The sequence below is a fragment of the Bacillus sp. FSL K6-3312 genome, assembly GCF_038007485.1.
Classification (GTDB): domain Bacteria; phylum Bacillota; class Bacilli; order Bacillales; family Bacillaceae; genus Bacillus; species Bacillus pumilus.
This window is the reverse complement of sequence record NZ_JBBOXI010000001.1, coordinates 2703159-2758342: the sequence shown is the minus strand read 5'-3', so window position 1 is coordinate 2758342 and position 55184 is coordinate 2703159. Positions and strand designations below refer to the sequence as shown.

The window sequence follows — 55184 nt, the reverse complement described above, 5'->3', positions numbered from 1 at the left end:
GTAAAAGCTACTGACTCAACATTTTCACAAGAAACTGCAGAAGGTGTTGTTCTTGCTGACTTTTGGGCACCATGGTGCGGACCTTGTAAAATGATTGCTCCAGTTCTTGAAGAACTTGATCAAGAAATGGGCGATAAAATGAAAATTGTAAAAGTTGATGTAGACGATAACCAAGAAACTGCTGGTAAATACGGCGTGATGAGTATTCCAACACTTCTTGTTTTAAAAGACGGTGAAGTCGTAGAAACGTCTGTTGGTTTCAAACCAAAAGAAGCACTTGCTGAGCTTGTTAACAAACATCTATAAACCTGTCTATGCCCTAGCGGCATACTCACTGAAGCGGTTCTCGTAAAGACGAGAGCCGCTTTTCTTTCAACATGGTATAAAACAAATGTTCGTGATACACTAGAAGGAGTGAAAGAGGAAAACAAGGACGGATGAAAATATGAACAAAATGATCAAAGAAAAGCTATCGGTCTTGCCAGATCAACCAGGCTGCTATTTAATGAAAGATCGACAAAATACAGTCATTTATGTGGGGAAGGCAAAGGTCTTAAAAAATAGAGTACGCTCTTATTTCACTGGATCTCATGATGCCAAAACGCAGCGGCTTGTCAGTGAAATTGAGGACTTTGAATACATTGTCACCTCTTCTAATATCGAGGCACTCATTTTAGAGCTAAATTTAATCAAAAAATACGACCCAAAATACAATGTCATGCTCAAGGATGACAAAACGTATCCTTTTATTAAAATTACGAATGAACGGCATCCTAAGCTGATCGTCACCCGTCATGTGAAAAAGGACAAAGGGAAATATTTCGGACCATACCCGAACGTACAGGCAGCACGTGAAACGAAAAAGCTGCTCGACCGTTTATATCCTCTCAGAAAATGTGCCACCCTCCCTGATCGCGTCTGTTTATATTATCATCTTGGACAATGTCTCGCGCCATGTGTGTATGACATTTCTGAAGAAACGAATAAGCAGCTCGTGGACGAAATCATAAGGTTTCTAAACGGAGGACATCAGCAAATCAAAAAAGAACTCACCGAAAAAATGCAGGAAGCCGCCGAACAATTAGAGTTTGAACGGGCAAAAGAACTGAGAGACCAAATCGCTTACATTGACTCTACGATGGAAAAGCAGAAAATGACGATGAGCGATTTATCAGATCGAGATGTTTTTGCATATGCCTATGACAAGGGCTGGATGTGTGTCCAGGTCTTCTTCATCAGGCAAGGGAAATTGATTGAACGTGATGTCAGCCTGTTTCCTATGTATCAAGACCCTGAGGAAGAGTTTCTCACGTTTATGGGACAATTTTATGCAAAGAACAACCACTTTCTGCCGAAGGAAATTTTGGTGCCAGATAGCGTAGATCAAGAGATGATTGAACAACTGCTTGAGACGAACGTTCATCAGCCGAAAAAAGGAAAGAAAAAGGATTTGCTTTTACTTGCCCATCAAAATGCCAAAATTGCCTTAAAAGAAAAATTTTCGCTCATTGAGCGTGATGAAGAGCGGTCCATTGGTGCGGTGAAGCAGCTTGGAGATGCGCTAAATATTTATATGCCTTACCGGATTGAGGCATTTGATAACTCGAATATTCAAGGTGCAGACCCGGTTTCTGCCATGGTTGTCTTTCAGGATGGGAAGCCGTATAAAAAGGAATACCGAAAATACAAAATTAAAACCGTCACAGGTCCAGATGATTATGCATCGATGCGTGAAGTCATTAGAAGGCGATATACCCGCGTGTTAAAGGATGAGCTCCCGCTACCAGATTTGATTTTAATTGACGGAGGAAAGGGACAGATCAATGCAGCGATAGATGTGCTTGAAAATGAATTGAATCTGTCTGTCCCAGTAGCAGGTCTAGTCAAAGATGAAAAGCACCGGACGTCGAATCTGATGATGGGCGATACACTGGAAATTGTTGCACTAGAGCGGAATAGCCAGGCCTTCTATTTATTGCAGCGTATTCAAGATGAAGTGCACCGGTTCGCGATTAGCTTTCACCGGCAGCTGCGCGGAAAAAATGCATTTCAATCTATTTTAGACGATGTGCCAGGTATCGGAGAAAAGCGTAAAAAACAACTTCTTAAACATTTTGGCTCTGTGAAAAAGATGAAAGAAGCCTCTATCCAAGACTTTCAGGAGGCTGGCATCCCGAAACAAACGGCCGAGCTTTTAATGGAAGCGTTAAAAAAATAGATTGTACTTTTTCCAAAAGTCTGTTAAGATTGTGACTAAATTTAATAAATGAACGTGTTGTTTGTTGAAGATAGAGGTGCGAACTTCAAGAGTAAGCCTTCAGAGATCGATGGGGTCTAGGAAGAGGGCTGAAAGGGGAGCGTCGCCGAAGTGAATAAAATCCACTCATTTTATTCGCTGGCTGTACATTGAAGAAATGTAGGGCTGTCAAGAATTTATTTCTTGGAGGGCTATCTCATTGTTTGCATCGTTTGATGATGATTATAAAGCAATGGGAGATCTGTTCTCTCATTGCTTTTTTTATTTGCAGTGAGCAGGCAGTCTCCAAAGCCGCTTCTTGCCTCTTCTCTCACACGTGATCTTTTGAAAAAGGGTGGTAGACATGGGACTAATTGTACAAAAATTTGGCGGAACGTCTGTTGGATCGACAGAAAAAATTCGCAATGCTGCAGAAAGGGTCATCGCTGAACGCGAGGCCGGACATGATGTGGTTGTGGTTGTGTCGGCAATGGGTAAATCAACGGATGTTCTAGTAGACCTAGCGGAAGAACTCACAGATCATCCGAGCAAAAGAGAAATGGATATGCTGCTTGCAACTGGAGAGCAAGTGACCATTTCCTTATTAACGATGGCGCTGCAAGCAAAAGGCTATGATGCCATTTCCTTTACAGGCTGGCAGGCTGGTATGAAAACAGAGCAAGTACATGGTAACGCAAGAATCGTCGATATTGATGAATCAAGAATAAAAGAGGAATTAAGTGCTGGGAAAGTGGTTGTTGTGGCAGGCTTCCAAGGAATTGCAGATAATATGCATATCACAACACTTGGACGTGGTGGATCAGATACTACAGCTGTGGCACTTGCTGCTGCACTAAAAGCGGATAAATGTGATATTTACACAGATGTATCAGGTGTGTTTACGACAGATCCGCGTTATGTACCGGCCGCGCGGAAACTTGCAGGTATTTCATACGATGAGATGCTCGAACTGGCTAATTTAGGAGCTGGCGTCTTGCATCCAAGAGCTGTCGAATTTGCGAAAAATTATCAAGTCCCACTAGAAGTCCGTTCTAGTATTGAAAATGAATCGGGTACGTTAATTGAGGAGGAATCATCCATGGAACAAAATTTAGTCGTCAGAGGCATTGCATTTGAGGATCAGATTACACGCGTGACGGTGTGCGGTCTTTCAAGCGGTCTCACCACATTGTCGACCATCTTTACGACACTTGCGAAGCAAAATATCAATGTCGATATCATCATTCAGTCCGTCACAAGCACCAATCAGACGTCGATCTCTTTCTCTGTGAAAACGGATGATTTGTCTAAAACAGTTGAAGTGTTAGAAGAATATAAAGGAGCACTTGGCTACGAACAGATCGAGACAGAAAGCAAATTAGCCAAAGTATCCATCGTTGGATCTGGTATGGTCTCAAATCCAGGTGTAGCCGCTGAAATGTTCGCTGTGTTAGCGGAAAAAGATATACAAGTGAAAATGGTCAGTACGTCTGAAATCAAAGTCTCAACAGTGGTTGGCCGGGACGATATGGTCAAAGCAGTTGAAGCACTGCATGATGCGTTTGATTTATCAAAGGTAGCTGCGCATTCTTAAAGAGGCAGGGAGGTGTATCTCATGAAAGAGTGCACCTCTTTTTTATATTCGAAACCGCCGCATACAAGAAAGGAAAACGTGCGTAAACCCATTCACTAAGTATGCTATGATAGAAGAAGACAAACAAAAAAAGGCGTGACCTGAAGTCCGCGCCTTTCATAAAGAGTGTTAGCTAGGGTCTCTTAAATCCCATTTAACGGTTAAAATGACTTTATCAGCACGCTTTTTCACTTGTTCATAAGATTCAGCCACGTGCTCGTTGAGAAGCTGGATTTGTTCAGCAATAAAACCTGCTTCCATCTGAAAGCATGGCTCCTTTTGATAGGTGAGTCGATTTGATACAAGTGGACCTTCGAGCTCAAACTCAATTTCCTGTTTTTTCGAATGGACCATCGTGAGAGTTCCCCATCCGGCATCATGGAAAAATTCGGGGATTTTCTCCCATGACTCTTGAGGAAATTTACGAGCAAGCAGCTTACCCGCAAAATACATCATAGATGAATGATCCTGACCAAGAATATCAGGCAGCAGAACTTCGCGTATCAGCTCGTAGGCAAATCCATTGACTTCAATTTCTTTTAGCTGTTCTAAGTTAGATTCGAATTTATTCATTGTACGGCTCCCCTCTTTCAACAATTTATTATAGCTTATGTGAGCATATGATGACAGAGTTTTCCCTGAAGTCTAAGAAATTCTTATTGTAGTAAAACGAATTTTGATTTAAAACTTTTAAATTTCGGAAAATTTTAATTTATGTACGCGGTTTCTTGACGCTTTTTTGACATAGGAGTAAAATGAAATTGTCAATAAATTTGAATAAAGTGCTTACAATTGAAAGAAGCGGGGGTAAGACAATTTTCAGCAATTGCACTTTTTACTAGGGGGTAAAGTAATGTCGGGGAACAAAGAATTTTTTTATCGGAGATTGCATTCTTTGCTTGGCGTCATTCCGGTCGGTCTATTTTTAATTCAGCATTTAGTGGTGAACCACTTTGCGACGAGTGGACCAGAGGCGTTTAACAAAGCTGCACACTTTATGGAACAGCTTCCATTCAGATATGCACTTGAGCTGTTCGTGATTTTCTTACCACTGATCTATCATGCTGTTTATGGGGTGTACATAGCCTTTACGGCACAAAATAACACGTCTCGCTTCAGTTACTTAAGAAACTGGTTGTTCAGACTGCAAAGGGTTTCAGGTATCATCACATTGATTTTTGTCACTTGGCATGTATGGGAAACGCGAATTCAAGCGCAGCTTGGAGCTGAAGTGAACTATGACATGATGGCGAATATTTTAAGCTCTCCATTTATGCTAGGCTTCTATATTGTCGGCGTTTTATCTACTATTTTCCACTTTGCTAATGGCTTGTGGTCATTTGCTGTCAGCTGGGGAATTACTGTTTCACCACGCTCACAAAGAATCTCCACATATGTGACATTAGGTATATTTATAGCGCTTTCATATGTAGGGCTAAGAGCAATTTTCGCTTTTGTTTAAGAGGAAATAGATTAGTAGAAGAGGGAGAGGGGCTACAATGAGTAATTCTAGCATCATCGTTGTCGGAGGCGGCTTAGCTGGTCTTATGGCAACTATTAAAGCAGCAGAAGCGGGAACAGCTGTTAAACTATTTTCAATCGTACCTGTAAAACGTTCGCATTCTGTATGTGCACAGGGCGGAATCAACGGAGCGGTGAATACAAAGGGTGAAGGGGATTCACCTTATGAACATTTTGATGACACGGTGTATGGCGGAGACTTCTTAGCCAACCAGCCGCCAGTAAAGGCAATGTGTGAAGCAGCGCCGTCCATTATCCACTTACTTGATCGGATGGGTGTTATGTTTAACAGAACACCAGAGGGATTACTGGACTTCCGCCGTTTCGGGGGAACACAGCACCACCGTACAGCATTTGCTGGAGCTACAACAGGTCAGCAGCTATTATATGCACTTGATGAGCAGGTTCGCCGCTATGAAGTAGCAGGACTTGTCACGAAATATGAAGGTTGGGAATTCCTTGGCGCTGTGTTAGATGACGAGGAAGTATGCCGAGGCATTGTCGCGCAGAACTTAACAACAATGGAAATTGAATCCTTCCGTTCAGATGCAGTGATCATGGCAACAGGCGGTCCTGGAATCGTGTTCGGAAAATCAACAAACTCCATGATTAACACTGGCTCTGCTGCATCTATCGTCTATCAGCAAGGGGCTCATTATGCAAATGGAGAATTCATTCAAATTCATCCAACAGCGATCCCTGGAGATGACAAGCTTCGTCTCATGAGTGAATCGGCTCGTGGTGAAGGTGGACGTGTTTGGACATATAAAGACGGGAAGCCTTGGTACTTCCTTGAAGAGAAATACCCGGCATACGGAAACCTTGTACCGCGTGATATCGCAACGCGTGAGATCTTTGACGTATGTGTCGAGCAAAAGCTTGGCATCAACGGAGAGAACATGGTATATCTCGATCTTTCTCATAAAGATCCAAAAGAACTTGATATTAAACTAGGCGGCATCATTGAAATCTATGAAAAATTCATGGGTGATGACCCGCGTAAGCTTCCAATGAAAATTTTCCCTGCTGTTCATTACTCAATGGGCGGATTATGGGTTGATTATGATCAAATGACGAATATCAAAGGCCTATTTGCTGCCGGTGAATGTGATTACTCTATGCACGGCGGAAACAGACTTGGTGCAAACTCACTGCTTTCAGCCATTTACGGCGGAATGGTCGCTGGACCAAATGCTGTGAAGTACATTAGCGGCCTTGAAAAGTCTGCGGAAGATCTATCTTCTGCAACATTTGACAGCGCTGTGAAGAAAGAGCAGGAGAAATGGGACAACATCCTCGGCATGGATGGAACAGAAAATGCGTACGTGCTTCATAAAGAGCTTGGAGAATGGATGACGGATAACGTCACAGTTGTTCGTTACAATGACAAACTCTTAAAAACAGATCAGAAGATCGAAGAACTAATGGAGCGCTACAAGCAGATCAACATCAATGATACAGCTTCATGGAGCAACCAAGGCGCTGCCTTCACACGTCAGCTTGACAACATGCTTCAGCTGGCAAGAGTCATTACGATCGGGGCTTACAACCGAAATGAAAGCCGAGGCGCACACTACAAACCGGACTTCCCAGAGAGAAACGATGAAGAGTTCCTAAAAACAACGATGGCTACGTTCAAAGGAAAAAATCAAAAGCCTGCATTCCACTATGAGGACGTCGATGTATCGTTAATTGCACCTCGTAAACGAGATTACTCGAAGAAAAAGGTGGAGAAATAAGATGAGTGAAAAAAACACGATTCAATTCATAATCACACGTCAAGATACAGCAGATGGAAAGCCTTATGATGAAGAATTCGAAATCCCTTACCGCCCAAACATGAACGTCATTTCCGCACTCATGGAAATTAGACGGAACCCGGTCAATAAACAAGGGAAAAAAACAACGGCGATCAACTGGGATATGAACTGTCTTGAAGAGGTGTGCGGAGCTTGTTCTATGGTCATTAATGGAAAACCGCGCCAATCATGTACAGCCTTGATTGACAAGTTAGATCAGCCGATTCGTCTTCAGCCGATGAAGACATTCCCGGTTGTGAGAGATTTGCAGGTTGATAGAAGCCGGATGTTCAATTCCTTGAAAAAGGTGAAGGCATGGGTACCGATTGATGGTACGTATGATCTTGGTCCTGGACCAAGAATGCCTGAGAAAAAACGTCAATGGGCATACGAGCTTTCTAAATGTATGACATGTGGTGTCTGCCTTGAAGCTTGTCCAAACGTGAATGATAAGTCTTCCTTTATGGGACCTGCGCCGCTTTCGCAAGTTCGTCTATTTAACGCACATCCGACAGGTGCGATGAATAAGTCTGACCGTCTAGAAGAAATTATGGGGGACGGTGGTCTTGCGAACTGCGGGAACTCCCAAAACTGTGTGCAGTCTTGTCCGAAAGGAATCCCGCTGACAACGTCAATTGCTGCACTTAACCGAGATACAACTTTACAAGCATTCCGTAACTTCTTCGGAAGCGATCACGCAGAATAACATTACATTCAGTCCTCTTTGCCAATCATGATGAGTGTTTAAGAGAGGCTGGATGCAACATATAAACAAACGCCTCTTCCAATACGGGAGAGGCATTTTGTTTCCAAATAAGGAGATGGTCAAGTGAGATTGCCGTCATATATTGAAGAACCGTTTGAAGAGTGGAGGGCATCCTTTCGATTTTATGTCGAAACGACCGTTCGTTTTTCAGAAACGGATATGTTTGGCCATATGAACAATGTTACCCCTTTTGTGTATTTTGAAGAGGCGCGCATTGCCTTTTTTCAAAAAACAGGAATTGTTGATAAACGGATGAAACGTGTGAGAGAAACCATGACAGTCGTCGCTAACCTGCAATGTGATTACATCAAGCAGGTAGAGATTGGAGAGAGGCTTCGTGTGTATGTCAAGCCGGAAAAGGTAGGCTCAAGCTCACTCATTCTTCATTATTTAGGAGAAAATGAGCAGCAGGAACCATGCTTTACAGGCTCAGTCACCATGGTGCAAATTAGTAAAGACACAGGCACATCAGTCCCATTTACTGAAAAAGAAAAAGAGACATTTCAGGCGCAGCGAAATGAGTAGCATGCTGGCTCATCAACGTGTACGCTTCATTTTGTTATAATAAAAGCATCATATCAAGAAGAAACAAGAGGAGAACATATGAAGATTTTTCAATATGACACCATTGATAGTACAAATAATGAAGCAAAAAGGCTTATGCAGCAAGGAGAAAAGCCTTCATTTGCTGTCTATGCACGCCAGCAGACAGCAGGAAGAGGCAGACTCGGCAGGCCGTGGGAAACAACTTTAGGGAATGTGGCGGTAACCATGACAGTCTTACCGCCAGAAGAACTCTCCACCCAGTCAACGATCGCCCCGCTGACAGCACTAGCAATCTATGATGTGCTGAAACCACTCATAAGAGCGAACGATCAACTGGCGATCAAATGGCCGAATGATATCCTCATTAATGAAGCAAAGGTATCCGGCACATTAATTGAAGCAGACCGCAGCGCCATTTATATCGGTGTTGGCATCAATGTAGAGACGAAGCCGGAGCATGTCCCGTACAAAACCATTTGCTTATTAGAGCTGACAGAGGTGAAAGCCGATCAGCTAGTGAAAGACCTGGCAGCGGCTTTTAAAAAATACCATACACGCTGGCAGAATGAAGGGTTTGAAGCACTCACTGCCCTCTATAATAAACGGTTATATCGTCTCAACAAGCCGCTTCGCATTTCGTTAGATCGTGAAAAACAAACATGGGAAGAAGGCATTTGCTGCGGCGTTAACCGCTTTGGGCATCTTCAGCTAAAAGATGATAAAGGACAGATCAAAGCTCATTCTGCCGGAGATATTGATGCCCCGCTTCAACATTAAAAAAAGCAGACGATGTTCTCGTCTGCTCAGCGTGTAGACAAACCCTCGCATTCGTTGTCAGGTCTGCGCGCTGGTGCTCGCGAATGTTCAATTCGCTCCGCAAAAGTAGCTGCCCTTCCTAGACTTCAAAGGTTTTCTATCACGCTGAAAAGAAGACAAAGTGCTAAAATAAAAATCATTTTAGCACTTTGTCAACAATCTAAGCAGACGATGTTCTCGTCTGCTTTAGGCTTCTCTTTTAATATGAGGCTGCACAATATAATCTTGTTTCGTAAAGACAACCCCGTCTAGTATTTCTCTTGCGGTTCGAATGACTTTGACTCTGTTTTGAGACACGTCAATGTCCGTTTGCATTATCCCAGCAGGATGCCCAATTCGAAGCGTATCATGTTGTCCATCATAAAGCTGTGCAGGAAGCGTATGTTCCATAAAACAGCTGGCTGACACGCAGACAGAGCCGGTAATGGCAAGCGCTTGGTGTGGTCTTTGCATCGATAGCATGCGTACGACGATATCCATATCGGCTGCTCGTCTCATCACTCCGTTTGTATCCACATAATCAGCAGGCTCGCTAATGATCGCAAGCTTCGGAACAGCTGGTGACTGTAATGTCGCCATGTCTTTTGGTGCAAAGTGACACATTTCAGCAGCGATGGAACGAATCTCTTCTAAATCATCCAGTAATTCGTCTGTAAACTCTTCAGGCAATTCAGTTCCTTTTAAATGAAGATCCTTCGCTCGGACAAAGGCAATGGGATTTGCGATGTCAACGATCGAGATCGGAATCTCTCCGAATTTTGTCTGAATCGTATCCATGCGGTTCCCTGTCGGAAAGGTTTTACCTGTCACAGCGCCTTCAGGATTTTCAAAAGATAAATAAATGGGAGAACCTGTCCCTTTTACTCCTGGAATTTCTGCCTGTCCCTCAAATTTTACTTCTCCATTTTCGACTTCGACCTCTGCTGTAATGACTTTATTTGTGTTGGTATTGAGGATACGTACAGTCGTAATGGGCTCAACCGCTTGAACAAGTCCTTTAATGATGGCGTAAGGTCCAACCGCTGATGAGATATTCCCGCAGTTCCCTTTAAAGTCGACATATCTCTCATTGATGCTGACTTGTGCAAACGTATAGTTCACATCCACATCTGGACGTGTGGCTTTATCGATAATGGCCACTTTGCTTGTTAAAGAATTACCGCCGCCGATTCCATCGACCTGCAAACGGTCAGGGCTGCCCATAATGTCTAGTAGAAATGCCTCGAGCTCATCGTGTTCAAATGGTGCATTGTTTGCTTGAATGAATACCCCTTTACTTGTACCGCCTCGCATGATTGTGATTGGAACTTTTCTCATTACTCTCACCCTCAATTTTTTAATGAACTGTTTATCTAATCAAAATGGTAAAGTATAATAAGAAATAAGTTAAATACATTATTTTAAGATGAATCAATAAAATTTTTTTATAACTAGTGAAAAAGGAGGGCACACAATGGATGAGAAAGACTGGCGGTTTTTAAAGGTGCTCTATGAAGAAAAGAACATCACAAAAGCGGCAGAAAAATTATTTGTCTCTCAGCCTGCCTTAAGCTATCGGTTGAAGCAGCTTGAAGAAGAGTTCGATATGAAGCTTTTCTTCAAAAGAAAACGAGGGATTGAATTTACGTCAGAAGGCGAGTACTTGGCTGCATACGCAAATGACATGCTCAAACAGCTTCAGCAAACGAAAGATGGCATGCTGAATATGCAAAAAAAGGTCAAAGGGACAATCCGGTTAGGGGTCTCAAGTAACTTTGCTCAGTATAAGCTCCCAGAAATTTTAAGAGAATTTTCTAAGCAGTATCCACATGTTCAATTCATGGTGAATACAGGCTGGAGCACAAAAGTCATGGATTTATTAGGCACATCAAGTGTCCATTTAGGGATTTTAAGAGGGGATTACGACTGGAATGGAGAGCGGTTTTTGCTCGATAAAGAGCGGCTTTGTATCATTTCAAAATCAGAAATCCAGCTGAAAGACCTCCCAAATCTGCCGCTCATTGACTATCATACAGATAGTTCATTAAAACGATTGATTAACAGATGGTGGCAGGAAACGTTCACCATGCCTCCACTTGTGACGATGGAGACAGACCGCCAGGATACATCAAAAGAGATGGTCAAGCATGGTTTAGGCTATGCCATTGTCCCAGAAATTTGCCTCAGACCAAGTGATGAGCTATTTGTAAAAGGTCTTTCGTATAAAGATGGACAGCCTGTTTTAAGAGATACATGGCTTATGTACCAGCCAGACTCCCTTCATTTATCTGTTGTGAAAGCATTCATTGAGTTTTTAAGAAGTCAGCAAGGCTGATTATAAAAGAAATTTATAGAATATACGAAAAAATCAATATTTTCATTATGAAAAAAGCTATTATATCCTTGAAATAGAAAGCGCTAACATATAGATCGCAAGTGCAAGGGGGCGCTTGCAGATCATGTAAAGAAGAGGATGGAGGGATATAAAGTGCTAGCTATTTTAGGGATCTTGATGGTCTTGACATTTACATTTCTTATTATGACGAAACGTATGCATCCGGTGGTGGCTCTAACCGTTGTACCTATCATATTTGCATTGATCGGTGGCTTTAACAAAGGATTAGGGGACATGATGCTTGATGGACTGAAAACTGTTGCACCATCAGCTGCTTTATTGTTATTTGCCATTTTATTCTTTGGTGTCATGCTGGATGCTGGATTATTTGATCCTCTGATTAAACTCATTTTACGTATTGTAAAAGGTGATCCTGTCAAAATTGCTTTTGGGGTAGCGATTTTGTCTATGCTTGTTGCTTTAGATGGTGATGGAACAACAACGTATATGATCACCGTATCAGCAATGCTACCACTTTTCTTAAGAATTGGGATGAACCCATTAATTTTAGGAACGATTTCATTATTGTCTTTAGGAATTATGAGCGGAATGACGCCTTGGGGCGGTCCGGCTACCCGTGCCATCGCGGCGCTTGGATTAGATGCTGGTGAATTTTTTATTCCATTAATTCCAACAATGGTTGGAGGCGGTCTTTTTATTCTTTTTACTGCGTATGTGCTTGGAAAAAAAGAGCGGAAACGAATTGGGGTTGCAGAGATTCAGTACAAAGAAGAGGCCTCGATCTCCCCTGAATTGGCAGCGTCAATAGAAGATGGAGTAGAAGATATGAAAAGACCCAACCTCATTTGGGTGAACTTCTTCTTGACGATTGCGGTGATGGCGACACTTGTTTTAGATATCGTACCGATTCCAGTTCTCTTCTTAATTGGATTTGTCATCGCTCTCATGATCAACTATCCAAAGGTTGAAGATCAGCGCGAGAGAATTTTGTCGCATGCAGGAAATGCCTTAACGGTCATTACCCTTGTGTTTGCAGCAGGGATTTTCACAGGCATTTTTTCGGGGACAAAAATGGTGGAGTCCATTGCTCATTTGGTCATTTACATGATTCCGGATTCCTACAGCTCATTTTTTCCGCTGATTGTTGCTTTGACGAGTATGCCATTTACATTTGTTCTTTCAAATGATGCTTATTATTTCGGGGTGCTGCCCATTCTGGCTGAGGCCGGTGCAGCATACGGAATTGATCCGGTGGAGATTGCACGTGCCTCTATTATCGGACAGCCTGTTCACTTGCTGAGCCCTCTTGTGGCTTCAACGCTGCTTCTTGTCAGTATGCTGAACAAAGATATTGGTGATTTGCAAAAATATGCACTGCTGTGGACTGTGTTAACTGCCCTTTTTACAACGCTTATTGCTTTGTTAACTGGAGCCATTTCTATCTTTTAAATATGTGTATGAAAAGGACGATGTCTCAGGTAGGAGACTCGTCCTTTTTTGTGCGGATAAAAGCGCACAAAATGGACGCTCATATGCGGGATTTCTTGATTTTAACGTCACCTACCTCGAGCAACCGGCATATGATATCTCGACTATACAGAATCCCATTCTATAGAGACTAGAGCTCTCACCTTAGCAAGGAGGGTTACAATACTTGAAGGAGAAAGAGTTTCAATCCAAGCCGCTATTAACCAAAAGAGAAAGAGAAGTATTCGAATTGCTCGTCCAAGATAAAACAACAAAAGAAATTGCAAGCGAGCTTTTTATTAGCGAAAAGACTGTTCGAAATCATATTTCGAATGATAAGCATACCTTTTGCAAACAGAAACAACATTTAACAAAATAGCTTCAAAAGTCATGTGTAAACCTGAACCACAAATGGATTATAATACAATTATTGTAGTAACAATTCTTGTTAAAAATTCATACTTATTCGACAATTTATGACAGCTTTTTCGACTTTAGTGTGCTAAATTGACTTTGAAAGGTGATCATATGAGTGTAATTGCAAAAAAAGAAATAGGGGAAATTCTCAAAGACAGTTTAATTTCATCTGAAACGACTCAATTAGATATCGCAAAAAAAATCGGCATTACTAAGGGCTATATGAGCAAATTTTTATCAGGAAAAGAGATAGCTTTCTGGATGGTGATAGAGGCTGTTAAGTGCATACTTCCAGAAAAAGAAAAAGTGTTGATGGGAGATTACTGCAAAAGCGGCATTGATAAAAAGTATTTGTTTTGTGCTTTAGAGTATTGTTATACACAAAAAATGTTTGATGTTATGAGATACTTGATTGTAGAATATTCAGCGGTTGCACCTGAACCTTGCTCACTTTACAAATGGATTCTAAATCATAGAGGAAATTTTGACATGCAACACATCAGTAAGTTAAGTAATAATAATCTCAAATCTATAGAGGCAAAAACATTATTATTAATCCTTGAAACTTACGGTTATTATAATTTAGGCAAATACGATATGGCCCACTTTTATATTAGCAAAGCAGGATCATACATTACCAAAATTAAAGATCCATTTCTCAGGAAAAGTTTTAGCGCAAGAATAGATGAGGTATTAGCAAATGTTTATTTGAAGCAAGAAAACAATGTTGAGTTTGCAAGACTCGCAGCTAAATCACTTCTTGAGAATAAAGTGAGTGAAAGCCATGAAATAACCGCTAACCATCTGTTGGCACTCTCATATTTCTTAACATCTTATGAAAAATCAATTTCGTATTACAATATATTTTTAAATCTCATGGAGAAGCATCCTGAAAGAGTAGATGAGATTATTCAAAATAAAGAGGAAATTGCAATTCTACAGTATTACTGGAAAGCTAGTATAGATTCAAGATATAACGTTTCTGATTTCACCAGAAAATTAAAGAAACACAGTATATTATCTGATTATTATAGTGATGAGCGTCTTAAGCCATATGCGTACTTATTCGATGGAATTAAAGAAGTTAGAGCAGATAAAATTCTTTTATCACTTCACTATTTCTCAGAAAAACGTGAGTATTTCAGAGCTAACATTCCTAAATTAGAGTTGCAAAAATTGGAACTAGACTATAAACTCTAATAGTCAGGAGGTGAAAGCATGAAAAAATTAACTAAAGTGCTGATTTTAGCCAGCGTAATTCTGTTTGTATCAGGGTATCAAACCACTGTGTCAGCAAAAGAAACGGTTTATCAAACTAAAGATGTAAAAGTAGGCATGTAAAAAAGACGCTACCAGAAATGGTAACGTCTTTCGTGTTTTAAAGGGAAGTTTCCTGTTTTGTGAAAATTAAAAAACAGGAAACTCTTTTCAAAATTTCTCATTTGAATAAAATAAAAAAAGAACAAATGTTCTGAGGGGGAAATGAATTGGCTATTAATTATGAAGAAGTAATGGAAATTCTAGGAGAAACAAAAAAAGAAGATCAAAATCAATCCTCTTCTGTCGAATCACTTTCTATAAGAAACTTAGCCTTGGATGCCCTATAGTTTTTTAATGCATCCAGCATAAAATTACGTTCATCGTCTGTAATTTGATTCCCATCAGCGTCTATTATATTCGCATTCTTTATGTTATCAAGTGTTAGTTCTTTCGCAAAAACCACTTTTTCGGCTTCCTTACCCATTTTTTCAATATCTTTTGGATCACTCACAAAATACGTGGGATCAACATTAAAGAAATCTGCAAGTTTAGTCAGTGCTTCCAAAGAAGGGCTTTTAATTTTACCAGATTCAAGTTTTGATAAGTAACCATTGCTTAAACCAACTTCTTGAGCGAGCTTCCTTATAGAAAGCTTAGGTCTATGCTCATCTCTTAGCCTTTTTAAGTTTATTCCGATTAGTTCTTTTTTATCCATAGAATAAGATCACCTCAATTTACGCCGCTGGTTATTAATACTTTTGTTAATTATAACACGTTTAAGTTTCCTACAAGAAACATTTATGAAATTTATGGTTGCACAAAAAGATAAGAGATGATATATTTTATTTGTGCTTCCTATAGGAAGCGTTCGAAGGAGGTGGAAATGATGAATCAAGTTAATTCCGCATTTGCCGAAAAAATAAAACGCTTAAGATCTGAAAGAAACGAAACTCAACGACAATTCGGCTTGGTTACAGGTTTTTCGAGCTCTTATATATGTAAATTAGAAAAAGGGAAAGTTAACCCATCACGCTCATCATTGGTCCAATTTTGCGAAAAATTAAATTTGCCACCGGCATATTTTTTTTAAACAATATGCTTCCTATAGTAACCATAAGTTATTGGGCAGTCCTACTGTCCACATTGCATATTATGTTTCGAGGTGATCTTTATGGCTAAGAAAAAGAAAAAGAGAAAAAGCAATCTGTTCCTCGGAGAAGTTTTCTTTGGAACAGAAGACAGAGAAAAACTTTTTACTGAGGCTGTGGCGCCTTATTACACACCAGTAAAAAAAGAGAAGAACAAAAAAAATAAAGAGGCTTGAAACTTTTGTTTCACCTTTTTTTAGAGGACAAGCTTTAATAAGAAAAACTATTCATGAAAAACATTAGGGGGCTTTTAAAGATGGGGGAAGTCAAATGGGTGAAACTAAGCACCCAGATGTTCGATGATGAAAAAATCAAACTCATTGAACAAATGCCTGAATCTGACACTCTGTTGATTATATGGGTTAAGTTACTTGCTCAAGCAGGAAAAACTAACGCATCTGGTTTTATTTATCTAAGCGAAAACGTGCCTTACACAGACGAAATGCTAGCGCATATCTTTGGAAGACCATTAGGAATTGTTCGTATGGCTTTAGACACATTCAGGAAATTCGGCATGATAGAAATTAATGAACAGAATTATATCAGTATATGTAACTGGGAGAAGCATCAGAATTTAGATGCTCTCGAAAAGATCAGGGAGCAGAACCGATTGAGAAAGCAAAAGCAACGCAAAAAACAGAGGCTTCCACAACCAGAAAATGACACGTCACGTGACGTCACGATCAACGTCACACCAAGTCACGCAACAGATATAGATAAAGAATTAGATAAAGATAAAGAATTAAAAGATATATTGTCGGGCAACCCGACTGTTAATCCTGAAACTCAAGAATCTGAAATTCCATTTAAGCTGATTGTGGACCTGTTGAACAAAGTAACAGGTAAGTCATTCAGACATACATCTACTGCTACTCAAAGATTAATTAAAGCACGCTGGAATGACGGATTCAGATTTGAAGACTTCAAAACTGTAATCCTGACAAAAACTAATCAATGGCTTAAAGACGACAAAATGAATAAATATCTGCAGCCAACGACGTTATTCGGGACAAAGTTTGAAGGATATCTGAATGAAGGTGCGGGGGTGATAAAACGTGCAGAAGCAAGAGCAAAAGAAGCAACGCCGTATGACAACCTTTTCTAGTGTAGGTGCTCAATTATCACATCTTGCACCGCAGCTGATTGGTGAAAGGCAATGTCCTAACTGTAATGAAATGGTGCCTATCTATTTGCAAAGAGACAAAGAGATCAGTATTTGTCTTTCATGTGACAACAAAAACATTCAAGAAAGCATGGAACAGTTTCGGATAAGAACTGAGGCCGACAGGTTTTTCAAGTCTTACAGTCTCGTTCCTGATGAAACAAGAAAAGCGACATTTGACAATTTCTATCCCAATGGACTTGACCAATCTCAAGCAGATGCTCAACACACGTTACAAAGATATGTGAAAGAATTTGACAATTTGAAAGAAACCAAGTCTTTCCTGCTGCAGGGTTTATACGGATTAGGGAAGAGCCATCTAGCTCACAGTGTTGCTATGGCGTTGAAGGACCAATACAAAAAAGTCATTTTTGTAAACTCAAAACTTTTGTTGAAACGGATTCAATCGACCTACGGTTCATCAGAAATTAGCGAATCTCAAATTTTACAGCAAATAAATGATTGTGACCTATTCATTCTGGATGATATTGGTGCAGAGTATGTCAAAAAAGAAGCGAATGATGCAGAGTCCTGGGGAATTGATTTGATGCTAACTATTGTTGAATCAAGAGAAAACAAAGCCAACATTTACACCACGAATTACAACGCAAAAGATTTGGCAGAAAAGTACGGGCGGCATGGTGGACGCATTTTGTCACGAATGGCACATGGCTGCCGGACCCTCAAATTAACAGGAAAAGATCGGCGAATCGCTGGAATCTTGTAGCAATATGTTTCAACACTACTCAAGGTTGAGAGTTTAAAAGACTATGAAAAACACAAGGAGGAACGAACATGAAAAAAAGGCGGTAGAAAGCCCACAAGAGCCGAAAGGAAGATTTTAGTGGTAAATGGGTTGAACCCACTTTATTGGCTCGTAGAAAAGAATCTGACGTCATCTGTACACGTTGTGCACAAAGAGGTCGGTCGCAGAAAGGAAATTGCGAAATGAGTGTCATTAGAATCATTTTGGATCATGTCAATTTCGAATGGACGATTGTTGGTCTCAAGAGATTTTTGGATTACTGGTACGAAGGCAGATCGATCGAAGAGATGGCGGAGTTATTTAACCGACCATCAGAAGAAGTGTTGCTGCTGATGATTGATTTTTCAAAAAGAGGAAAGATCAAGGAGCGACCGAACGGTGTCGGCGCAAACGAGCCTATGTATATCAAAAAAAGCGCAATGAGCTACAAAAAAAGAGATCTACGCAAGCTGTTTGAACAACAACCGGTTTACTATGCCTGCCCTTACAACGACTTCATCTGGTGCGAGAGGGACATCATAGCTTTTCGGAAAATGTGGCAGGATCATGAGCCGATCAGACATATGGCCAATCGTTTGGCCCGCAATGTCCATGACATCCTGTTGCTGATTATAGATCAAGCCGAACTAGGCAAGATCGAACCACGTAAAGGCGGCGCACTAGGAAAGGAGTACAAGCAGCATGAAAAGAAAAAGCATCCTGTTGCCATTTGAAAAAGCGACAGCACGACAACTCGAAGTCATTGCGAGATATGAAGAGTGTCCGAAACAGCTAAAGACAGCAGCCGTGCGCCATCTCAAAAAGAGAGGAGGCATCAAGTGATGACCAGTGACGAAAGAGAGTTAATGATCGAGTGGTTGAGTCTTACAAATGGGGCTTATGGGCGGGAGTATTGCGAGAAACTGACTGACGATGAGCTAGAAAGAATCTTTAATCTCAACGTTCCGCAGCGTGACGAATAAGAGGAGGTGAGCATATTGGGAAAAGTGACGAATCCATACAAAGCAGGTCCCGTGAAAGCGTGGGTTATGTCAGAGGATGAACTAGCAGCTTATAGGCAGCAGCACCCACCAAAACCATATAAAAAGAGACTCAAACGTAAAGACTGGCGTTGGAAGCGCACAGATCAATCCGTCGAGTCTCAATGATCACCATGATTTTCATGTGATTAATAAAACCTACAGACTTTTATTATATCACATGGAGTGATCAAAGTGAACGAACCGCAGACGATTTCATTAGCAAAAAATGAACTTTTTACAACCTCAGTCGAACAAGGAAAAGTCCAAGTGGTCGTGCTGGACGGTATCAACAATACAGCCTATTGCATCGATGCGCCAGAGCATGGTCACACGATTATTGAGACATTTAAAGGCAGTTTTGACCGAGTTAGATTTGATTTCAGCCATAAAATTAAAAAATAGCAGGGGTTTATCCCCTGCGGGGGAGGAATCACGATGTTTTCAAAAGATCAAATAAGCGTTGAGGCCCTTTTGCATGAGGTCGAATGTTTAAAAAGAGAAATAGAGAAAAAGAATGATGCTCTTTACTCATTCTCACAGTTTTTCTTAAACGAACTGGATTGGGAGCAGAAACAATTTAAAAGAACTAAATCTGAGTTTCACAGAGGTGGATCAGAAGTCCTGAAAAACCTTGAGAAGCATTATGAATTTGTTTTTATGAAGCGATTGGACGGTGAAAAAGTATGAGTCTACCAAAACACGTTGAATTGTCTCAGGCTGTCAAAGCCTGCAAAAACAAAGCAATGACGATTGATGATGCTGCTGCACATCTTCGAGTGCCTGACTATGTGGTGCCGATGCTGGTACGCAAAAACGATGATCTGATCATAGAGGGCAATGTTGTCATGGCAAAGCGTGAGTCAAACGGGCCTGTCATCTTCACGCTACTGTTTTTCATGGGGATTATTGCGGTTGCTGGGTTAGTCGGAAACTAGAAAGGGGTGCGGTATGGACCTTAATCAAATCATTCAAGGTGATTGCATAAAAGTTGTTCAATCGCTGCCATCGAATACAATTCAAACCGTGATCACTAGCCCGCCTTATTGGGGGTTAAGAGACTACGGAATGACTGAGCAAATCGGTTTAGAAGAAACCGTTCAAGAATACATTCAAAAAATCGTTTCTTTATTCAGAGAGATTAAGAGAGTTTTAAAGGATGATGGCACTGTTTGGCTGAATCTAGGTGACGCTTATGCTGGAAGCGGTCGTGGAAGAATTGCGAACGGCCGTACTCATCCAGGTACTGAACATAAACAATCTATTGGTCAAAGAAGCGGTGTTATAAATCTTTCAAACAAAGTAGCCGGATTAAAGCCAAAAGATTTAATAGGCTTGCCGTGGCGTGTTGCTTTCGCTCTCCAAGAAGATGGCTGGTACCTGAGAAAAGACATTGTTTGGAACAAACCAAATGCCATGCCAGAGAGCGTGAGGGATAGACCGACAAGCTCACATGAATATATTTTTCTCCTCTCAAAGTCACAACAGTATTATTACGATCATGAAGCAATTAAAGAAGACGCTGCTTACAAACCGTTTCCGGATCCACCAAGAGGATCAAAAGGAGCATTTGGAATGGAGCAACAAGGTCGAAGAGAAGACAAGCCCTGTGGCTCATTCAAAGGGAAGTATGGTGACTTAGCATTCAGAGCTATCAGAAATAAGCGGAATAAGCGTTCAGTCTGGACCGTTGCAACCAAGCCAACCAAAGACGCTCACTTTGCAACATTTCCAGTGGAGCTGATAGAGCCGTGTGTATTAGCTGGCTGCCCTGTTGATGGCATTGTATTGGATCCATTCATGGGATCAGGAACAACGGGCATAGCGGCACTCAAGCATAGTAGAAATTTCATCGGAATTGAATTGAACCCTGAATATATAAAGATCGCAAACAAGCGCTTAAACGGCGTGCAAATCGAACTGTTGCATCACCTATAAACGCCTAGCGGCTTAGGAGGAAAAATCGTGAGAATAGGCAGCATGTCAACATATGAAAGTAAACCATGTGCATTATGCAATAGAAAAACTACCAGCTATAAAATCTATGAACAATCAAATATGCAATTAAGAATTCCTCTTTGCGACACAAAAGACAGGAAGTGCTTTGACAAAGTGGATGTTAAAGAATACAACAACATTCTTCTTAAAAGTTATCAAAAAGGATATTCAGGAGGACGCGAAATGAATCTACAAAAAATGTTTGAAATGCAGGCGGAGTTAGACCGCCGAATCATCCGAGAAAAAGGGCTGGAAGGTCAAGACCTGCTGCCTAACACATATGTTGCACTCATCACCGAACTAGGAGAATTCGCTAATGAAGGACGCTGGTTCAAACATTGGAGTGATAAGCAAGAGCCGAAAAGAAAAGCAATCACCACTGCAGGTGCAACACTTGAAAATGCTAATTACTTTAGATGCGAAAGTGATGATTGCGGTGAATTTTCGAATAGAGAAGACTTTGAAAATTTGTTTGAGCCTGATTATGATGAGTGCCCTATTTGCGAAGCGGGGAGCGTGACTATATTCCGTGAAGTTGATCCGTTGCTGGAAGAATATGCGGACTGCATTCACTTCTTCTTATCAATTGCGATTAAAAAGGGATGGAAAGAAGAGTTAAGTGTATCAGAAGCGGCGATTGAGGAGTTCAAAGAAGAAGGGTTTGAAGGTGGTCTTTCGGGATTGTACTTGGAAATGCAATGGAGCTTATTGAATTCTCGAATGTTCAAGGATGAAGAAAAGAAAAAAGAACACTTCCGTGTAGCTTGGGGATTGTTCTTGGCAATTGGAATCGTTGGCTTCGGCTTCACACCTGACCAAATAGAACAAGCATACATGCAAAAAAACGCCGTCAATCATAAGCGGCAGCAGGAGGGATATTGATGCGAGAGATTAAATTCCGTTCGTGGATTAAGAATAAAGAAAAGTTCATCTATGACTTCATCTTGCACCAACCGAGATTTAACCATAGTTAAAAGTCAATCCTCACGCAATACACAGGGCTAAAAGATAAGTACGGCGTTGAGATTTATGAATCAGACATCGCTCTTGATCCAAATAAAAATATCAAAGGTGTCATTTGCTATGACTGTCATCAAGCGAGATATAAGTTCGTTCCTTTAAGTTTGTATCACTCTAACGCTGGCGACGGTGGATGGTCAGGGTTTGAACTAAACGTAAACAGAAGACTTCCAGAAGTCATCGGAAACATCTATCAAAATCCTGATCTATTGGAGGAAGCACGATGAACGAAAACAACCCGATTATCTCATCTGTAATTACAAAGCTACACCAACAGCAGGCAAAAGGTCTGCAAAAGTACGGGGCTTATGTCAAAACCTCCTCCTATGATCTAAAAGGGTGGTTGCAGCACGGACTTGAAGAAACGTTGGATCTTGCGACATACCTTGAAACGGCAATTCAGTTGCTACAGGAACAAGAACAGGCTTTTCAAGCTCGTTATGATCACCATATATCACAAAAATATGAAGCGATGGCAGGTTTTTATGAAGGCTGGAGCAGTAGTACAGATGCCAGAGATCATCACGCATTGAGTGCAAGCCTAGTTTATCAAGATGCTTTGACAGCGGGATTTAAATTGAAAACGGAGGGAGAATGAAATGAAATTTTACGAGGTGCATGATCCATATTACGCATTGATTAAAGCGAAAAACGAAGAAAATGCTATGACAATCTATACTGATACCGTGGCTGATGATGAAGAGGGAGAACTTGCAGAGAACATCAAAGAAGTGACAGGACTATATGCAGCAGCAAAATACAGCCGCATCTTAGGTGAGGATAACAAAATTATCCCACTGAAAGAAGTTCTTGAGGATTTAACCAGCGAAGAAGAAATGATGCTGGCAGTAGACGGCAGTTTGATATAAGAAAGGGGAATGAAGATGAAATTAAAATCAGTTTTTACTTTAGAAGTTTTAGAAACGATAGATTGTGGCGAATGGGACCACTATCCAACAGAAAGCGAGATGGAAGAAGCATTGATTGCTCAATTTGGTAACTGCACACATTTTGATGACGGTTTTGATGACGGTTTACCTATTATTTTTGAAGTCAAAAAGCGAAATATATTTCATGGGGAGGTTTTCAAATGAAAAAACTACTAATCACACTAACTATTATTATTGCGGCGGTGCTTTATGCGCCGTCTGCTGCGGCAGTAACGAGCGGATATAAAACAATTGGAGGGCATACAGTCAGCGTATCAACTGACGCCAATTCTTACACGCCGAGAGCTAAATCAATCGACGTGACAGCACGTAAAACGGGTAATGAAACAGTATACTACCGCTTCACGCTTCAAAAGAAGGTGAGCGGCAAATGGAAAGATCAACGGTTTAGTCTTGTTGGATCGTTTAAAAGCGCCACGCCAGCAAAAGAGTTTTACATCGTCAATCACACATCCGGCACGCACCGTATCAAAATGACGATCTACAGAAACAAAAACTGGACAGGCGTTAAGGGGCATATCTATACGCCGTCATTCGAGGTGCGAAAATGACAATCAGAACATGGCACGACGGAGGTAATGAAGTGAAGAGAAATTTAGTTTTATATGAGTATGAGTGTGTAGATTGCGAAGAGTTGATTCTTTTGGAGCATGAAAAGTCACCAATGTATTGCCCTTACTGTGGAGATGCAGATTTAGAATTTACTCCAGGAAGAATCGCACCCGCATTGATCTATAAGCCTAAGGAGATCGCACAATGACAATCAAACTATCAAACCTACCTGACGATGTGACAATAATCAATGAGTGCGGCTTTATTATCCAAACTGTCGCAGAAACAAAAGAAGATATTTTAGAAAGAGGGGAACACCATCACGAAGATACATGGTTTTTATTCAAGAAGAGTGACAACCCTGATGATGTTTTTGGTGCTGAAGTGGAAATAGATATTCTTCCAGACTGCTTTGAAGGATTTATCAAACTTGATAGATCAGAACTAGCAGCCATCAAGGACAATATTCTCTTTACAGAAATGAACGGGCATGATTTAAATAAAATCGAAAAAGGGATATTAGCAAAGGTTGAAACTGCTTTGTATCTACAAGCGGAGAATTACGAAGAAGAAATCCGAAATTCAACTGGAGCAGCTAAAAACCTAGCAGACAAGATGAACATTCTTCGGAAATCGTTTTTATTAACGACTGCAAAGATTGATTCCGTTTTAATTACAATAGGTGAGAAGATTGACCGTACTTTAAAAACAAAACGAGGAGAATGAACATGAATATTGATCCAAGACAAGCATTTAGGAATTTCTTTAAATTTCAGTTAGAGAATGGAGAAGGTCTATCGGAATTAAAGCTTAATGAAAAAGACATAGAGAAATTCATAAACGGCGCGGAAGATGATTCGTTCTTTTACGATAAATTAGATGTTTTTTTGAAAGAATTCATTGAGGATCATGGTGATGAATACGGAATCGAATTTAATTAATCAAACAACTAAATAAGTCCAAGACGGAGAGCCTGCGGACACTGATCAACACCTTTTAAGGGTGCTGGTTGGTGTCCGTTTTTTATTTGTCGGAAAGGAGCAACCATGAAGAAGGAAAAGCCGAAAAAGAACACGCAGAAGCTCACTGACAGAGATTTAAGAGAGTTGATGGGGCAAAACATGCAACGGTTAAAAAGAGCCAAAGGCGGGGCCATGCGCCGAAAATAAAGGGGGAATTATCTTGAATCAAACAAGTTTAGACATTCCGCAAATCGACGAGGAAAAAACTAGAGCAAAGATGGAAAGAATGCTAGAAAAGTATAAAATGTTAAGGCTTCAAACGCCAGAAGACTTTCTTCCAAAGATCACAACAACTTATACGATTACACCACCGAGTTTTTCGAACCAATTCCACTCATCCACCGAAGAAGCAGCTCTTAAAAAGATGGATTGGGAGATTGATCGTGAAAAATATATGAAGCGAATCGAAAGGGGTATTAATCGTCTTACGCAAAAAGAGCGGCGCATATTAGTTATGCTCTATATGCAGGATGAAGAAATGTTCGATTACGAAATTTATGTGGACATGGGTCTCAGCCAGCGGAACTATTACCGATTCAAAAATAAAGCCTTTTACCGTTTAGCCTTCGCGCTTAGAGAAGAAGTGTACAAGGGGGACAAGTCATGAATTTTGTTCAGCCGATAAGAGACTTTGAAAAGGTGGAGCAAATGAAGGCTTATCTAAAAAGGAAAAACAGAAGGAATTATATATTGTTCATATTGGGGATCAGTACTGGCTTAAGGATATCTGATATTCTCAAGATCAAAAAAGAAGACTTGTTGAAAACACACCTGGTCCTCAGAGAAACAAAAACAAAGAAGCAAAAGAGGATTCGTATACCGCCATCAGTTAGAAATGAATTAATCGCTTACGCTAAGGATCTTAAAGATGGTTCATACGTGATCAAAAGCAGGCAAGGGGAAAATAAAGCGATAGATAGATCGGTGGCATATCGCATTCTTAGAGCGGCCGCTGAACAAGTGAACATCACTGAAATAGGCACGCACACATTAAGAAAGACCTTCGGCTACCATTTTTACAGACAGACAAAGGATGTAGCCATGCTGCAAGAAATATTCAATCATGCCAGCCCAGATATCACAATGAGATACATCGGAATCAACCAAGACAACATGGATTCCGCAATGATGAAGTTTAAGATATAATTTTTTTAGATATATCTGCACCAAAAAATATCAAGGAGTGCAGTCATTAAAGAAATTAAGAGAAAGCTTTATGTGGCAAGGATTTCAGCGATCCCGTGAGTGCAACACGCTATGTTTTATAATGCAGTCAAATTTACTCAGGAGGAAGATGATAAGCATGAACATTGAACAGGCAAGAAATCGAATTAGAGAATTGGAGAATTTCATAGAGATGGTGGAGAATTACAATGCCGATACGTTCGAAAAAGAAGCGGTTAAACTCTATGTGTTGAATGAAAGCGTCAGCAAGGTTGCGGACGAACTTAACGATAAAGGGTACAGAGTTGGGAATAGGAAAGTGATTGGTAAAGATGTTTCTGATATCCTTAGAAGTAAAGCCGAAGATGATTTGCACGCTTTGGCCAATAAAATGTTTAGTAGGAATAAAAATAAAGCTTCTAGGAGGTGGTGAATAAAATGATTAAAGCTATCACAAAAGGTAATTAACTTAAGAGCGGCTTCCATTGCGGAGGTCGCTTTTTTATTGGCATGAAAATGGCACATTTTTGGCACGATCTTGGCAAAGCATTTTGTCTGAGAACGGTTATAATGGTATTAGGTGATAAATTGAGAGCGGCTTCCATTGTGGAGGTCGCTTTTTTATATGGAGGTGTTAGCTGTGGTAGAAGTAACTGTAATTTCTATGGAGCGACACATGAAAGAAGAAGGTAAGGAGTTATATCGAGGAGCAGATTTACTCATACCGTTTAAGCGTGTTCCTTATGTCGTTGTGAATGCTGAAATTAAACACAAGGGCAATATGATTAAATCAGAGTATACATTCCTTGATGCCGAGGATATGTCTTTCAAGGAAGCGCAAGAGCGCATAATTGATATGCTGATGAATGGTCTTGCTGATTGAATCTGCGTAATAAAGACAGGAGGTAACAGTATGAGCGACAAAAATAAAACAACCCCTGCGGCAACAGACAAAGGTGTAGGGGGTAGTGCTGCAGTCAAAAAGTGGGTTGCACAGGCTATAAGCATCACTGGAATTTCTCCATCCTATGCAAAAGCATTAGAAACCATTGCCATGAAGGAATCAAACGGAAACCCGACGGTTGATGATGAACGAATGCAAGCTGAACAGCTTTTGAATGATATTAATTCTGGAAATATCTCAATTAACGAAGCAAGGTCTGTTCTAGGTTTGCAATCGTTAGTGACACCAGCAGCTAATCTAAAATATATTGCTATTTAAGATAGTTTTATAAAAAAATAAGACTGAAAAGCGCCTGTCTATGTGATAGGTGCTTTTATTATGAGGAGAGTGTTGAAAATGTTTTTAGACTTAACTTACAAAAGTATCTTTGATCAACTGAATGAGGCATTATCTAAAAAGACTTTGATAGTTACTACTGCTAGGACAAGGCGAATCGGCAAGACAAAAGCGCTTGTGGATCTGGCCGCATATGAAGAAGTACCGATTGTCGTCAAGGATTCAGTGGTTAATATGTATACAAAAGAGTATCCAAATGTACGGATTATCGGGGAATATGCCGCTAAAAGAAGTAGTACACTTTTAGACACTGTGTTAGTTGAAGAAGGCGTACAGGAGACAACTATCACTATATTAAGAGATAATGGTGTAACGGTATCTGGGTTCTTTGTTGACCCAAGATGGTCCGTGGTAGCTGGGGAGAAATACGTTCCATATGAAATTTTTGGAACCCCTGTATTGATGACCAAAGAAGAAGCAGAGAACCTTGAGCCTCAGACATTTGAAGAACCACCATTATTACAAATCACATTGAAAGATATACATTCAGTTCCTGAAGTGATTCACAATGGTGAGACTTTAAAAGGATTGATTGATATAGACATCAATTGGAAAACTGGTGGCCTAGATAAATATGGATCGGCTTATGTTAATTTGCGAACAGCTGGAGAAAAGGGCAAGAGACCAATTGAAAAAAGGATTGAGTATAAACGCGGAGAAGCAATGGATGAGCTGCCGACAAAAGATGATCTAGTTTGGGATAAAGAACGAGGCATTTACCTTCGTCCTTGGAAAAACGTGAATGATAGCACTGTCCAATAGGGCGGTGCTTTTTATATGGAGGAGTTATCTGTGGTAGAACTCTTAATCTTAAAAGGTTGTTCAAAACAACGCACAAGGACTTTCATCGTAGGGAAAAATACAAAGCATGCAAGAGCGCTTTGGCAAGATTTAAAAAAGAAATTCCCACAATATAAATATCCGCACTATGTTTCTAGGGATGCTGCAATGTTAGACGGGGTGAATCCTAGCGAAACAAATTTAGTTTTATTGCCAGGCTATACTCAAAATCCAGTAGTCAAACACTTTGAGTTCCAATGGTTGAAGAAAAATGCCATTGAAGTAATTCATATCAATAGTGAATAAAACAAAGGGGTGAATGACATGACAAAGGAACCGCCTATAGGTGTTATGCCTAAGTGGATACATGATGAACGTAGAGTAGAAGATCTGGCAGCAGCTATTGAACGAAGAATAACAGAAAGATTAGAAATTCCCCTTGAATGGTTTGAAGAGTATAACAACCTCATCAAGCATCAAGTGAAGAAGAGAAAATCGCAAAACAACACGAATCAGAAGGAGGAAATCAATTGAAGATTTTAGTTCTTAAAACGCATTGTCTATTAGATCAGGAGGCAAAGGAGAACATTAGAGAAGAAACTAAGAAAGCAGCACAGACAGGTGTTATGATTCTTGATGGGGGAATGGGTTTGGAAGTTATTGAAATAGACACGTTATCCTCATTTGATGAAAAGGGAATTAGAGTAGGTTTTGTAAATGAATGATGTCTTATGTCAAAAATGCAAAAAATATTACGCTGTGGAAGTGAGGGAGAAAAAAGAAGCTAAAGGAATTGTAGTTCAATTCTTTCTTTGTCCTCATTGCGGAAACGTAAATATTGTTTCTGTAACGAATAAAGTCATACGTCAGAAATTGCGAGAATTGAGGAAGGCGCGCACCTTTTATGAACAAGCAACGACACATAGAAGCGCACAACGGCGTTTTGAAAAGTATACACAGTTACATGAAAGTGTCAAACGTCTTATGCTGCCTTTAATTGATAAAGTAAAACAACAATATAGTTAATTAGCATCCTTCGGGGTGCTTTTTATTTTGGGGAGGGACACAACGTGGACAACTCACTCAGGGAACTAATTATTAACACAGCAATTGGACACGCAATAAGGACAGACCAATTGTATAACGGACTTAAAGCCCTTAATAAAAGGGGATGCATATGGGCAGATGGGGAGATCATCAGGGGGTTAGGCATGCTCGGTTCTTACGGTGTGAGGGACAGGCAAGCTATAGACAGCCTCCTGCATGTCAGCCAGATTCTACCCTATGAAGCAGCACGATCCTATCTAGCATCATATCAAAGGGAGTACAGGGAGTTTTATGCCGTACAGAAAGTGGGGCATCTTCACGCCTTTGTTTTGTTTGCGATGATAGCTGGTGAATCCAATGCCACCTAAACCATTGAGAGAGTGTAAGGTGCGAGGGTGTAGGGAGTTAACAAGGGATGGTTATTGCCCTGCTCATGCTGATGGTAAGCAGCAGGAAGCAAAGTATTACAACAAACATGTTCGAGATAAACAATCAACAAGTTTTTATAAATCAAGAGAATGGAAACAGACAAGACAACTTGTTCTAATGCGAGACAATTACCTTTGTCAAAGCTGTTTAAAACAAGATCGTGTCGTTCCTGCTGTCATGGTTCATCACATAGTGGAGCTAAAACAGGATTGGAACAAACGATTAGATTTAAATAACCTCGAAAGCATGTGTAATAGCTGTCACAACAAGGTTCATGGCAAGCGAGGGTCATAGTACCCCCCGGCATTAAATCCCTAGGAAACGGCTTCGTGAAGATCGGTGAGCCGTCGTCTACAAACAAACACCGCTTTTCAAAGTTTCCGAAAACACGAAAAACCCCCTCGGAGAAAATACCGAGAGGGCTTGATACGACTGGTTTTGTTGTTAATTCGATCATAGCATGATTTTGCTCAAAAACAAGCATAAATTTCAAAAAATTGAAACGGAATGAGGTGAAAAATATGTCGAGACCTGCAAAATCCGCAACACTTCAATTGATACAAGGTAACCCAAACAAGAAAAATACTGAAGAATTGGAAATGCGCGCCGAACAAGAACAGAAAATGAAAATGCGATCAAACAACATCAAACCTCCATCCTGGTTAGATAAGGTTGCTAAAAAGGAATTCAAACGGATTGCCGAGTTATTAAAGGAAGTGGACATTATAACGGAGGCAGATATCAGCATGTTGGCCGCCTATTGTAATGCCTATTCACAATACATTTCTATTACTAAGGTGATTGAAAAAGATGGAATCATGGTTCATAAGGATGGTTTTGATGATGAGGGGAATCCAATTGAATTAATTGGAGAAGAACATCCTTTATTGAAACGGCAGAAAAACTTTTTTGATCAAATGAAGTCAACTGCAAATGATTTTGGACTTACTCCGTCAGCACGCGCAAAATTGGCTATCACCAAAACACAGGAGATAAGGGAAAAGACGGCAGCGGAAAAGGAGTTTAATATATGAAGACTATCAAACAATTTATGATTGACTATTCGCGTGATGTGTTATCAGGTGAAATTGTGGCGTGCAAAAAACACCAATGGGCTTGTCAACGTTTTCTAAAAGATATTGAAAGAGAAGGGACAGCAGATTTTCCCTATTTTTTTGATGACGAGAAGGCAAGACGGTTCCTATTCTGGATGACACAATTTAAACATACAAAGGGTCCTTTACAGGGTGAAAACATTGTACCTGAACCCATTCAGATTTTTATTTTCGGTAATATTTACGGTTGGGTTCATAAGGATACCGGATACAGGAGATTTAAAAAGGCTTATTGGCAAGTTGGTCGTAAAAATGCCAAAACTCAAAGTCTTGCTTGTGTAGGATCGTATGAGGCATTTGCAAATGATGAATACATGTCTGAGGTGTATATTGGTGCAACAAAAGCAGAGCAAGCCAAGATATGCTGGAATGAAATTAAAGCTCAAATAAGCAAGTGTGAGCTGCTTAATGTACCTGATAAAAAATACCGGGTCGCCTATGGACAAATAGAACACCTTAAAACGTTGTCAAAAATTGAGGCGCTATCAAAAGATGCAGGGAAAACAGGTGATGGTTTTAACCCTCAATGCGGCATTATAGATGAATATCATGCTCATAAAACATCTGAAATATATGATGTTCTTGCATCAGGGATGGCAACAAGAACACAACCACTCATGATGATTATTACGACAGCTGGATTTGAATTAAATAATCCTGCATACCGAGTAGAATACCCTTACGTTACTAAAATTATCGATCCAAACAATGTTGAAACAAACGATCAATATTTTGTCATGATTAATGAACTCGATCCAGATGATGACATCAAAGATGAACGAAATTGGATTAAAGCAAATCCGATTGTTGCCACAAATGAACATGGATTGGATTTCTTGCGCGGAGAGTTAGAAGTGGCCCTTGCAGTTCCAGAAAAAATGCGTAGTTTCTTAACTAAAAACATGAATATTTGGGTCAATATGCGTGATGGCGGATATATGGACATGCAAGCGTGGTCTGATTGCGGGAAACAGGAGAGTCTTCCTGATCTTTATGGTAAAGAGTGTTATGTAGGCATCGACTTGTCAAAACGAATCGACTTAACTGCTACAAGTTTTGAATTTCAACTTGAAAACGGTATGTATTTTGTGACATCACATGGATTTATGCCGGAAGAAACATTTCATGAGCGTATGAAAACAGACCGTGTCCCTTATGATCTGTGGGTCAAGAAAGGCTGGCTCACGCTTACTGATGGTGCTGTAGTTGATTACGATTATATACGGGCTTACATCAAACGACTTGAGGTTGAGAAAGGTTGGAAAATTAAAGAGATTGGTTATGATCCGTATAATGCTACGCAGTTTGCTCAGCAGATGGAGGCTGATGGCTACGTCATGATCGAGATCAGGCAAGGGGTGCAGACTTTGTCAGAGCCAACTAAAGATTTTCGTGAAAAGGTCAAAGCGCGAAAAGTCATACATGATAATAACGATCTTCTCACTTGGGCAATGGGGAATACTGTCACAAAAATTGATGCTCAAGAGAACATCATGCTTGATAAATCAAAATCGTCACAACGTATTGACCCAGCAGCTGCACTTATAAACGCTCATGTGAGAGCTAGTCAAGTAAATCAGCATTTTGACTTAAACGAATATATCCAGTCTGGTCAATTTAGTTTTTAGAAGGAGAGCTGTTGAATGAAAGAGTGGTCAAAATACTTAGAGGATGTTTTCCTTATACTTGGAATGGTTTTGATTGCAATTGCATGTTTTAGAATCTCAGTAAATACCGGGCTTTTTGTCTCAGGTGTTTTTTTCGTTTCCACTGCTTTTTTAATTAGCAGAATCACCCTGAATCAAAACAAAGAAGATGAAATAGACAGGGGTGAATGAATTTGTTATTACGAGGACGACCAAAGATTGAAAATCGTGTAGCGGAAGAAGATAGCGGATCTTTATTGAGTCCTGCTAAGTGGTTTCGGAACATATTTGCAGGTGTTGAAACGTCATCAGGGGAGCATGTCTCTTCTGAGAATGCGATTTTACATCCAGATGTGTACGCTTGTGTGAAAGTGCTTGCTGAAGATGCAGCTAAACTCCCTATAAAATTATTTCAGAGCAAAGAAGGAAGCGTAAAGACTATTCAAAATGACATTAGCAGGATGATTTTGCATAAGGTAAACCCGTATATGACCAGTTTTACGTGGAAAGCTCTTGTCATGTTAAGAATGGCAACCTGGGGGAACAGCTACAATCGTCTTGTCTATAATAGTGATGGTGATGTCAAAGCGATTTACCCACTTAATCCAGAGTCAACAAATACAAATATTGATCCTAAATCGGGGAAGGTTTGGTACTCAACTACGATCAATGGTGAGTATGTTGAACTGCACTATCATGAAGTCCTGCACTTCAAAAACCTATCTTTAGATGGCATCGTAGGTCAAACGCCTATATCTGTTATTCGAGATAATATTGGATCAAATAGGGCAGCCACAAAATTCAATGCTAAGTTTTACAAAAATGGTGGGGCACCGTTTGGTGTCATCAAAACACCGTCTTTGTTGAATAGAGAGAGTAAGAAGGTTCTTAGAGATGATTGGGAAGAAGTCAACGCAGGTCAATCCATTGCGGTACTTGATGCGGGTCTTGATTATTCACAAGTAACAATGCCAATGAAAGATGCCCAATTTATTGAATCTATGAAATGGAATCGTCAGCAAATAGCCTCCATCTATAAAGTGCCACCTCATAAAATTGGGGAATTGGATCGAGCAACCTTTTCGAATATCGAGTCACAGTCTTTGGATTACGTGAAAACAACCTTGCAGCCTATAGTGACAAATATTGAACAAGAATTGAACGATAAAATCCTTACTCCTGCTCAATTAAAAGAAGGCTTTTATTTTAAATTCAATTTGGAAACAGAATTACGTGGAGACAGTAAAACAAGAGCTGAATTTTACGAAGTCATGCAGCGTGTAGGAGCATTCACTATTAATAAAATCCTAGAAAAAGAGGATATGACAGGTATTGGAGAAATCGGAGATGAGCATTTTGGTAATTTGAATCTAGTTCCCCTTTCAATCATGAAAGAATATCAATTAAGCAGGGTGAGTAATAAGACTCTGGAAGGGGGTGATAGAGATGAAGAAAAAGAAGAAGTATTGGAACATGAAACCACTGAATGATGTTTCTGCAGAAATAACTTTGTATGGTTCCATTACTGGAGAAGGTTGGTTTAGTGAAAGTTCTTCTAAAGCATTTCAAGCAGATTTGAAAGATTTGGGCGAAGTCGCTGAAATTGATCTTTATATTAATTCACCGGGTGGTGATGTATTTGAGGGACAAGCAATCCACTCGATGCTGCAGCGGCATAAAGCGAAGATAAATGTTTATGTCGATGCGCTAGCAGGAAGCATAGCTTCTGTCATTGCAATGGCTGGCGACACCATCACGATGCCGAGTAATTCAATGATGATGATCCATAACCCTTACATGGGTATGATCGGTAATGCTGCGGAATTTAGAAAAGCTGCAGAAGACTTGGACAAAATCACTGATAGCATTGTGTCAACCTATTTGGCAAAGGCAGGAGATTTACTAGAAGAATCGACCTTGCGTGACCTTTTAGATAATGAAACATGGTTAACAGCTGATGAGGCGTTGCAATATGGGTTAGCTGATGCAGTTGCAGAGGAAAAGAATGTTGCAGCTCAGATAGATGAGAACATTGTTTCTCAGTTCAAAAACATACCTGCTACAATCGTTGCAAAACTATCCAAAGAACCTGAAAGCAATCAAGAGAACATCATAAACTTGAAACAACAACAGAATGCCATACATGCAGCACTCCTAGAAATTTAGGGGTGTTTTTTTATGGGAAATTTGAGGAGGAAACCATTTTGAAAAAATCAAAAACACAGAACAAATTGCTACGGCTGCCTATCCAATTCTTTGCTAAGGAAGGTATGACGGTAAAAGAAAGAGAACTACGCCAAGCTTTAGCGGAAAAACGTGATGAGATCATGGCCCTAAATGATGAGGGAAAGGTTGATGAAGCGAAAACAATGCTTGCTGAGGCGCAGGTTTTGAAAGAACAAATTCAAAACTATGAAGAAATGCGAAATATGTACGTTGATTACGGTGATGAGGATCAGCAGGATGATCAGGGTGTTAAATCGCAGGTTGTTTCAAACGATGTCAGCGGTAAACAAGTATTAAATCATACAGAATTATTTGCTGATGCCATCATGAAAGGTAAGGCACCAAAACCATTGGCTGCAATGAAAGAGTCTGTGGATGAAGATGGAGGCTTAATTGTACCAGAAGACATCACCACAAAGATCAACGAAAGACGACGTCAATTTGATACGCTGGCTAATCTGGTTGATGTTATTCCAGTTGGCACAAATAAAGGTGCAAGAACGCTTGAGAAAAATGCTGATATGCAGCCTCTGGTCGACATTGATGAATTAGAAGATATTGAAGAATTGGAAAATCCAAAGTTTGAGAGAATTAAATACGACATTAAAAATCGAGCTGGTATTTTAGTTCTTTCAAATGATCTATTGAGTGATACGAGGGAAGCCCTCATGCAATTCTTAGTCAATTGGTTGGGAAAAAAATCAGCTGTTACACGCAACGTGAACATCTTGAAAGTATTGAACAAATTAGACAAAAAAGCTGTTTCCACCACAGATGACATTAAAGACATTACAAATGTACAGCTCGATCCAGCTATCAATGAAACTTCTGTATTTGTAACAAACCAGTCAGGATTTAACTATCTTGATAAGTTAAAAGACAACCAAGGAAGATACCTTTTACAGCCAGATCCAACGAACAAAACAAAAAAACTATTATTTGAAAAAACTGTACATGTGATTTCAAATAAATATCTTCCAAATGGCGGTAAAACAAAACCTAAATACCCTCTGATTATTGGTGATTTGCGTGAAGCAGTAAAACTTTTCGACCGTCAGCAGTATTCCATCCGATCTACTGATGTAGGTGGAAAAGCGTTTTATAGAAACTCAACAGATGTACGAGTTATCCAAAGGGATGATGTTGTGCTATGGGATGAAGAAGCTGTCGTGTTTGCTGAATTTACTGGAATTGAAGTCATTGATGAAAAGCCACCTGAAACTGATGATGATAAAGCTGTAGACGCTGGAAAATAAACAAAAAATGAAAGGAATTGATTAATCATGGCTAAAGATTTTTTGAATGAAAGTAATGGAGTATACACATCTGCAGAGGCTGGCGCTGATGGGAAACCTATCACGCCTGTTTCTATCAGAGACAACAGTGAAGAAAATCCTCTTATTGTTAAGGGATTAAAAGGTGATCCTGGTGAACAAGGTCCTCAAGGTCCTCAAGGTCCAAAAGGTGAAAAAGGGGATCAAGGAGAGCAGGGGCCGAAAGGTGATAAGGGTGACGCTGCAGTATTAGAGTCTGGCTCTATTAAAAATGAACATCTAAGTGATGGCTCAGTAAATTCCCGGACGATCGGCAAAGGCAGCGTTATGTGGGAAAATCTCAATTCTGCTGTAAAAGACTTGATCACCGAATTGCAAAATAGAGTCGAAGCTTTAGAAAACCCAAAATCTGAATAAAGGTGATGCCAAATGACTGAGGCAGAACAAAAAGAGCTTGAAAAAGCAAAAAAATACCTCCGCATTGATGGTGATGCGGAGGATGATTTGATTTTACATTTTATCGCTGCAGCAAAAGAGTACATCAGCTCTGCAACGGGTCTGAAATTTCCTAATAATTTAGCACGAGCAGAACTGGCCGTTATGTCTTTTGTGACTCACTGGTATGAGAATAGGCAAATATCCGGAACGACATCAAATCTTGATGGTGTGCTCACAACAATGGTCAATCAACTCAAATACTTGGTTGTGGATGGTGAAAAAGATGCTGAATGACATGCGGCACCGCATTCAGTTTCAGGAGAAAAAAGAAAAGAACCGATTGCCTGTCGATGGTGACAATGGCTGGGAAACTGTGGTTGAGTGCTGGGCCAAGGCAGAGGTCTTAAAAGGCGCTGAATATTATGCGGCAGCTGCTATCCAAAAAGAACATACAATCAAATTCACGATTCGCCACCGGGAAGATATTGACGATCATATGAGGCTTATTTTCAGAAAGAAAACATACGAAATTGAATCAATATTACCTCATTATTCAAGGCTTAACTTTCTTACGGTTAGGGCAAAGGCGGTGACGTGATGTTTAACCTTCAAATTGACGGTTTAGAGGAATTAGAAAACGCCATTGGCAACATGCAGAGAAAAGTCAGTAAGATGCATAAAGAAGCTCTTACAGCTGGCGCAACCGTGATAAAAGATGAACTTCATCCAAACACACCAAGATCCGACAAAGGCCAAAAACACATGCAGGATGATCTTGATATTACGCGGCTTCGTACTGATGGAGACGGGATAAAATATGTTGCGGTTGGTTGGCCGAAATCAAAGTCACGTAAGGACACGAAGTGGAGAATTCATTTCCCTGAATTCGGCACTTTACATCAGCCAGCGCAAAAATTCTTTACGAGAACTGTCGATGCGAAATGGGATGAGGCTATACGTAAAGTAGCAGATAAATACCGACAGGCGCTGAGCAAACTATGATCAATCAAAACTTAATAAGGCGTGCAGATACTTGCAAGAATGCCATTTTTGAAGCGTTGGAGAATGATCCAGCGCTTTTGTCTTTAATAGACAAAGATGACATCTATGAGCTTGCAGTGCCAGAGGGTACAAAGTCGAGTCCACCGTATGTCGTGCTACAAGAAATCAACTACAAACCGATCAAATGGGCTGATAACAGGCCCATACAAGATAGCGCAACCTATCAAATAGATGTTTATCACAATGCCGATCCACAGCCCATCATGGCGGCAATCGGGGATATGATGGCACGTTTAGATTTTGCGCCAACTATACCCATCAATGATTTTTTAGAGAAAGAGAGATTGATCAGAAAAGGGTATCGTTTTGAAAAAAATATAATACTAGGAGGCTAACTATGGCTGAGTACAGTTCAGTAACTGGTTTGGAAAATGTTCAGTTTGCACCATTGCAAAAGAAAGGTAAATTCTTTGTGCCTACTGAAATTTTAAGATATGAATATGCAATCAATATGAAGGTGGAAACTGAGACATCAACGGAGAAGCAGTATGCAGATAACAAGCTGGTCGATTTAGTGGTTTCAACTGGTTCCACTAAGCTTGAGATTGAGATGCGGGATCTGCCTATGGAAATTCTTGCGAAGCTGCTAGGAATCGAACAGGACAAAAACGGGTTGTACTTGTTCAAAAAGAACATTACCCCACCATGGGTCGCAATGACGTTTGAAGGTCCAAAAGCAAACGGGAAGTCTCGTCATGTCGGTTTAGTAAAAGGGCGTTTTTCTCTTCCAGGCGATGAGTGGAAGACAAAAGAAGATAAGACAGATTTCCAAACCATTAAACTGTCTGCGGAATTTGTTGATCGTGAGCAGGACGATCTTTTTAAAGTGGTCACAGATGAAGATGCTGAAAACTTTAATCTTGATGCTTTTTACAAGTCTGTTTTTGGAGAAGCATACAAAGATGATAAAACAGAAAACGGTAGCAGCGTTGATATTGGAAAAGGTGTTTAAGAGGGCTGAAAAGCTCTCTTTTTTCATTGGAAAATAAAAAACAAGGGGGAGTCACGATGACTCAAAAACAAATTTCTATCTCTATTTGGTTCGAAGAAGAGAAAAAACACAAAACATTTATTGCGCCAAGAACAAACGCAAAAACACTTTATGAGGCATTTGAGTTAGATGAAAAAGCAACAGAAACGAAGAATGCGAAAGAACTTGTTAAAAGTCTGAATGAACGAATCAAATTTATTGTACGTGTCTTTCAGAATCAATTTACTTTCGATCAGTTTCAAGAAGGCTTTCAATCCTTCGAAATTGCGGATGCAGTTAGAAAAACCATGATGGAGATCATGGGATTTAAAGCAGCCGAAACGCAGGAAGAAAAAGATTTTTTGCCCGACATGAAGGCGTAGATGAGCCTTTAAAAAACGGCAAAGATCAATTAAATAATATCTATACTAAATTACTTGAGCAAGGCTGGAAGATGCATGAAATTGATCAAATGGATATTTTTCATTTCTTACAATTGAATGCTGAATCAAGCAAAGCAAAAGAAGTGACGATTGATCAAATATTCTAAGTCTTGAAATCTTCGTCAGGAAAGCGGGGTGGTACATAAATGACTCAAGCAATCGGCAATATGGTCGCCAAAGTCAATCTGGATGACTCAGGTTTTAATAGAGGTATTACAGGGCTTCAAAGGCAAATGCGTCTTGCTAATTCTGAATTTAAAGCAGCTACTGAAATTTATAAGAATACCGGCAACAGGGCGAAAGAATTGCAAGCCAAAGTTGATGGACTTAACAATAAATATCGTATTCAAGGTAAAGTAGTAGAAGAACACCGTAAACGTTATGAACAATTGGTCAGAGAAAAAGGGCGCGATAAAAGAGAAACGCAAATTCACGCTCGAAAACTCAATGAGTCCATCGCTGTACACCAGAAGCTAGAAAAAGAGCTTCGTCAGGTATCTAATGAATTTGAGCATTTGCAAAGCACCAGCAATAAAGCAGCTGGTGTTTTTTCTGTTTTTAAGAAGAACGCTGGGGAAGTATCAGAGGAGTTGCAATCTGTCTACTCTGCTGCGGGAATGGCAGGGAAGGCATTAACAGGTATCGGTGTAGCAGGCACAGTCGCAATAGGTGGAGCTGTTAAAGTGGCTGCAGACTTTGAAAAGGCGATGAGCAGGGTCGGTGCTGTGGCGAATGCATCGAATGACGAGATGGGCCGCCTCACAGAAACGGCGCGTCATTTGGGGGCTACGACACAATTTACAGACGGACAAGTTGCCGAAGGAATGCAATACCTTGCAATGGCTGGTTATAAGACAAATAACATCATTGGTGCTATGCCGGGCTTGCTTGCTACTGCGGCAGCAGGGCAAACAGATTTAGGTGTAACGTCAGATATTGTATCAGACATCTTAACGGAGTTTCATATTGCTGCAGAAGATACAAACCGAGTAGCAGATGCAATGACCTACACGTTCACGAACTCAAATGCGACATTGCAGCAGATTGGTCAAACGATGAAGTACGCGGGACCAGCTGCAAAAACTGCAGGTGTCAGCATGGAAGAGTTAGCGGCCGCAACGGGTATCATGGCGAACAGTGGGATAAAGGCTGATATGGCGGGTACTGCATTACGATCCACCTTAACAAGGTTAGCATCACCACCAAAACAAGCAGGAAATGCAATACACGAACTTGGCTTGAGCGTTACCGATTCTACTGGTAAAATGCGCCCTCTTGCAGATATTATTGGCCAAATTAACGAAAAGACCAAGAATTACACCGAGACTGAAAAAATACGTATTGCAAAACAATTGGCAGGACAGCACGCCTTATCAGGTTTTATCACTTTGCTACATGCTGGAGAAGATAAGCTTAATAAATTCACCAAAGAAATAGAAAACAGTGGCGGTATAGCCGAAAAAGTTGCCAAAGAGCAAATGGACAACCTTGCGGGATCTGTGGAATACCTGCGTTCTGCCGTAAATAACGCGGTTATTTCATTAGGTAATCAATTTATTCCTACAGTCCGCAAAGTGGTAGATGGATTAACAAAAGTCGTTAACTGGTTTGATCATCTTCCTCCATCTGTTATGGGAACTATTGCCGTTACTGGTGCAGCCGTTACAGCTTTCAGTCTTTTAGGTGGAGCTTCGTTGTTGTTATTGAGTCTCATCCCAAGAATGGCCGAAGGATGGAGAGTGCTTCGTACTGCTGGCACGTATCTGACAGGCACTGTCAGAGGATCATCAGCAAGTCTAGGCGTATACTCGACACAAGTTGCTACAGCGGGCGTTGCTTCACGAACTGCGGCAACTGGCATCAACACAGCTGCAGCATCAACGGCCGTTATGTCCACTCGTATGGGGCGTTTACAACAAAACACTGGTCTAGCGACTACACGCATGGGCCGTTTAAATCAAACGGCCACAAGAACATCCAGGACAATGCGTGGTCTTGGCGGTACGTCTCGTATTGCTGGTGGCGGTTTAATGATGTTTGGTGGACCAATGGGTATGATTGGTGGTCTAGCACTCTCATTTTTGCCGGAGATATTAAAATTCGGTAAGGGTATAGTGATGATGGGTGTAAATGCCGTAAAAGGCGCAGGAGGATTTGTAAAACTTGCAAAGGGTGGTTTTGGCCTGTTTAACATCCTTAAAAAAGGTGCAGGTGTTGTGAGTTTGCTTAGAGGCGGCTTATCTGTGCTTGGTGGTCCTGTAGGTATGTTAATAACGGGTGTCACTCTTCTAGGCGAAGCAGGGTTTAAATATTATGACAACCTGAAAAAACGCGTCTTACCAGCAACGATAGATTTTGGTGATAAAGTATCTGAATCCACTTCTAAAGCTATAAATGCTTATAAAGACATGGAGACAAAAGCCAATGCAAAATTAGACAGCCTTTATCGAAATCAAACAAAGATCACAGATGATCTAGCCAAAGATATGACAGGTAAATTCTCAGAGATGGCAGGCACGTTGAAAAAAGGTTACCAAGACAGTGCTGATAAAGCCTTAGATGTTTTGGGTAAATTCTATGCGGAAAATGATGCCCTTAAAGATAAAGACGAGAAGGGAATTCTTAAGAGCATCGAAGAAGGTAATCAGAAAAAGCAAAAGGCAATAGAGGAACACGAGAATAAAGTAAAAAAAATCTATGAAAAAGCAGCTAAAGAACACCGTGAATTGACGGAAAAAGAGTGGGAAGAAGTCAAAACACACACACAGGAAATGAACAAAGAAATTGAAACGGCTCTTACAAAAAGCATGGATGAACAAACACTCATTTCCAAAAAGCTAAAAGCTGAATCGTCCAATTTATCTGCAAAGCAGGCTGCCGCAACGGTGAAAAATAGTAAATCAGCAAAAGACAAAGTCATTAGTGATGCTGAAGAACAATACAATGCAGTTGTGAAAGCTGCAGATGACCAGCGTTACGTCAAAGGTACTATTAGCCAAGAAGAACGTGATGCGACCGTTAAAGCTGCAAAAGAACAAAAAGATAAAACAATAGAGAAAGCTGAAGAAACTCATAAAGGTGTTGTTGAAGAAGCAAAGAAACAAGCACAAGGACACATCGATCAAGTTGATTGGGAGACTGGCGAAGTGCTAGATGAATTTAATACATTTATTGTTGATTTAGCTGGTGTCGTCAATACCGTTACTGACTATATCAATAAAGTCCTCGAATTCATGAACATGAAGACAATTCCTGAGTGGAAACCTAAAGGATACGTAAGTAAAAAAGGCGGCGCCGAACATTCGTATGCCAAAGGTACTGAATATCACCCGGGCGGTCGTGCGCTGGTTGGTGAGGAAGGATATGAGCTTGCTCATACTCCGGGTATTGGGACATACATGGTTGGTGTTGGAGGCCCTCAAATTTGGGATTTACCGCGCGGAACATCGGTTTTGCCACATGACCAGACTAAAAAAATCACTTCACAGGGCTTACCGGGTTATGCAGGCGGTGTTGGTGATTTCTTTAAAAAGGGCGTCAAAAAAGCTGGTGAAGTAGTCGGTAAGGTGAAAGATTTTGGGTCAGATATGTTTGACCTTGTGATGGCTGGTCCAAAGAAAATTATCAGCAATATATTTGGCGGTCTTATTCCCTTTAAATCCGGCAAAGGGATAGACGGACTTGGAACAGGTATTTTAAAGACGATTCAAAAAGGAGCTTTAGGATTTCTAACAAAATCGTTAGGTGATTTTGGAGGCGATGGCGGAGCATTCAAAGGTGTAGGTGGTAGTACTGCGGTCAAAAAGTGGGTTGCACAAGCTATCGGTATCACAGGCATTTCCCCATCCTATGCAAAAGCATTAGAAACCATTGCCATGAAGGAATCAAGTGGTAACCCGACATTAGTTAACAGATGGGATAGTAACTGGAAAGCAGGACACCCATCACAAGGGCTTATGCAGTTTATACCAAGCACATTTTCTGCATACAAAAAGCCCGGATATGGAAACATCAAACATCCAGTACACCAAATTGTTGCCGCAATTAACTATCTTAACAAGCGTTATGGCGGTATCTATAACCATCCGGGATTAAAATCTATGGCGCGCGGTGGCCCTTACATCGGTTATGCATCTGGTGGTGTCATTGACAATCATCAAATTGCGCAGCTAGGGGAGAACGGTTGGCGCGAATATGCTATCACGACTGAGCCAAAGTACCGTAAGCGCTCTTTACAGCTGTATTCTAATCTCGGCAAAGAGCTTGGAGTGCCTAGTTTTGGGGATGGTATGATCTCCACGGCTTTACAGATGCTTGATCGCATTAGTAACAAAGGAGACAAGCCGCAGAATAAGCAGCAAGATGGATCTGACATGAGACAGATGATTGAGAACCAAAACAAGCAAATTGGTCTTATGGCTCAACAAATAGACCTGTTGTCTCAAGGATTAATGATGATGCAGAAAGGGTTTGAGCAATTAGTCTCCAAAGATAGTAACAACTATATGGATGGTCGAAAGCTTGATCAAACGACTGGTGAGCGTTATAGACAACAAGCATTTATGAGTGGGGTGAGGTAGATGGAATTATATATTGATTTTAACAATGGATTGGGTGAACAGAGTCTAAATGACTTGCTTCCTCATTTCCATCCGTTAAGTCTGACACCTGCCTCACCAATCGTAGAATTTGAGACGGTGTCATTACCAAGAATTAACGGTATTGTACTGCCGCAACATCCGCGGGATGTGAAGTACAAAGAGAGACAGATTCAGCTTGAAATATATATGAACTCAATCATTGCTGAAAATTTCTACAGTTACAGAAGTGAACTATATGCTTTATTAGTTAAACCGTTCCCATACTACATCTCATGTGACCTGCTTCCGAACAGAAGGTTTTTAGTGACGTGTGAGGGGAATTTCACTACTCCAAAGGAAAAAGAAAAGAACCATGTTGTTTTTAGCGTTGAATTCACCGATATTTTGGGTGCTGCTGAATCGAAAAGTACATCATTAAATCGTCAATCATTTGAGGGTGAACGGTGGAGTCCCGGAATGAATATTGACATGCTTGACGACCTAGAGTATTCATTCAAGAATAAAAAAACGTTCAGCATCTACAACATCGGAGATTTTAGAATCAACCCTTTGAGGCATGATTATCAAGTGAAGTTGAGAGCAAAAGGAAAAGGTGTAACCATCATCAATCATACGACAGGTGAACGTTTGAAAATTGAAGATGAAATATCCAAATCCAGAGAGGTTTCTTTTATTAAACAGTACACCGTCGCTAACAAGAAACGTCTCAAGACATCTGGTAGGCTCCCTTCACTTGATATTGGCCGTAACGACTTTGAAATACAAAACGCAAGTGCAATTGAAATTGTTTTCGACACGAGATTCTATTATGCATAAGGAGGGATGGCATGGCTGCGGCTGATTTCATTAAAAAACTGGCACCGGGTGCGCAGAAAGTTTACAAAAAATATAACGTACTTGCAAGCCTTGTCATTGCTCAAGGGTGTTTAGAAAGTGGTTTCGGGACGAGTGGTCTTTCTAAACAAGCCAACAACCTTTTTGGGGTCAAAGGTACATATAACGGAAAATATGTACTAATGTGGACAAGCGAGCAAGATAAGAAGGGGAACGTTACAAGGATACAAGCTAGATTTAGAAAGTATCCATCATATGCGGAGAGCTTATCTGATCTTGGGAGCTTATACACTCGTCTAAGTCGTTACAAGGCAGTGGTCGGTGAAAAAGATTATAAAAAGGCAACTACAGCCGTTTTCAAAGCTGGATATGCTACTGATATACATTACCCGTCAAAACTCAACAGCATCATTGAAAAATACAATCTGACTAAGTACGATGGCGAAATCGTTCCTGATGTTCCCGATGTTCCAGAAGAACCAAGTGAACCAGAAACACCAACTAAACCGAAGTATCCAAGCAAGGAATACGATGGGAAGGACATGCCACTCAATCAAAATTTGCCGTCTGATGTGGATTTTCCACAGATTCACGTATCAAGCAAGGATGGAAAGGATGTCATAGAGATCACTGGTGTGTCTGTTGATTTTACTGCCGATCCAACAGGTAAAAAATCATTCAGCTTTACATTGCCGCGCACACAGGAAAATGTCGCAGAGTTTGAGCTATTAATTGTAGACAATGTTTTATATCTTGATGAAAAGAAATATAATCATCAAAAATACTACATTACGAATGTAAGTTTGCATCAAGAAAATGGAGTGCTAACAAAAACGGTTACAGCTGCGCATATTTTCTCCGTTCTATTAATTAATAACAGAATTGAAAAAACAGTTTCTAAGAAATTAAGCATAAAAGAAGCGCTTGATATTGCTCTCAAAGGAACTGATTTCAAATATGTCATTCATGCAAAAGATGGTGAAATTTCTTCTGCTGAACAAGAAAACTTCGGTGAAAAGAATTCCACAGAATTGATGGATGAAATCATTGAAGATTATGGCATAGAGTTAGACGTGGATAATTACAAAATCCATGTTTACAAAAAAATGGGCCAAGTAATAGACTTTGTGCTTGATAGTCGTTATAACATGCCAGGCATTACTATTACGACAGATTCTCAGAATTGTACCACTCGTGCGTGGGGATACGGTGCACAAAAAGAAACAGATTCCGTCTCTGAATCAAAAGGTGATGGCAAAACAACACAAGATGAAAAAGATGAAGAGAAAGAGCCTGAGTATGTTTTTGATCCAGTTCTTTACATTCATCCAGATGAAGATAAATTTCTCATTGAAGGCAAACCGCGCTGGGCGGAGTCGATAAAAGATGAGAGATACAAAAAATCTAGCAGCATCATTTCAGCATTAAAAAAGCATGTAAATCCATATCCTGAAATGACAGTAGAGGTGGAGTTTCAGAAAATATATGAACCAAAACTTCTTGAAATTGAACAAGATTTCTGGTTAGGTGACACGATACATGTCATTGCTGACACTGCAGACGGAATAACCTTTGAGGACGATTTGAGAGTTGTCTCAATTCAGCATAACCCTTTAAATCCGTATAGCAGTCCAACGATAACATTTGCGAACTTTCGCAAGGACATACAACGAATATCAGTAGATCAAGCAAAACAAGTGAAAAACTTACAACGATATATAAACGACATGCTCAAGACGCTTAGATAGGGTCTTTTTATTTTTGCCAAAAAAGGAGAGTGAGAACATGGTAAGGCTGAGAAAACAATATGATACAACTCGAAACTCAAGATACGCTCATCAGTTGAGTGAAGATATGCAAAAAATCGAAGATCAATTGAATCAAAATGAAGATCAATTGAAAACACACAAAAAGGGCGTTTTAGTTCACACATCAGATCAAATTAAACATGGTTTGTTCACCGTTGCAAATAGGATCGATAATGTGTGGGCTAGATTGACAAACCTTGTATTGAATCATGATGGCAAGGACGTAAAAGAGGTTGTAGATATACGAGTCGCAACGGACGCTAGTATACACAAGACGGCTAAAGATCGCCTAGACTACGAGTTCGCAAAGATTGATAAGCGATTCAAGCGCGAAGTGCATGTGGACGATTTTGGAGCCGTACCCGATGGAAAGACAGACTCTACAGAGGCTTTTAAAAAGGCGTTTGGAAACGGTCGAGTTCGAGTAAAAGCATCTGCCGGCGTATATATCGTTCGCGGAATACGTATTCCTTCTAATTCGGCATTGATCGGACAGGGAAAAGGGATTACTACTTTCAAACTTCATGAGGATGCACCTGCCAGCACGATTCTTTTAACAAACAAAGACCATAGCGGTAACAAAAACATTTACGTTGATGGTTTTTCATTAGACTGGAATCGTGATCGACAGGGCGGCATGAGGGCAACGGGCGGCATTGCCTCAAGTGCATTAACTTTCGCCAAAGTCCATTTTGGCTGGGTGAAAAATGTTCAATCCATTAATCCGGGATTACATGGTTTTGACTTCACCGCACCATCTTACAATATATCAGGATCTAATTATACAAAAGATGGATGTAGATATATTTGGATTGAGAACTGCGAGGCGAGTGGGTACGGTGATGACGGTATTTCGACTCATTATAGCGAATACATCTTTATCAAGTCATGCCATTGCACTAACCCTAGCGGAAAGGCACATAAAGAAGGCGAGTCAAATTCTAACGGTATTGAGATTGATGATGGATCTCGAAATGTTTGGGTAGATGGATCTTATACAAGCGGGAACATTAGAGGAGTAGAGGTCAAAGCACATGCACAATGGCCGGCGGCTCAAAATGTTCATGTATCAGATCATGTATCTTATCGAGACGTGCGGAGTTATGATGCACGACACATTGGACACCACAGCGCATCTGACCCGCAAAGTACAACAGCGCGCGATGTGTCGTTTACAAATTGTGTGTCGATTGAACCTGTATTTAATGATATGTACAAGGGGTTATCGCCTAGAGCGCTTGTAGTGTCTGCTTACCATCGTGTTAAAGTAACTAATTTTACAGCGATAGGTAACCCATCTTATGACTACAAAGGGAATCCAGTTGTTGCTATTCAATACAAAAGTAGACGGGTGGATATCAATGGTTTAACAATCACTGGCTTTAAAAGAGCTTCTCACGATGTTCGAGTTTTTGGTGGCCCGCAAAGAGCTGATGATGTTACTATCACGAACTTTAATATCGAGAATTCCGCACCTATAGGGATTGGGATAGGTGGAAGGGTCTATTCAGTCAAACTGATGGCAGGAAATCTTATTCATTCTAACGGCAACATTGGGGTGTATTCACCTAATACACAAACAACGATTGTAGGAGTACACGCAAATGGCTATAGCAAAGCAGCAGATCTAGCTAAAAATACTAATAAGCAGATGCCGACACGCTTAAAAGGTGGATTGGTTGCTGGTTCAACGTCAGGACACGCTTTGTCAGATTCGAGCGCGGTCATTGCTGCTACGGGTTCATGTAAAACAAAAGGTCCTGCAAATAGTGTATTAGCTTCTAGGGCGGGATCGTCAACCGAAGGATCAAGACAAGCTGTCATCGCATCCAACAACAGCCACACGAAGGGTAATGGATATGCCCGTACAATCTTGTCATCACATAATGTTAAACAATCAAAGAGTTACACTATTTCAGGGGGATACAACGATCTTAAATGGCAAATTTCATCTAAGTCAGGAAACATCACGAGTGCAGGTCAAGTACGTGGCGGGTCTTCTCTTTCGGATTACGCGGAGTATTTTGAAAGCGCAAGTGGTCATGAGATTCCGACAGGTACAATCGTTACACTGAAAGGTGAAAAAATTATGCCAGCACAATTAGGTGATTATCTACTAGGAGTGGTGTCAAATACTGCCGCAGTTGTTCTTGGAGAATCCACCTTTGAATGGCAAGGGAAGTATTTACGTGATCGTTTTGGTGCCTTGATAACTCAAAAAGTTGAAGTTGCTCACTATGATGAAGAAGGCAATGAAATTTTCGAGGTGCTAGATTTACCTATAGAAAACCCTGACTATGATCCTGAAAAGTCAAAAGCCTATCAATCAAGAGCTGAACGTAAAGAATGGCATGTGATTGGATTGGTTGGACAAGTCATGGTACGGATTGATGACACGGTAAACGTTGGTGATTCAGTCAAAGCTAAAAACGGTGTTGCGACAAAAGGTCAGTCCAATTGGCAAGTTATGAATATTGAAACGCCTTATGATTCCGAAATGGGTTATGGTATTGCAAAAGTATTTATTAGATAGGAGGTGCCTTTATGGTTTCTAAAAATGGGAAACTTGATTTCAATGTGAATGCATACACCAGTTCAAGCATTACAACCAATATCAATTTTTGGACACAGGATCGTCAGACAGCACGGTTGGTATTTAAACTCACGAAAGATGGCGCGCCGTTGCCTTTAGCAGCTGTCACGGGAAAACTTGTATTAGTTATGGCCGACGGTAGCCGGTTCATTAGAGACGTAACGATAGTTGATAGAGTGAATGGTCACGCCGAGTACGTTTTGTCAGATCAAGAGATCAAGCATTATGGAAATGTACAAGCTGAGCTGAATTTGTATTATACAAATGATCAATCTATGTCTGTGCACCAGTTTTCTTTTAACATTTCGAAGTCTCTCATTGATCAGGATATTATCCCGGTCACAGAATACTATGTGGACGAATTCGAAGCTTTAAAATCAAAGATAAATGATCTTTACGAAGAGTCTATAAAAACGATTGATGATTTGAGAGCCAAGTTTGAGGACTTGGAAAAGATCGAAACAAAACAAGGCGCACAAGATAAAGTGGACGCTGCACTTACAAAAGCTAAAAAATATACGGATGAACATGCTAACAATAGCGAAATCCACGTTGTAAAGGGCGATACAGAAAAGTGGAACAACGGACAACTATATAGATTGACTCAAAACAATGGTAGGCCTATTTATAAAGGAGTAAGCGAGACCACCGACTATAACGAGATAACCGCAACCGGTCTTTATCTTATCTATAACAAGGGTTTAAATGGACCTCCATCGGTCAATAGATCATTCATGATAGTGATAAGTTATGGCAGCACTCTTTTACAGACTGCATATGACACGAACGGTAAGGATTCGTACTACCGAGTACGCAATCAAGATTCTTCTTGGACAGTTTGGAAGCATGTCCTTACTAATGAAGATAAAATAAACCAGAGTGAGAAAGATAAATGGAACAACGGACAGCTTTATAAACTCACGCCAAATGATGGAAAAGTTGCAAGGTTGCCAAACGGTACTGATATTTTTTTACTGCCAACGGGTTTTTATATGGGAGCAAATCTGATAAATCTGCCTGTAGAGAATGATTCCAGTTTCTATTACATTGAAGTTTTAGAAACATCATATGTACAAAATGAAGTTAATTACAAAAGGATTATTGCTACAAGGTCATTTGATAATATGACTTGGATTGGCACGTTCCATGCACAAGGCTTTCGAGGATGGAAACGTCTCTTAACAGACGGAGATGATGTAACGACGCTAAAAAAACAAGTCGCTCTCCTTACATTACAGCTTTCACAGTTGCAGAAAGGCGGGGCATCATGATTTATCCAACGGCTGCCGATATAAAAGTATTTTGGGATTGGGGCGTTTACACTCTTGAGATCATGCGGAAATATGTCGCATTAGAAGTAATAACAAAAGAAGAGTTTGAGCAGATCACTGGCGTTTCATTCGATAAGCCATCTGCTTCTGCAGATTTAGGAACGACAGCATCTTAACAGGTGCTTTTTATTTTGCCTTCGAAAGGAGGTGACAAATGAATGGGGGATATAAAATTGTTTATTAACTTTGAAACTTTGGATTTAGCGAAGACTTATTTATTTGGCGGTGTGAAATTTTTGGACTTGCTTGTGCTGCTAAGTGTTATTGACGTTCTGACGGGTATCATCAAAGCGTGGAAAGTTGGCAAACTACGCAGCCGTACAGCATGGTTCGGTTACGTGCGTAAAATGCTTAGTTTTGTTGTCGTGATTGTTGCTAATATCATTGATCAGATCATGGGCTTAAATGGAGTGCTGACCTTTGGGACAGTGCTTTTTTATATTGCAAACGAAGGGCTTTCCATCGTGGAAAATCTTGCACAAATCGGTGTTGAAATTCCAGCTTCAATCACTGACAGGCTTCACGTCATTGAAAACGACAGCCAAAAAGAAGAAGAGGAAAAGAAAGCTGCTGAGTAATCGGCGGCTTTTTTCTATATAAAAACAAATTAAGGAGTAGATGAACATGACAAAGAAAATTATGATTGATCCGGGACACGGCGGGCACGATCCCGGCGCAGTAGCAAACGGGTTGAAAGAGAAGGATCTTGTATTAAAGATTGCAAAGAAAACAAAAGCGATTCTTGAAAAGGTGTATGGGGCATCAGTTAAGCTCACACGATCAACCGATGTTTATATTGATCTGTCGCAAAGAGCTAGACTAGCAAATAATTGGGGCGCTGATTATTTTGCATCTATCCACATCAACGCTGGCGGAGGAACGGGTTTTGAGACGTTTCGTTTTGATAAACTATCAGCATCATCCAGCACTGGCAAACAGCAAAAAATTGTACATGATGTAATTTATAAAAAGCTGAAAGGAACAGTATCAGACCGCGGAACTAAGTCTAAAAATTTGGCCGTCTTAAGAGAAACAAAAATGCCAGCTATATTGACAGAGAATCTTTTCATTGATCGAAAAGAAGATTCTGCACTACTGAAACAAGAGGCATTTCTTGAATCATTGGCCGAGGGGCATGCGGAAGGAATTGCGGCGGCAGTCGGTTTAAAAAAGGTGTCATCATCATCTAAAACAAGCCCTAAAAAAGAAACGACGTCAAAAGGCATTAAAATGGTCGTAGTGAAGCCGAATGCTGACGGGTGGCTATGGGTCTATGATGGGCCGAATTGGTCAGCAAAGCACAAAAAAGTAAAGCCGGGTGAAGCATTTACGATTGATAAGACTGTCACAGTCAACGGATCAAAAATGTATAAACTAAAATCAGGTTTGTACATCACTGCTGCATCTAAATATGTTGAGATATTAAAAGTATCAACAAAGTTAAAATCAAAGCAGAAATAAATGAAAAGCCCTTCCAAAATGGAGGGGCTTTTTTTGTTTGTCTTTATTCAGTTCGATGTCTCATTTTATTGATCATTCTAAAAGATGCTTCAACGCCGATGAAGACGACAAAGAATATAATAACCCAGCTGCCCAAGTCTGCCCATATATTGGACATGTTAATAACGCCGGACTTACTTAATCCCGATTGAATTACAAGCGTAATAAAGGCAGTTATAAACACAGACAGAAACCAATTTGTTTTTCTCAATTACAACACTCCTTTCGAAAATTAAAGGAATTTACAAACATATTTTGTTGTTTTGTTTGTATTTTTATACCGTTTGCAAAACTCGTGGCCACCCATGTCTAAAAGTTTTTTAGCTAGCCACCCAAGGCCTGCTCCAGCCAATATTTTGGCCGCCCAAATCAATAACGGTGCAACCATAGTTGTAACTTCACCTTTTTTCTGTGCAGCTAATTGATCTTGATACACTTTTTCAGCATCAGTTCCGGCCAATGATTCTAAATGATTTTTGATCTCTAATGAAATATCCTTTGGTAAACCAGCATTGATAACTTTGGATTCATCAAAGGAAAAAGTTTTATCTAATTCATTGTATGCAGCAGCTTCGAAAATAGCCTGTGCAATTCTTTGTTGCTTTTGAGGGTCCCATTGTTCTTTTGCTGATGCCTGACCAAAAGCAGATGTGATTCCAAGAGTCACAATAAGTGTTAATACAAGTGTAAGTTTTACATTGAGCTTGCGCAATAAACCGTTCATACTAAACATCCTTCCCCTAAAAGTATTGTCCCACACTTGTATGGTAACAATTAACAGGGTTTATTTTCCATACTTTTTATAAAAATGGTAAAAATATACTAAAAGAAAATCCCGCCATTTGTGACGAGATTGTGAAATGTTCTTATTTAAACCTCCATTCCTTCTTCTCTTTATCCCACGTCATTTCCTTACGAGAAACTAAGTTTTTAACCGCCTTACGGATCGCCGGCTCATCCTTGCCTGTTTTCCTTTTAAGGTCATCCATCGAGGGATTCTTTCTGAATCTGCTCATATTGTAGATGATTCGGTATAACTTCCTTTCAAGATCCGTCACGTCATACCCTCCTACAAAAAAGAATGTATGTTCGATTATAAATGTAAATAAAAAACCCTTCAAGTCGAAGGGTCATCTTAAAGAAGATACTTTATCAGTGATTATCATATGTTCTCCTGAACGTTCGTATGAGAATTTAGCTAATGTTTCATCTTCACCTATATAAGGAACTTTCCAAAATACAGCGATTTGGTTAATCGTGTTTTTGTCAGTTCCAATTTTTGAAGCTAAATCATCACTAAACATTTCCACCATATTATAAGAAGTTTGAGCCGAATTTTTAAAATCAAATGAGAGGTGAACAAGAGCGATTAGTTTGTTATCTTGGTCAGTACTCATATCTTGATTAATTTCGATCTTTTCAATTGAGGCTGCCTTGTAATTATCCTCTACAATAGATTCAATTTTATATTCCGCCTCTCTTTTCAAAGTAGACAGTTCTTCATCCTTCTTTTTAGTAACTTCTGCAGCAGTGTCTTTCTTACTTTTTTGTTTAACTTTTGAGGAGTTCTTAATTTTAAAATTAATTTCAGCAGTAGCTACTCGACTATTTTCACCGCTAACATTAGAACCTGCAAGATTAGCCCCATTTTCTCCGAAAATCTCTTTAACATGGTCAGTTTGCAGATTTTCGGGTAACGTTTCTACATAAGCAATATACTTCCCCCCGTCAAAATCCTCGCCTTCTTCATTAGAAAATTGATAATCAAACATTCCACCATCTTTAACTATTCCCTCAGCTCGCTCGCTTTGATCAGAATTTGGCGCATCTAAGTAAATGTTTATTTTTGTCTCTTTAGGTAAGTTGCTTTTTCCGCTAATGAGAATCTTTTTATTGTCTTTAATTTGTTTATCCAAGATGATCTTTACATTTAATTTTTCTTTAGTTTCAATGCTTTCTTCTTTTTTACCGGAGTCACTTGTGGATGTGTTTTCTGCTTTGCCACAAGCAGTTATGAATAAGGCACATAAAATCAAAAGGAGAAAAGTTTTAATAGAATTCAATATAGACCCTCCAAAACAATTATTTTCCAAATAAGTCTATCATATTACTGAATTAAAATGTGGATAAAATAATGTTTTTCCATATCAAGAATATTACGGAATTGACATTCGAGATGTTATAATTTAGTAAGAACAATTAACAATTGGGGTGTGTTATATGTATTTCCGCAAAAAATCATCAGTTGAAGAAATCATCAAATATGACGACTACCCTTATAAAGTTTATACAAGGGTTTCGACGGACAGAGATGAACAAATAAGTTCTAAAGAAAACCAGATCGACGTTTGCAGGTACTGGATTGAGCAACACAATTATGAATGGGATGACCGTTCTGTTTTGTTAGATGATGGTATCAGCGGAACCGTCCTTGAAGATAGGGCAGCAATGAAATACATTTTTTCATTGGCAGAAAAGAAAGAAATAAAAATGGTGATTTTTAAGTCCATCACACGTCTTGCACGTGATTTAAAAGATGCGTTATACATCAGAGAGATTCTAGTGTCTAATGGTGTTCGTGTCGTTACACTCGAAGAAGACTATGACTCCCTTTACGAGAGTAAAGCGTCAATGAAATTTGAAATGTCTGCTCTGTTTGCCGAGCAGTTACCTAAGTCTATGTCAGTCAATATAAGTGGTGTACTTGCAGCAAAAGCAAGGCGTGGTGAACATTCTGGTCGAGTACCCTACGGTTTTATGAAAGAGGGAAAACACCTTGTAATTAACGAAAATGAAGCACAAGTTATAAGATTAATTTTTCACCTTTATAATAACGAGGGACTAGGTCAGAAAAGAGTTACATATGCATTGCAAGAAAAATGTAAGCTAGGTGAAATACCACCTCCGAAAAAACGTAGTAATTGGCAGCTCACAACAGTTCAAACCATCTTGAGAAACCCTATATATTGTGGCGTGCATATTGCTAATAGGCATACTACGATAAAAGTTGATGGTCGAAAAAAATTCATTCGGAATCCACCCGAAAAATGGACCGTTTACGAAGACTTTTGCCCGCCGATTGTATCAAGAGAGGATTGGGAAAAAGCAAATAACAAACCGACCGTCATTAAAAAGACTAAATTTACCCCGTGGAATGAGTTGAGACAATTACTCACTTGTGGTAAATGTGGCTCTAACATGGTGATTATCCAAACAAGCAGAGCCAAAAAAAATGGAGAAAAAACGTATTGGAAATACATTAAATGCAGTAATTACAGAAGAGCTGGTCAAGAAGGTTGTGTTAACCATGTTCCAATTACTTATGAAGAGGTCAGGGATTTAGTGATTGAAAATCTAATCGAATTCTCCAAGGATATATCCCATGATTACAGAAAAAATGCAATTGAAAAAAAAGAAAAACAAATGAAGTCTGTTAAAGTAGAGTTGAAATCCTTAGAAACACAGAATAAAAGATTGCTGGAACTTTATTTAGAAGATCAGATTATCTCAAAAGCCGAGTTCCAATTAAAGCGCAATGATATTCAATCTAAAATAATTCAACTTGAACAGAGCTTATTTTCCCTACAACAGGTCCATGATGAGAAAAAATCAATGATGGAAATGCAAGCGGTTCTTCGAGAGCTTGAGGACAAAGAGAACGATTTGAAGCATGTGTTTGATAAGCTCATTGATCACATTGTTATCCATCCAAATGGGAAAATGAATTTTCATTATAGATTTAAATGATCCTGTAAGTTATACTCATTTGTAAAAGGCATGCATAACAAATGCCATGCAAAAGCTAGGAGTCAAAGGTCGTTCACAGGCCGTAGTCGAGCTTCTGCGTATGGGTGAGCTAGAGCTCTAAAGTCAGCCGGTTTTCCTTCCATACAAGGGAGGAGCCGGTTATTTCTATATGGTTTCCATGAGTCTCTTCTTGCATTTTCTCTGAAAAACGAGGAAAATAGGAATGTACGTTTTAATCAAAGTGAGATGCTATAGTGAGGTATCAATGAAATGGAAACGAATGAGTTCGACCATGTAGCAGAGATTGAAAAATCATTGCGCCATATTGCTGCAATTATTAAGCAAAAAGGCAGAGAAATCCTGAATCAATATACGATTACACCTCCTCAATTTGTAGGGCTTCAGTGGCTTTATGAATTCGGAGATATGACAATAGGTGAGCT

76 protein-coding genes, 1 pseudogene and 1 riboswitch (2 of these 78 cut by a window edge) are annotated in these 55184 nt (G+C 40.0%); of the genes and pseudogenes, 71 read left to right on the top strand and 6 right to left on the bottom strand.

What is annotated here, in order from left to right:
• From trxA to MHI11_RS14445, 3 genes are all read left to right on the top strand, one after another.
• A protein-coding gene (gene trxA / locus MHI11_RS14455) for a thioredoxin (RefSeq protein ID WP_106065715.1) crosses the window boundary here: on the top strand, positions 1-306 show its 3' portion. Its footprint begins 9 nt before the window's first position; only the last 306 of its 315 coding nucleotides appear in the window; its start codon lies beyond the left edge, outside the window; it ends in the stop codon at positions 304-306.
• 139 nt (positions 307-445) lie between these two features.
• Positions 446-2218 carry an excinuclease ABC subunit UvrC gene (gene uvrC / locus MHI11_RS14450; protein ID WP_044139952.1) on the top strand — a complete coding sequence of 591 codons (1773 nt, stop codon included), beginning with the start codon at positions 446-448 and terminating at the stop codon, positions 2216-2218.
• A 63-nt stretch (positions 2219-2281) separates the two neighbouring features.
• Positions 2282-2459: riboswitch (Lysine riboswitch) on the top strand.
• A 141-nt stretch (positions 2460-2600) separates the two neighbouring features.
• Complete coding sequence (locus MHI11_RS14445; RefSeq protein WP_044139953.1) at positions 2601-3830, top strand: aspartate kinase; 1230 nt, start codon at positions 2601-2603, stop codon at positions 3828-3830.
• Between the two features lie 168 nt (positions 3831-3998).
• Here the strand turns inward: MHI11_RS14445 and MHI11_RS14440 are convergent, their stop codons facing one another.
• Positions 3999-4442 carry a YslB family protein gene (locus MHI11_RS14440; protein ID WP_003216293.1) on the bottom strand — a complete coding sequence of 148 codons (444 nt, stop codon included), beginning with the start codon at positions 4440-4442 and terminating at the stop codon, positions 3999-4001.
• Between the two features lie 280 nt (positions 4443-4722).
• Between MHI11_RS14440 and MHI11_RS14435 the strand changes: the two genes are divergently transcribed.
• From MHI11_RS14435 to MHI11_RS14415, 5 genes are all read left to right on the top strand, one after another.
• A complete protein-coding gene (locus MHI11_RS14435) occupies positions 4723-5331 on the top strand; it encodes a succinate dehydrogenase cytochrome b558 subunit (RefSeq protein WP_044139954.1) in 609 nt (202 codons plus the stop codon).
• A gap of 37 nt (positions 5332-5368) precedes the next feature.
• Entirely contained in the window at positions 5369-7129 is a 1761-nt protein-coding gene (gene sdhA / locus MHI11_RS14430; RefSeq protein ID WP_003216403.1) for a succinate dehydrogenase flavoprotein subunit, read from the top strand.
• Position 7130: 1 nt separating this feature from the next.
• The gene (sdhB, locus tag MHI11_RS14425) at positions 7131-7895 is read left to right on the top strand and encodes a succinate dehydrogenase iron-sulfur subunit (RefSeq protein WP_003216443.1); all 765 of its coding nucleotides are present in this window, start codon (positions 7131-7133) and stop codon (positions 7893-7895) included.
• A gap of 123 nt (positions 7896-8018) precedes the next feature.
• Positions 8019-8480, top strand: a complete 462-nt coding sequence (locus tag MHI11_RS14420) for an acyl-CoA thioesterase (RefSeq protein WP_065098555.1) — start codon at positions 8019-8021, stop codon at positions 8478-8480.
• A 78-nt stretch (positions 8481-8558) separates the two neighbouring features.
• Positions 8559-9278, top strand: a complete 720-nt coding sequence (locus tag MHI11_RS14415) for a biotin--[acetyl-CoA-carboxylase] ligase (protein ID WP_044139956.1) — start codon at positions 8559-8561, stop codon at positions 9276-9278.
• A gap of 225 nt (positions 9279-9503) precedes the next feature.
• Here the strand turns inward: MHI11_RS14415 and MHI11_RS14410 are convergent, their stop codons facing one another.
• The gene (locus MHI11_RS14410; RefSeq protein ID WP_065098554.1) at positions 9504-10634 is read right to left on the bottom strand and encodes a 2-methylaconitate cis-trans isomerase PrpF family protein; all 1131 of its coding nucleotides are present in this window, start codon (positions 10632-10634) and stop codon (positions 9504-9506) included.
• A 136-nt stretch (positions 10635-10770) separates the two neighbouring features.
• Between MHI11_RS14410 and MHI11_RS14405 the strand changes: the two genes are divergently transcribed.
• The 5 genes from MHI11_RS14405 to MHI11_RS14385 all read left to right on the top strand — a co-directional run bounded on the left by MHI11_RS14405 (position 10771) and on the right by MHI11_RS14385 (position 14877).
• Positions 10771-11631, top strand: coding sequence for a LysR family transcriptional regulator (locus MHI11_RS14405; protein ID WP_003216318.1), 861 nt, complete (start codon positions 10771-10773; stop codon positions 11629-11631).
• Between the two features lie 153 nt (positions 11632-11784).
• Positions 11785-13101: a CitMHS family transporter gene (locus MHI11_RS14400; RefSeq protein ID WP_044140038.1), complete on the top strand. Its 1317-nt coding sequence runs from the start codon at positions 11785-11787 to the stop codon at positions 13099-13101.
• A 205-nt stretch (positions 13102-13306) separates the two neighbouring features.
• Positions 13307-13498 carry a helix-turn-helix domain-containing protein gene (locus tag MHI11_RS14395; RefSeq protein ID WP_340961317.1) on the top strand — a complete coding sequence of 64 codons (192 nt, stop codon included), beginning with the start codon at positions 13307-13309 and terminating at the stop codon, positions 13496-13498.
• Between the two features lie 149 nt (positions 13499-13647).
• Complete coding sequence (locus MHI11_RS14390) at positions 13648-14736, top strand: AimR family lysis-lysogeny pheromone receptor (protein WP_340961315.1); 1089 nt, start codon at positions 13648-13650, stop codon at positions 14734-14736.
• Between the two features lie 18 nt (positions 14737-14754).
• Positions 14755-14877: a hypothetical protein gene (locus tag MHI11_RS14385; protein WP_268508633.1), complete on the top strand. Its 123-nt coding sequence runs from the start codon at positions 14755-14757 to the stop codon at positions 14875-14877.
• A 208-nt stretch (positions 14878-15085) separates the two neighbouring features.
• Here the strand turns inward: MHI11_RS14385 and MHI11_RS14380 are convergent, their stop codons facing one another.
• Entirely contained in the window at positions 15086-15511 is a 426-nt protein-coding gene (locus MHI11_RS14380; RefSeq protein ID WP_340961312.1) for a helix-turn-helix domain-containing protein, read from the bottom strand.
• A 171-nt stretch (positions 15512-15682) separates the two neighbouring features.
• Here MHI11_RS14380 and MHI11_RS14375 point away from each other — a divergent pair, with 171 nt between their 5' ends.
• From MHI11_RS14375 to MHI11_RS14110, 55 genes are all read left to right on the top strand, one after another.
• Positions 15683-15886: a helix-turn-helix domain-containing protein gene (locus MHI11_RS14375; RefSeq protein ID WP_340961310.1), complete on the top strand. Its 204-nt coding sequence runs from the start codon at positions 15683-15685 to the stop codon at positions 15884-15886.
• Positions 15887-15967: 81 nt separating this feature from the next.
• Positions 15968-16120 carry a hypothetical protein gene (locus tag MHI11_RS14370; protein WP_340961308.1) on the top strand — a complete coding sequence of 51 codons (153 nt, stop codon included), beginning with the start codon at positions 15968-15970 and terminating at the stop codon, positions 16118-16120.
• 80 nt (positions 16121-16200) lie between these two features.
• Positions 16201-17049: a phage replisome organizer N-terminal domain-containing protein gene (locus MHI11_RS14365; RefSeq protein ID WP_340961306.1), complete on the top strand. Its 849-nt coding sequence runs from the start codon at positions 16201-16203 to the stop codon at positions 17047-17049.
• A complete protein-coding gene (locus MHI11_RS14360) occupies positions 17000-17833 on the top strand; it encodes an ATP-binding protein (protein ID WP_340961304.1) in 834 nt (277 codons plus the stop codon). Before MHI11_RS14365 ends, MHI11_RS14360 begins: the two co-directional genes overlap by 50 nt.
• Before the next feature lie 117 nt (positions 17834-17950).
• Entirely contained in the window at positions 17951-18058 is a 108-nt protein-coding gene (locus MHI11_RS20965) for a DUF6906 family protein (protein WP_445661862.1), read from the top strand.
• A complete protein-coding gene (locus tag MHI11_RS14355) occupies positions 18055-18585 on the top strand; it encodes a hypothetical protein (RefSeq protein WP_268507845.1) in 531 nt (176 codons plus the stop codon). Before MHI11_RS20965 ends, MHI11_RS14355 begins: the two co-directional genes overlap by 4 nt.
• The gene (locus MHI11_RS14350) at positions 18554-18694 is read left to right on the top strand and encodes a hypothetical protein (RefSeq protein WP_162842516.1); all 141 of its coding nucleotides are present in this window, start codon (positions 18554-18556) and stop codon (positions 18692-18694) included. Before MHI11_RS14355 ends, MHI11_RS14350 begins: the two co-directional genes overlap by 32 nt.
• Positions 18694-18834 carry a BH0509 family protein gene (locus MHI11_RS14345; protein WP_268507854.1) on the top strand — a complete coding sequence of 47 codons (141 nt, stop codon included), beginning with the start codon at positions 18694-18696 and terminating at the stop codon, positions 18832-18834. Before MHI11_RS14350 ends, MHI11_RS14345 begins: the two co-directional genes overlap by 1 nt.
• Positions 18835-18840: 6 nt before the next feature.
• On the top strand, positions 18841-19020 hold the full coding sequence (locus MHI11_RS14340) for a hypothetical protein (protein ID WP_412071865.1): 180 nt from the start codon (positions 18841-18843) through the stop codon (positions 19018-19020).
• 66 nt (positions 19021-19086) lie between these two features.
• Positions 19087-19296, top strand: coding sequence for an XtrA/YqaO family protein (locus MHI11_RS14335; protein ID WP_003216388.1), 210 nt, complete (start codon positions 19087-19089; stop codon positions 19294-19296).
• Between the two features lie 33 nt (positions 19297-19329).
• Entirely contained in the window at positions 19330-19581 is a 252-nt protein-coding gene (locus MHI11_RS14330) for a hypothetical protein (protein ID WP_340961298.1), read from the top strand.
• Positions 19578-19829 (top strand): hypothetical protein, encoded by a 252-nt coding sequence (locus tag MHI11_RS14325; protein ID WP_340961296.1) that lies wholly within the window; start codon positions 19578-19580, stop codon positions 19827-19829. Before MHI11_RS14330 ends, MHI11_RS14325 begins: the two co-directional genes overlap by 4 nt.
• Before the next feature lie 13 nt (positions 19830-19842).
• Positions 19843-20829, top strand: coding sequence for a DNA-methyltransferase (locus MHI11_RS14320; RefSeq protein ID WP_340961294.1), 987 nt, complete (start codon positions 19843-19845; stop codon positions 20827-20829).
• A gap of 243 nt (positions 20830-21072) precedes the next feature.
• Positions 21073-21771 (top strand): dUTP diphosphatase, encoded by a 699-nt coding sequence (locus tag MHI11_RS14315; RefSeq protein WP_340962331.1) that lies wholly within the window; start codon positions 21073-21075, stop codon positions 21769-21771.
• A gap of 98 nt (positions 21772-21869) precedes the next feature.
• Entirely contained in the window at positions 21870-22136 is a 267-nt protein-coding gene (locus MHI11_RS14310) for a YopX family protein (RefSeq protein WP_340962330.1), read from the top strand.
• On the top strand, positions 22133-22507 hold the full coding sequence (locus tag MHI11_RS14305) for a hypothetical protein (protein ID WP_340961292.1): 375 nt from the start codon (positions 22133-22135) through the stop codon (positions 22505-22507). The genes MHI11_RS14310 and MHI11_RS14305 overlap by 4 nt, the downstream gene beginning before the upstream one ends.
• Position 22508: 1 nt before the next feature.
• Positions 22509-22778, top strand: coding sequence for a hypothetical protein (locus MHI11_RS14300; protein WP_340961290.1), 270 nt, complete (start codon positions 22509-22511; stop codon positions 22776-22778).
• Positions 22779-22793: 15 nt separating this feature from the next.
• Entirely contained in the window at positions 22794-23003 is a 210-nt protein-coding gene (locus tag MHI11_RS14295; RefSeq protein ID WP_075611147.1) for a hypothetical protein, read from the top strand.
• Entirely contained in the window at positions 23000-23410 is a 411-nt protein-coding gene (locus MHI11_RS14290; RefSeq protein WP_340961287.1) for a hypothetical protein, read from the top strand. The genes MHI11_RS14295 and MHI11_RS14290 overlap by 4 nt, the downstream gene beginning before the upstream one ends.
• Before the next feature lie 205 nt (positions 23411-23615).
• Complete coding sequence (locus MHI11_RS14285) at positions 23616-24137, top strand: hypothetical protein (RefSeq protein ID WP_340961285.1); 522 nt, start codon at positions 23616-23618, stop codon at positions 24135-24137.
• Between the two features lie 2 nt (positions 24138-24139).
• On the top strand, positions 24140-24352 hold the full coding sequence (locus tag MHI11_RS14280) for a hypothetical protein (RefSeq protein ID WP_340961283.1): 213 nt from the start codon (positions 24140-24142) through the stop codon (positions 24350-24352).
• A 105-nt stretch (positions 24353-24457) separates the two neighbouring features.
• On the top strand, positions 24458-24580 hold the full coding sequence (locus MHI11_RS14275; RefSeq protein ID WP_260857579.1) for a hypothetical protein: 123 nt from the start codon (positions 24458-24460) through the stop codon (positions 24578-24580).
• Between the two features lie 13 nt (positions 24581-24593).
• Positions 24594-25040, top strand: a complete 447-nt coding sequence (locus MHI11_RS14270) for an ArpU family phage packaging/lysis transcriptional regulator (RefSeq protein ID WP_340961281.1) — start codon at positions 24594-24596, stop codon at positions 25038-25040.
• Positions 25037-25579, top strand: a complete 543-nt coding sequence (locus MHI11_RS14265) for a site-specific integrase (protein WP_144459413.1) — start codon at positions 25037-25039, stop codon at positions 25577-25579. Before MHI11_RS14270 ends, MHI11_RS14265 begins: the two co-directional genes overlap by 4 nt.
• A gap of 157 nt (positions 25580-25736) precedes the next feature.
• Positions 25737-26030 carry a hypothetical protein gene (locus tag MHI11_RS14260; protein ID WP_268507825.1) on the top strand — a complete coding sequence of 98 codons (294 nt, stop codon included), beginning with the start codon at positions 25737-25739 and terminating at the stop codon, positions 26028-26030.
• Positions 26031-26237: 207 nt separating this feature from the next.
• Positions 26238-26480: a hypothetical protein gene (locus MHI11_RS14255; RefSeq protein WP_340961279.1), complete on the top strand. Its 243-nt coding sequence runs from the start codon at positions 26238-26240 to the stop codon at positions 26478-26480.
• A 30-nt stretch (positions 26481-26510) separates the two neighbouring features.
• Positions 26511-26819, top strand: a complete 309-nt coding sequence (locus MHI11_RS14250) for a hypothetical protein (RefSeq protein WP_340961278.1) — start codon at positions 26511-26513, stop codon at positions 26817-26819.
• A gap of 60 nt (positions 26820-26879) precedes the next feature.
• Positions 26880-27659, top strand: a complete 780-nt coding sequence (locus tag MHI11_RS14245; protein ID WP_340961276.1) for a hypothetical protein — start codon at positions 26880-26882, stop codon at positions 27657-27659.
• 30 nt (positions 27660-27689) lie between these two features.
• Positions 27690-27983: a hypothetical protein gene (locus tag MHI11_RS14240; protein ID WP_340961275.1), complete on the top strand. Its 294-nt coding sequence runs from the start codon at positions 27690-27692 to the stop codon at positions 27981-27983.
• An 18-nt stretch (positions 27984-28001) separates the two neighbouring features.
• Positions 28002-28211, top strand: a complete 210-nt coding sequence (locus tag MHI11_RS14235; RefSeq protein WP_340961274.1) for a hypothetical protein — start codon at positions 28002-28004, stop codon at positions 28209-28211.
• The gene (locus MHI11_RS14230; RefSeq protein WP_340961273.1) at positions 28208-28402 is read left to right on the top strand and encodes a hypothetical protein; all 195 of its coding nucleotides are present in this window, start codon (positions 28208-28210) and stop codon (positions 28400-28402) included. The genes MHI11_RS14235 and MHI11_RS14230 overlap by 4 nt, the downstream gene beginning before the upstream one ends.
• On the top strand, positions 28395-28703 hold the full coding sequence (locus MHI11_RS14225) for a transglycosylase (RefSeq protein ID WP_340961271.1): 309 nt from the start codon (positions 28395-28397) through the stop codon (positions 28701-28703). The genes MHI11_RS14230 and MHI11_RS14225 overlap by 8 nt, the downstream gene beginning before the upstream one ends.
• A 44-nt stretch (positions 28704-28747) precedes the next feature.
• Positions 28748-29092 (top strand): hypothetical protein, encoded by a 345-nt coding sequence (locus MHI11_RS14220; RefSeq protein ID WP_268467678.1) that lies wholly within the window; start codon positions 28748-28750, stop codon positions 29090-29092.
• A complete protein-coding gene (locus MHI11_RS14215; protein ID WP_165379008.1) occupies positions 29082-29447 on the top strand; it encodes an HNH endonuclease in 366 nt (121 codons plus the stop codon). The genes MHI11_RS14220 and MHI11_RS14215 overlap by 11 nt, the downstream gene beginning before the upstream one ends.
• 227 nt (positions 29448-29674) lie before the next feature.
• Positions 29675-30187, top strand: coding sequence for a phage terminase small subunit P27 family (locus tag MHI11_RS14210; protein WP_340961270.1), 513 nt, complete (start codon positions 29675-29677; stop codon positions 30185-30187).
• Complete coding sequence (locus MHI11_RS14205) at positions 30184-31896, top strand: terminase large subunit (RefSeq protein WP_340961269.1); 1713 nt, start codon at positions 30184-30186, stop codon at positions 31894-31896. Before MHI11_RS14210 ends, MHI11_RS14205 begins: the two co-directional genes overlap by 4 nt.
• A gap of 15 nt (positions 31897-31911) precedes the next feature.
• Positions 31912-32106, top strand: coding sequence for a DUF1056 domain-containing protein (locus MHI11_RS14200; protein WP_144626667.1), 195 nt, complete (start codon positions 31912-31914; stop codon positions 32104-32106).
• A gap of 2 nt (positions 32107-32108) precedes the next feature.
• Positions 32109-33404 (top strand): phage portal protein, encoded by a 1296-nt coding sequence (locus MHI11_RS14195; RefSeq protein ID WP_340961268.1) that lies wholly within the window; start codon positions 32109-32111, stop codon positions 33402-33404.
• Positions 33361-34080 (top strand): head maturation protease, ClpP-related, encoded by a 720-nt coding sequence (locus tag MHI11_RS14190; RefSeq protein WP_268507808.1) that lies wholly within the window; start codon positions 33361-33363, stop codon positions 34078-34080. The genes MHI11_RS14195 and MHI11_RS14190 overlap by 44 nt, the downstream gene beginning before the upstream one ends.
• A gap of 38 nt (positions 34081-34118) precedes the next feature.
• Positions 34119-35396, top strand: a complete 1278-nt coding sequence (locus MHI11_RS14185; RefSeq protein ID WP_319610304.1) for a phage major capsid protein — start codon at positions 34119-34121, stop codon at positions 35394-35396.
• A gap of 27 nt (positions 35397-35423) precedes the next feature.
• The gene (locus MHI11_RS14180; RefSeq protein WP_340961266.1) at positions 35424-35831 is read left to right on the top strand and encodes a collagen-like protein; all 408 of its coding nucleotides are present in this window, start codon (positions 35424-35426) and stop codon (positions 35829-35831) included.
• Positions 35832-35843: 12 nt separating this feature from the next.
• The gene (locus MHI11_RS14175; RefSeq protein WP_217012940.1) at positions 35844-36146 is read left to right on the top strand and encodes a head-tail connector protein; all 303 of its coding nucleotides are present in this window, start codon (positions 35844-35846) and stop codon (positions 36144-36146) included.
• Positions 36136-36450, top strand: a complete 315-nt coding sequence (locus MHI11_RS14170) for a phage head closure protein (protein WP_265208256.1) — start codon at positions 36136-36138, stop codon at positions 36448-36450. Before MHI11_RS14175 ends, MHI11_RS14170 begins: the two co-directional genes overlap by 11 nt.
• A complete protein-coding gene (locus tag MHI11_RS14165) occupies positions 36450-36854 on the top strand; it encodes an HK97-gp10 family putative phage morphogenesis protein (protein WP_061408913.1) in 405 nt (134 codons plus the stop codon). Before MHI11_RS14170 ends, MHI11_RS14165 begins: the two co-directional genes overlap by 1 nt.
• On the top strand, positions 36851-37249 hold the full coding sequence (gp17, locus tag MHI11_RS14160) for a tail completion protein gp17 (protein WP_340961264.1): 399 nt from the start codon (positions 36851-36853) through the stop codon (positions 37247-37249). The genes MHI11_RS14165 and gp17 overlap by 4 nt, the downstream gene beginning before the upstream one ends.
• Before the next feature lie 2 nt (positions 37250-37251).
• Positions 37252-37866, top strand: a complete 615-nt coding sequence (locus MHI11_RS14155; RefSeq protein ID WP_003216480.1) for a major tail protein — start codon at positions 37252-37254, stop codon at positions 37864-37866.
• 56 nt (positions 37867-37922) lie between these two features.
• On the top strand, positions 37923-38267 hold the full coding sequence (gene gpG / locus MHI11_RS14150; RefSeq protein ID WP_340961263.1) for a phage tail assembly chaperone G: 345 nt from the start codon (positions 37923-37925) through the stop codon (positions 38265-38267).
• A gap of 206 nt (positions 38268-38473) precedes the next feature.
• Positions 38474-42907, top strand: coding sequence for a phage tail tape measure protein (locus MHI11_RS14145; protein ID WP_340961262.1), 4434 nt, complete (start codon positions 38474-38476; stop codon positions 42905-42907).
• Complete coding sequence (locus tag MHI11_RS14140; RefSeq protein ID WP_003216562.1) at positions 42908-43744, top strand: phage tail domain-containing protein; 837 nt, start codon at positions 42908-42910, stop codon at positions 43742-43744.
• An 11-nt stretch (positions 43745-43755) separates the two neighbouring features.
• Positions 43756-45510, top strand: coding sequence for a phage tail protein (locus MHI11_RS14135; RefSeq protein WP_340961260.1), 1755 nt, complete (start codon positions 43756-43758; stop codon positions 45508-45510).
• A gap of 37 nt (positions 45511-45547) precedes the next feature.
• Positions 45548-48103, top strand: coding sequence for a peptidase G2 autoproteolytic cleavage domain-containing protein (locus tag MHI11_RS14130; RefSeq protein ID WP_340961259.1), 2556 nt, complete (start codon positions 45548-45550; stop codon positions 48101-48103).
• A gap of 11 nt (positions 48104-48114) precedes the next feature.
• Positions 48115-49434: a BppU family phage baseplate upper protein gene (locus MHI11_RS14125; protein WP_340961258.1), complete on the top strand. Its 1320-nt coding sequence runs from the start codon at positions 48115-48117 to the stop codon at positions 49432-49434.
• Entirely contained in the window at positions 49431-49610 is a 180-nt protein-coding gene (locus tag MHI11_RS14120) for an XkdX family protein (RefSeq protein ID WP_106037521.1), read from the top strand. The genes MHI11_RS14125 and MHI11_RS14120 overlap by 4 nt, the downstream gene beginning before the upstream one ends.
• A gap of 42 nt (positions 49611-49652) precedes the next feature.
• On the top strand, positions 49653-50072 hold the full coding sequence (locus MHI11_RS14115; RefSeq protein ID WP_340961257.1) for a phage holin family protein: 420 nt from the start codon (positions 49653-49655) through the stop codon (positions 50070-50072).
• 46 nt (positions 50073-50118) lie between these two features.
• Positions 50119-50955, top strand: a complete 837-nt coding sequence (locus tag MHI11_RS14110) for an N-acetylmuramoyl-L-alanine amidase (RefSeq protein ID WP_340961256.1) — start codon at positions 50119-50121, stop codon at positions 50953-50955.
• Between the two features lie 271 nt (positions 50956-51226).
• Here MHI11_RS14110 and MHI11_RS14105 read toward each other — a convergent pair whose 3' ends face one another.
• The 3 genes from MHI11_RS14105 to MHI11_RS14095 all read right to left on the bottom strand — a co-directional run bounded on the left by MHI11_RS14105 (position 51227) and on the right by MHI11_RS14095 (position 53057).
• Positions 51227-51718, bottom strand: coding sequence for a hypothetical protein (locus tag MHI11_RS14105; RefSeq protein ID WP_340961255.1), 492 nt, complete (start codon positions 51716-51718; stop codon positions 51227-51229).
• A 142-nt stretch (positions 51719-51860) separates the two neighbouring features.
• Positions 51861-52052: a hypothetical protein gene (locus tag MHI11_RS14100; RefSeq protein WP_340961254.1), complete on the bottom strand. Its 192-nt coding sequence runs from the start codon at positions 52050-52052 to the stop codon at positions 51861-51863.
• Between the two features lie 72 nt (positions 52053-52124).
• On the bottom strand, positions 52125-53057 hold the full coding sequence (locus MHI11_RS14095) for a hypothetical protein (protein ID WP_340961253.1): 933 nt from the start codon (positions 53055-53057) through the stop codon (positions 52125-52127).
• Between the two features lie 157 nt (positions 53058-53214).
• Here MHI11_RS14095 and MHI11_RS14090 point away from each other — a divergent pair, with 157 nt between their 5' ends.
• The 3 genes and pseudogenes from MHI11_RS14090 to MHI11_RS14080 form a co-directional block, all read left to right on the top strand.
• Positions 53215-54741 carry a recombinase family protein gene (locus MHI11_RS14090; protein ID WP_340961252.1) on the top strand — a complete coding sequence of 509 codons (1527 nt, stop codon included), beginning with the start codon at positions 53215-53217 and terminating at the stop codon, positions 54739-54741.
• A gap of 34 nt (positions 54742-54775) precedes the next feature.
• A pseudogene (gerE, locus tag MHI11_RS14085) lies at positions 54776-54862 on the top strand (spore germination transcription factor GerE); the annotation flags it as partial.
• 149 nt (positions 54863-55011) lie between these two features.
• Positions 55012-55184, top strand: the start of a protein-coding gene (locus tag MHI11_RS14080; RefSeq protein ID WP_003216546.1) for a MarR family winged helix-turn-helix transcriptional regulator. It continues 268 nt past the right edge of the window; only the first 173 of its 441 coding nucleotides appear in the window; its start codon is at positions 55012-55014; its stop codon lies off the right edge, out of view.

What these genes read in the sequence shown, in the direction of transcription:
- MHI11_RS14115 (WP_340961257.1), top strand. Translation starts at nt 49,653, where the DNA reads ATGGGGGATATAAAATTGTTTATTAACTTTGAAACTTTGGATTTAGCG.
- MHI11_RS14275 (WP_260857579.1), top strand. Translation starts at nt 24,458, where the DNA reads ATGAAGAAGGAAAAGCCGAAAAAGAACACGCAGAAGCTCACTGACAGA.
- MHI11_RS14205 (WP_340961269.1), top strand. Translation starts at nt 30,184, where the DNA reads ATGAAGACTATCAAACAATTTATGATTGACTATTCGCGTGATGTGTTA.
- MHI11_RS14120 (WP_106037521.1), top strand. Translation starts at nt 49,431, where the DNA reads ATGATTTATCCAACGGCTGCCGATATAAAAGTATTTTGGGATTGGGGC.
- MHI11_RS14215 (WP_165379008.1), top strand. Translation starts at nt 29,082, where the DNA reads ATGCCACCTAAACCATTGAGAGAGTGTAAGGTGCGAGGGTGTAGGGAG.
- MHI11_RS14410 (WP_065098554.1), bottom strand. Translation starts at nt 10,634, where the DNA reads ATGAGAAAAGTTCCAATCACAATCATGCGAGGCGGTACAAGTAAAGGG.
- MHI11_RS14330 (WP_340961298.1), top strand. Translation starts at nt 19,330, where the DNA reads ATGTTTTCAAAAGATCAAATAAGCGTTGAGGCCCTTTTGCATGAGGTC.
- MHI11_RS14135 (WP_340961260.1), top strand. Translation starts at nt 43,756, where the DNA reads ATGGCTGCGGCTGATTTCATTAAAAAACTGGCACCGGGTGCGCAGAAA.
- MHI11_RS14305 (WP_340961292.1), top strand. Translation starts at nt 22,133, where the DNA reads ATGAACGAAAACAACCCGATTATCTCATCTGTAATTACAAAGCTACAC.
- MHI11_RS14105 (WP_340961255.1), bottom strand. Translation starts at nt 51,718, where the DNA reads ATGAACGGTTTATTGCGCAAGCTCAATGTAAAACTTACACTTGTATTA.
- MHI11_RS14370 (WP_340961308.1), top strand. Translation starts at nt 15,968, where the DNA reads ATGGCTAAGAAAAAGAAAAAGAGAAAAAGCAATCTGTTCCTCGGAGAA.
- MHI11_RS14180 (WP_340961266.1), top strand. Translation starts at nt 35,424, where the DNA reads ATGGCTAAAGATTTTTTGAATGAAAGTAATGGAGTATACACATCTGCA.
- uvrC (WP_044139952.1), top strand. Translation starts at nt 446, where the DNA reads ATGAACAAAATGATCAAAGAAAAGCTATCGGTCTTGCCAGATCAACCA.
- MHI11_RS14350 (WP_162842516.1), top strand. Translation starts at nt 18,554, where the DNA reads ATGAAAAGAAAAAGCATCCTGTTGCCATTTGAAAAAGCGACAGCACGA.
- MHI11_RS14295 (WP_075611147.1), top strand. Translation starts at nt 22,794, where the DNA reads ATGAAATTAAAATCAGTTTTTACTTTAGAAGTTTTAGAAACGATAGAT.
- MHI11_RS14345 (WP_268507854.1), top strand. Translation starts at nt 18,694, where the DNA reads ATGACCAGTGACGAAAGAGAGTTAATGATCGAGTGGTTGAGTCTTACA.
- MHI11_RS14155 (WP_003216480.1), top strand. Translation starts at nt 37,252, where the DNA reads ATGGCTGAGTACAGTTCAGTAACTGGTTTGGAAAATGTTCAGTTTGCA.
- MHI11_RS14405 (WP_003216318.1), top strand. Translation starts at nt 10,771, where the DNA reads ATGGATGAGAAAGACTGGCGGTTTTTAAAGGTGCTCTATGAAGAAAAG.
- MHI11_RS14090 (WP_340961252.1), top strand. Translation starts at nt 53,215, where the DNA reads ATGTATTTCCGCAAAAAATCATCAGTTGAAGAAATCATCAAATATGAC.
- MHI11_RS14145 (WP_340961262.1), top strand. Translation starts at nt 38,474, where the DNA reads ATGACTCAAGCAATCGGCAATATGGTCGCCAAAGTCAATCTGGATGAC.
- MHI11_RS14375 (WP_340961310.1), top strand. Translation starts at nt 15,683, where the DNA reads ATGAATCAAGTTAATTCCGCATTTGCCGAAAAAATAAAACGCTTAAGA.
- MHI11_RS14380 (WP_340961312.1), bottom strand. Translation starts at nt 15,511, where the DNA reads ATGGATAAAAAAGAACTAATCGGAATAAACTTAAAAAGGCTAAGAGAT.
- MHI11_RS14440 (WP_003216293.1), bottom strand. Translation starts at nt 4,442, where the DNA reads ATGAATAAATTCGAATCTAACTTAGAACAGCTAAAAGAAATTGAAGTC.
- MHI11_RS14285 (WP_340961285.1), top strand. Translation starts at nt 23,616, where the DNA reads ATGACAATCAAACTATCAAACCTACCTGACGATGTGACAATAATCAAT.
- gpG (WP_340961263.1), top strand. Translation starts at nt 37,923, where the DNA reads ATGACTCAAAAACAAATTTCTATCTCTATTTGGTTCGAAGAAGAGAAA.
- MHI11_RS14435 (WP_044139954.1), top strand. Translation starts at nt 4,723, where the DNA reads ATGTCGGGGAACAAAGAATTTTTTTATCGGAGATTGCATTCTTTGCTT.
- MHI11_RS14390 (WP_340961315.1), top strand. Translation starts at nt 13,648, where the DNA reads ATGAGTGTAATTGCAAAAAAAGAAATAGGGGAAATTCTCAAAGACAGT.
- MHI11_RS14165 (WP_061408913.1), top strand. Translation starts at nt 36,450, where the DNA reads ATGTTTAACCTTCAAATTGACGGTTTAGAGGAATTAGAAAACGCCATT.
- MHI11_RS14315 (WP_340962331.1), top strand. Translation starts at nt 21,073, where the DNA reads ATGAATCTACAAAAAATGTTTGAAATGCAGGCGGAGTTAGACCGCCGA.
- sdhB (WP_003216443.1), top strand. Translation starts at nt 7,131, where the DNA reads ATGAGTGAAAAAAACACGATTCAATTCATAATCACACGTCAAGATACA.
- MHI11_RS14260 (WP_268507825.1), top strand. Translation starts at nt 25,737, where the DNA reads ATGAACATTGAACAGGCAAGAAATCGAATTAGAGAATTGGAGAATTTC.
- MHI11_RS14190 (WP_268507808.1), top strand. Translation starts at nt 33,361, where the DNA reads ATGAAGAAAAAGAAGAAGTATTGGAACATGAAACCACTGAATGATGTT.
- MHI11_RS14170 (WP_265208256.1), top strand. Translation starts at nt 36,136, where the DNA reads ATGCTGAATGACATGCGGCACCGCATTCAGTTTCAGGAGAAAAAAGAA.
- MHI11_RS14290 (WP_340961287.1), top strand. Translation starts at nt 23,000, where the DNA reads ATGAAAAAACTACTAATCACACTAACTATTATTATTGCGGCGGTGCTT.
- MHI11_RS14235 (WP_340961274.1), top strand. Translation starts at nt 28,002, where the DNA reads ATGACAAAGGAACCGCCTATAGGTGTTATGCCTAAGTGGATACATGAT.
- MHI11_RS14245 (WP_340961276.1), top strand. Translation starts at nt 26,880, where the DNA reads ATGAGGAGAGTGTTGAAAATGTTTTTAGACTTAACTTACAAAAGTATC.
- MHI11_RS14110 (WP_340961256.1), top strand. Translation starts at nt 50,119, where the DNA reads ATGACAAAGAAAATTATGATTGATCCGGGACACGGCGGGCACGATCCC.
- MHI11_RS14130 (WP_340961259.1), top strand. Translation starts at nt 45,548, where the DNA reads ATGGTAAGGCTGAGAAAACAATATGATACAACTCGAAACTCAAGATAC.
- MHI11_RS14280 (WP_340961283.1), top strand. Translation starts at nt 24,140, where the DNA reads ATGAATATTGATCCAAGACAAGCATTTAGGAATTTCTTTAAATTTCAG.
- MHI11_RS14250 (WP_340961278.1), top strand. Translation starts at nt 26,511, where the DNA reads ATGAGCGACAAAAATAAAACAACCCCTGCGGCAACAGACAAAGGTGTA.
- sdhA (WP_003216403.1), top strand. Translation starts at nt 5,369, where the DNA reads ATGAGTAATTCTAGCATCATCGTTGTCGGAGGCGGCTTAGCTGGTCTT.
- MHI11_RS14300 (WP_340961290.1), top strand. Translation starts at nt 22,509, where the DNA reads ATGAAATTTTACGAGGTGCATGATCCATATTACGCATTGATTAAAGCG.
- MHI11_RS14175 (WP_217012940.1), top strand. Translation starts at nt 35,844, where the DNA reads ATGACTGAGGCAGAACAAAAAGAGCTTGAAAAAGCAAAAAAATACCTC.
- MHI11_RS14355 (WP_268507845.1), top strand. Translation starts at nt 18,055, where the DNA reads ATGAGTGTCATTAGAATCATTTTGGATCATGTCAATTTCGAATGGACG.
- MHI11_RS14445 (WP_044139953.1), top strand. Translation starts at nt 2,601, where the DNA reads ATGGGACTAATTGTACAAAAATTTGGCGGAACGTCTGTTGGATCGACA.
- MHI11_RS14415 (WP_044139956.1), top strand. Translation starts at nt 8,559, where the DNA reads ATGAAGATTTTTCAATATGACACCATTGATAGTACAAATAATGAAGCA.
- MHI11_RS14365 (WP_340961306.1), top strand. Translation starts at nt 16,201, where the DNA reads ATGGGGGAAGTCAAATGGGTGAAACTAAGCACCCAGATGTTCGATGAT.
- MHI11_RS14385 (WP_268508633.1), top strand. Translation starts at nt 14,755, where the DNA reads ATGAAAAAATTAACTAAAGTGCTGATTTTAGCCAGCGTAATTCTGTTT.
- MHI11_RS14325 (WP_340961296.1), top strand. Translation starts at nt 19,578, where the DNA reads ATGAGTCTACCAAAACACGTTGAATTGTCTCAGGCTGTCAAAGCCTGC.
- MHI11_RS14225 (WP_340961271.1), top strand. Translation starts at nt 28,395, where the DNA reads ATGAATGATGTCTTATGTCAAAAATGCAAAAAATATTACGCTGTGGAA.
- MHI11_RS14210 (WP_340961270.1), top strand. Translation starts at nt 29,675, where the DNA reads ATGTCGAGACCTGCAAAATCCGCAACACTTCAATTGATACAAGGTAAC.
- MHI11_RS14320 (WP_340961294.1), top strand. Translation starts at nt 19,843, where the DNA reads ATGGACCTTAATCAAATCATTCAAGGTGATTGCATAAAAGTTGTTCAA.
- MHI11_RS14265 (WP_144459413.1), top strand. Translation starts at nt 25,037, where the DNA reads ATGAATTTTGTTCAGCCGATAAGAGACTTTGAAAAGGTGGAGCAAATG.
- MHI11_RS14140 (WP_003216562.1), top strand. Translation starts at nt 42,908, where the DNA reads ATGGAATTATATATTGATTTTAACAATGGATTGGGTGAACAGAGTCTA.
- gp17 (WP_340961264.1), top strand. Translation starts at nt 36,851, where the DNA reads ATGATCAATCAAAACTTAATAAGGCGTGCAGATACTTGCAAGAATGCC.
- MHI11_RS14200 (WP_144626667.1), top strand. Translation starts at nt 31,912, where the DNA reads ATGAAAGAGTGGTCAAAATACTTAGAGGATGTTTTCCTTATACTTGGA.
- MHI11_RS14125 (WP_340961258.1), top strand. Translation starts at nt 48,115, where the DNA reads ATGGTTTCTAAAAATGGGAAACTTGATTTCAATGTGAATGCATACACC.